This window comes from Pseudomonas sp. B23(2017) (genome assembly GCF_002113725.1).
Lineage (GTDB): Bacteria > Pseudomonadota > Gammaproteobacteria > Pseudomonadales > Pseudomonadaceae > Aquipseudomonas > Aquipseudomonas putida_Z.
This window is the reverse complement of sequence record NZ_NEJM01000004.1, coordinates 415580-465159: the sequence shown is the minus strand read 5'-3', so window position 1 is coordinate 465159 and position 49580 is coordinate 415580. Positions and strand designations below refer to the sequence as shown.

The 49580-nt window shown below is 61.8% G+C and carries 56 protein-coding genes, 2 tRNA genes and 1 pseudogene (1 of these 59 cut by a window edge); 29 read left to right on the top strand and 30 right to left on the bottom strand.

Annotated features, from left to right (window positions below; genetic code table 11):
- A partial coding sequence (locus CAG46_RS10150; RefSeq protein ID WP_143493558.1) for an immunoglobulin-like domain-containing protein occupies positions 1-3190 on the top strand: 3190 nt, incomplete at its 5' end.
- 332 nt (positions 3191-3522) lie between these two features.
- Here the strand turns inward: CAG46_RS10150 and CAG46_RS10145 are convergent.
- Complete coding sequence (locus CAG46_RS10145) at positions 3523-3708, bottom strand: hypothetical protein (protein WP_025339711.1); 186 nt, start codon at positions 3706-3708, stop codon at positions 3523-3525.
- Between the two features lie 293 nt (positions 3709-4001).
- Positions 4002-5045, bottom strand: a complete 1044-nt coding sequence (locus CAG46_RS10140) for an alpha/beta fold hydrolase (protein ID WP_085615052.1) — start codon at positions 5043-5045, stop codon at positions 4002-4004.
- A gap of 208 nt (positions 5046-5253) precedes the next feature.
- Between CAG46_RS10140 and CAG46_RS10135 the strand changes: the two genes are divergently transcribed.
- Entirely contained in the window at positions 5254-5607 is a 354-nt protein-coding gene (locus CAG46_RS10135; RefSeq protein WP_025339709.1) for an SH3 domain-containing protein, read from the top strand.
- Between the two features lie 573 nt (positions 5608-6180).
- Here the strand turns inward: CAG46_RS10135 and CAG46_RS10130 are convergent.
- Positions 6181-7086, bottom strand: coding sequence for a LysR family transcriptional regulator (locus tag CAG46_RS10130; RefSeq protein ID WP_085615055.1), 906 nt, complete (start codon positions 7084-7086; stop codon positions 6181-6183).
- Positions 7087-7183: 97 nt separating this feature from the next.
- Between CAG46_RS10130 and CAG46_RS10125 the strand changes: the two genes are divergently transcribed.
- Positions 7184-7945, top strand: a complete 762-nt coding sequence (locus tag CAG46_RS10125; RefSeq protein ID WP_025339707.1) for a TSUP family transporter — start codon at positions 7184-7186, stop codon at positions 7943-7945.
- 1 nt (position 7946) lies between these two features.
- Here the strand turns inward: CAG46_RS10125 and CAG46_RS10120 are convergent, their stop codons facing one another.
- The 5 genes from CAG46_RS10120 to CAG46_RS10100 all read right to left on the bottom strand — a co-directional run bounded on the left by CAG46_RS10120 (position 7947) and on the right by CAG46_RS10100 (position 12637).
- Entirely contained in the window at positions 7947-9371 is a 1425-nt protein-coding gene (locus CAG46_RS10120; protein WP_085615058.1) for a GGDEF domain-containing protein, read from the bottom strand.
- Between the two features lie 139 nt (positions 9372-9510).
- Positions 9511-11340, bottom strand: a complete 1830-nt coding sequence (locus CAG46_RS10115; protein ID WP_085615060.1) for an SLC13 family permease — start codon at positions 11338-11340, stop codon at positions 9511-9513.
- Positions 11341-11567: 227 nt separating this feature from the next.
- On the bottom strand, positions 11568-11951 hold the full coding sequence (locus tag CAG46_RS10110) for a glycine zipper domain-containing protein (protein WP_025339704.1): 384 nt from the start codon (positions 11949-11951) through the stop codon (positions 11568-11570).
- Between the two features lie 74 nt (positions 11952-12025).
- The gene (locus CAG46_RS10105) at positions 12026-12220 is read right to left on the bottom strand and encodes a hypothetical protein (RefSeq protein ID WP_085590806.1); all 195 of its coding nucleotides are present in this window, start codon (positions 12218-12220) and stop codon (positions 12026-12028) included.
- Positions 12221-12346: 126 nt separating this feature from the next.
- Positions 12347-12637 (bottom strand): RcnB family protein, encoded by a 291-nt coding sequence (locus tag CAG46_RS10100; RefSeq protein WP_085615062.1) that lies wholly within the window; start codon positions 12635-12637, stop codon positions 12347-12349.
- 114 nt (positions 12638-12751) lie between these two features.
- Here CAG46_RS10100 and CAG46_RS10095 point away from each other — a divergent pair, with 114 nt between their 5' ends.
- Entirely contained in the window at positions 12752-13102 is a 351-nt protein-coding gene (locus CAG46_RS10095) for a hypothetical protein (protein WP_016498900.1), read from the top strand.
- Between the two features lie 214 nt (positions 13103-13316).
- Positions 13317-14138 carry a bifunctional 2-polyprenyl-6-hydroxyphenol methylase/3-demethylubiquinol 3-O-methyltransferase UbiG gene (locus CAG46_RS10090; protein ID WP_085615064.1) on the top strand — a complete coding sequence of 274 codons (822 nt, stop codon included), beginning with the start codon at positions 13317-13319 and terminating at the stop codon, positions 14136-14138.
- Here CAG46_RS10090 and CAG46_RS10085 read toward each other — a convergent pair whose 3' ends face one another.
- From CAG46_RS10085 to CAG46_RS10070, 4 genes are all read right to left on the bottom strand, one after another.
- Positions 14139-14906, bottom strand: a complete 768-nt coding sequence (locus CAG46_RS10085; protein ID WP_085615066.1) for an SDR family oxidoreductase — start codon at positions 14904-14906, stop codon at positions 14139-14141.
- Between the two features lie 36 nt (positions 14907-14942).
- Positions 14943-16010, bottom strand: coding sequence for a phosphotransferase family protein (locus CAG46_RS10080; RefSeq protein ID WP_085590812.1), 1068 nt, complete (start codon positions 16008-16010; stop codon positions 14943-14945).
- Positions 16011-16304: 294 nt separating this feature from the next.
- The gene (locus tag CAG46_RS10075; protein ID WP_003257405.1) at positions 16305-16622 is read right to left on the bottom strand and encodes an SCP2 sterol-binding domain-containing protein; all 318 of its coding nucleotides are present in this window, start codon (positions 16620-16622) and stop codon (positions 16305-16307) included.
- Positions 16623-16678: 56 nt separating this feature from the next.
- A complete protein-coding gene (locus CAG46_RS10070) occupies positions 16679-17389 on the bottom strand; it encodes a histidine phosphatase family protein (protein ID WP_085615068.1) in 711 nt (236 codons plus the stop codon).
- 197 nt (positions 17390-17586) lie between these two features.
- Here CAG46_RS10070 and sohB point away from each other — a divergent pair, with 197 nt between their 5' ends.
- Together sohB and CAG46_RS10060 are read left to right on the top strand one after the other, a co-directional pair.
- On the top strand, positions 17587-18606 hold the full coding sequence (gene sohB, locus CAG46_RS10065) for a protease SohB (protein ID WP_023662815.1): 1020 nt from the start codon (positions 17587-17589) through the stop codon (positions 18604-18606).
- Between the two features lie 154 nt (positions 18607-18760).
- A tRNA-Cys gene (locus CAG46_RS10060) sits at positions 18761-18834 on the top strand.
- Positions 18835-18936: 102 nt separating this feature from the next.
- Here the strand turns inward: CAG46_RS10060 and CAG46_RS29055 are convergent.
- Positions 18937-19023: pseudogene (locus CAG46_RS29055) on the bottom strand (integrase); the annotation flags it as partial.
- 537 nt (positions 19024-19560) lie between these two features.
- On the opposite strand from CAG46_RS29055, the gene CAG46_RS10045 reads away from it, so the two are divergent.
- The 8 genes from CAG46_RS10045 to CAG46_RS27970 all read left to right on the top strand — a co-directional run bounded on the left by CAG46_RS10045 (position 19561) and on the right by CAG46_RS27970 (position 25001).
- Positions 19561-19989 (top strand): LexA family transcriptional regulator, encoded by a 429-nt coding sequence (locus tag CAG46_RS10045; protein WP_085615385.1) that lies wholly within the window; start codon positions 19561-19563, stop codon positions 19987-19989.
- Positions 19979-21253 (top strand): Y-family DNA polymerase, encoded by a 1275-nt coding sequence (locus tag CAG46_RS10040; protein WP_085615070.1) that lies wholly within the window; start codon positions 19979-19981, stop codon positions 21251-21253. Before CAG46_RS10045 ends, CAG46_RS10040 begins: the two co-directional genes overlap by 11 nt.
- Positions 21247-21456 (top strand): hypothetical protein, encoded by a 210-nt coding sequence (locus tag CAG46_RS10035; protein ID WP_085615073.1) that lies wholly within the window; start codon positions 21247-21249, stop codon positions 21454-21456. Before CAG46_RS10040 ends, CAG46_RS10035 begins: the two co-directional genes overlap by 7 nt.
- Positions 21457-21771: 315 nt before the next feature.
- On the top strand, positions 21772-22284 hold the full coding sequence (locus tag CAG46_RS10030) for a DUF2199 domain-containing protein (RefSeq protein ID WP_085615075.1): 513 nt from the start codon (positions 21772-21774) through the stop codon (positions 22282-22284).
- On the top strand, positions 22277-22615 hold the full coding sequence (locus CAG46_RS10025; protein ID WP_085615077.1) for a hypothetical protein: 339 nt from the start codon (positions 22277-22279) through the stop codon (positions 22613-22615). Before CAG46_RS10030 ends, CAG46_RS10025 begins: the two co-directional genes overlap by 8 nt.
- A gap of 164 nt (positions 22616-22779) precedes the next feature.
- Complete coding sequence (locus CAG46_RS10020) at positions 22780-23289, top strand: hypothetical protein (protein WP_085615080.1); 510 nt, start codon at positions 22780-22782, stop codon at positions 23287-23289.
- A 109-nt stretch (positions 23290-23398) separates the two neighbouring features.
- Positions 23399-24124, top strand: coding sequence for a hypothetical protein (locus tag CAG46_RS10015; protein WP_158090794.1), 726 nt, complete (start codon positions 23399-23401; stop codon positions 24122-24124).
- Positions 24125-24554: 430 nt separating this feature from the next.
- Positions 24555-25001, top strand: a complete 447-nt coding sequence (locus CAG46_RS27970) for a hypothetical protein (protein ID WP_143493377.1) — start codon at positions 24555-24557, stop codon at positions 24999-25001.
- A gap of 123 nt (positions 25002-25124) precedes the next feature.
- Here CAG46_RS27970 and CAG46_RS10005 read toward each other — a convergent pair whose 3' ends face one another.
- From CAG46_RS10005 to CAG46_RS09995, 3 genes are all read right to left on the bottom strand, one after another.
- Positions 25125-25316 carry a DUF1330 domain-containing protein gene (locus tag CAG46_RS10005; RefSeq protein WP_256575068.1) on the bottom strand — a complete coding sequence of 64 codons (192 nt, stop codon included), beginning with the start codon at positions 25314-25316 and terminating at the stop codon, positions 25125-25127.
- A gap of 65 nt (positions 25317-25381) precedes the next feature.
- Positions 25382-26086, bottom strand: coding sequence for an SDR family oxidoreductase (locus tag CAG46_RS10000; RefSeq protein WP_085615084.1), 705 nt, complete (start codon positions 26084-26086; stop codon positions 25382-25384).
- Between the two features lie 98 nt (positions 26087-26184).
- Positions 26185-27078, bottom strand: a complete 894-nt coding sequence (locus CAG46_RS09995) for a LysR substrate-binding domain-containing protein (RefSeq protein ID WP_085615086.1) — start codon at positions 27076-27078, stop codon at positions 26185-26187.
- A 217-nt stretch (positions 27079-27295) separates the two neighbouring features.
- Between CAG46_RS09995 and CAG46_RS09990 the strand changes: the two genes are divergently transcribed.
- The gene (locus CAG46_RS09990; RefSeq protein WP_085615088.1) at positions 27296-28510 is read left to right on the top strand and encodes an aldose 1-epimerase family protein; all 1215 of its coding nucleotides are present in this window, start codon (positions 27296-27298) and stop codon (positions 28508-28510) included.
- Between the two features lie 318 nt (positions 28511-28828).
- On the opposite strand, the gene CAG46_RS09980 is transcribed toward CAG46_RS09990, so the two are convergent.
- The 3 genes from CAG46_RS09980 to CAG46_RS09970 form a co-directional block, all read right to left on the bottom strand.
- Positions 28829-29065, bottom strand: coding sequence for a hypothetical protein (locus CAG46_RS09980; protein WP_085615092.1), 237 nt, complete (start codon positions 29063-29065; stop codon positions 28829-28831).
- A 218-nt stretch (positions 29066-29283) separates the two neighbouring features.
- Complete coding sequence (adhP, locus tag CAG46_RS09975; protein WP_075045624.1) at positions 29284-30294, bottom strand: alcohol dehydrogenase AdhP; 1011 nt, start codon at positions 30292-30294, stop codon at positions 29284-29286.
- A 387-nt stretch (positions 30295-30681) separates the two neighbouring features.
- A complete protein-coding gene (locus tag CAG46_RS09970) occupies positions 30682-31356 on the bottom strand; it encodes a polysaccharide lyase family 7 protein (RefSeq protein WP_085615094.1) in 675 nt (224 codons plus the stop codon).
- Positions 31357-31616: 260 nt separating this feature from the next.
- On the opposite strand from CAG46_RS09970, the gene CAG46_RS09965 reads away from it, so the two are divergent.
- Positions 31617-31814 carry a hypothetical protein gene (locus tag CAG46_RS09965; RefSeq protein WP_075045622.1) on the top strand — a complete coding sequence of 66 codons (198 nt, stop codon included), beginning with the start codon at positions 31617-31619 and terminating at the stop codon, positions 31812-31814.
- Between the two features lies 1 nt (position 31815).
- On the opposite strand, the gene CAG46_RS09960 is transcribed toward CAG46_RS09965, so the two are convergent.
- Together CAG46_RS09960 and CAG46_RS09955 are read right to left on the bottom strand one after the other, a co-directional pair.
- On the bottom strand, positions 31816-32229 hold the full coding sequence (locus CAG46_RS09960; protein ID WP_025339679.1) for a DoxX family protein: 414 nt from the start codon (positions 32227-32229) through the stop codon (positions 31816-31818).
- Positions 32230-32332: 103 nt separating this feature from the next.
- Positions 32333-32417: transfer RNA gene (locus CAG46_RS09955), tRNA-Leu, on the bottom strand.
- Positions 32418-32617: 200 nt separating this feature from the next.
- Here CAG46_RS09955 and CAG46_RS09950 point away from each other — a divergent pair.
- The 4 genes from CAG46_RS09950 to CAG46_RS09935 are packed head-to-tail and all read left to right on the top strand — an operon-like array spanning position 32618 to position 35910.
- Positions 32618-32893, top strand: a complete 276-nt coding sequence (locus CAG46_RS09950) for a hypothetical protein (RefSeq protein WP_085615096.1) — start codon at positions 32618-32620, stop codon at positions 32891-32893.
- A gap of 42 nt (positions 32894-32935) precedes the next feature.
- The gene (locus CAG46_RS09945) at positions 32936-34093 is read left to right on the top strand and encodes a nitrogen regulation protein NR(II) (protein WP_085615098.1); all 1158 of its coding nucleotides are present in this window, start codon (positions 32936-32938) and stop codon (positions 34091-34093) included.
- A gap of 6 nt (positions 34094-34099) precedes the next feature.
- Positions 34100-35545 carry an ATPase domain-containing protein gene (locus CAG46_RS09940; protein ID WP_085615100.1) on the top strand — a complete coding sequence of 482 codons (1446 nt, stop codon included), beginning with the start codon at positions 34100-34102 and terminating at the stop codon, positions 35543-35545.
- Positions 35546-35556: 11 nt separating this feature from the next.
- A complete protein-coding gene (locus tag CAG46_RS09935; protein ID WP_013973192.1) occupies positions 35557-35910 on the top strand; it encodes a response regulator in 354 nt (117 codons plus the stop codon).
- Between the two features lie 45 nt (positions 35911-35955).
- On the opposite strand, the gene csrA is transcribed toward CAG46_RS09935, so the two are convergent.
- The 8 genes from csrA to CAG46_RS09900 form a co-directional block, all read right to left on the bottom strand.
- Positions 35956-36153 carry a carbon storage regulator CsrA gene (csrA, locus tag CAG46_RS09930; RefSeq protein ID WP_004375914.1) on the bottom strand — a complete coding sequence of 66 codons (198 nt, stop codon included), beginning with the start codon at positions 36151-36153 and terminating at the stop codon, positions 35956-35958.
- Positions 36154-36406: 253 nt separating this feature from the next.
- Positions 36407-37429, bottom strand: a complete 1023-nt coding sequence (locus tag CAG46_RS09925) for a DNA topoisomerase IB (protein ID WP_085615103.1) — start codon at positions 37427-37429, stop codon at positions 36407-36409.
- 57 nt (positions 37430-37486) lie between these two features.
- Positions 37487-38578, bottom strand: a complete 1092-nt coding sequence (modC, locus tag CAG46_RS09920) for a molybdenum ABC transporter ATP-binding protein (protein WP_085615105.1) — start codon at positions 38576-38578, stop codon at positions 37487-37489.
- Between the two features lies 1 nt (position 38579).
- Positions 38580-39260, bottom strand: a complete 681-nt coding sequence (gene modB / locus CAG46_RS09915; protein WP_025339672.1) for a molybdate ABC transporter permease subunit — start codon at positions 39258-39260, stop codon at positions 38580-38582.
- On the bottom strand, positions 39260-40018 hold the full coding sequence (gene modA / locus CAG46_RS09910) for a molybdate ABC transporter substrate-binding protein (protein WP_085615107.1): 759 nt from the start codon (positions 40016-40018) through the stop codon (positions 39260-39262). The genes modB and modA overlap by 1 nt, the downstream gene beginning before the upstream one ends.
- Before the next feature lie 182 nt (positions 40019-40200).
- On the bottom strand, positions 40201-41289 hold the full coding sequence (locus CAG46_RS09905; RefSeq protein WP_085615109.1) for a nitronate monooxygenase family protein: 1089 nt from the start codon (positions 41287-41289) through the stop codon (positions 40201-40203).
- A gap of 43 nt (positions 41290-41332) precedes the next feature.
- Positions 41333-41503 (bottom strand): hypothetical protein, encoded by a 171-nt coding sequence (locus tag CAG46_RS28890; protein ID WP_013973186.1) that lies wholly within the window; start codon positions 41501-41503, stop codon positions 41333-41335.
- A 7-nt stretch (positions 41504-41510) separates the two neighbouring features.
- Complete coding sequence (locus tag CAG46_RS09900) at positions 41511-41813, bottom strand: DUF1883 domain-containing protein (RefSeq protein ID WP_004375922.1); 303 nt, start codon at positions 41811-41813, stop codon at positions 41511-41513.
- 160 nt (positions 41814-41973) lie between these two features.
- Between CAG46_RS09900 and CAG46_RS09895 the strand changes: the two genes are divergently transcribed.
- The 8 genes from CAG46_RS09895 to CAG46_RS09860 all read left to right on the top strand — a co-directional run bounded on the left by CAG46_RS09895 (position 41974) and on the right by CAG46_RS09860 (position 49535).
- Entirely contained in the window at positions 41974-42333 is a 360-nt protein-coding gene (locus CAG46_RS09895; RefSeq protein WP_025339668.1) for a hypothetical protein, read from the top strand.
- A 77-nt stretch (positions 42334-42410) separates the two neighbouring features.
- Complete coding sequence (locus CAG46_RS09890) at positions 42411-43061, top strand: cytochrome c (RefSeq protein WP_085615111.1); 651 nt, start codon at positions 42411-42413, stop codon at positions 43059-43061.
- Positions 43058-43972: a c-type cytochrome gene (locus tag CAG46_RS09885; RefSeq protein ID WP_085615113.1), complete on the top strand. Its 915-nt coding sequence runs from the start codon at positions 43058-43060 to the stop codon at positions 43970-43972. The genes CAG46_RS09890 and CAG46_RS09885 overlap by 4 nt, the downstream gene beginning before the upstream one ends.
- Before the next feature lie 302 nt (positions 43973-44274).
- Positions 44275-45114, top strand: coding sequence for a UTP--glucose-1-phosphate uridylyltransferase GalU (gene galU / locus CAG46_RS09880; RefSeq protein ID WP_085590936.1), 840 nt, complete (start codon positions 44275-44277; stop codon positions 45112-45114).
- A gap of 188 nt (positions 45115-45302) precedes the next feature.
- Entirely contained in the window at positions 45303-46658 is a 1356-nt protein-coding gene (gene gorA, locus CAG46_RS09875) for a glutathione-disulfide reductase (protein WP_085615117.1), read from the top strand.
- A 267-nt stretch (positions 46659-46925) separates the two neighbouring features.
- Positions 46926-47489, top strand: a complete 564-nt coding sequence (gene ahpC / locus CAG46_RS09870; protein WP_004375926.1) for an alkyl hydroperoxide reductase subunit C — start codon at positions 46926-46928, stop codon at positions 47487-47489.
- Between the two features lie 125 nt (positions 47490-47614).
- Positions 47615-49177, top strand: coding sequence for an alkyl hydroperoxide reductase subunit F (gene ahpF / locus CAG46_RS09865; protein ID WP_075045611.1), 1563 nt, complete (start codon positions 47615-47617; stop codon positions 49175-49177).
- Between the two features lie 169 nt (positions 49178-49346).
- Entirely contained in the window at positions 49347-49535 is a 189-nt protein-coding gene (locus CAG46_RS09860) for a hypothetical protein (RefSeq protein WP_013973178.1), read from the top strand.
- 4 nt (positions 49536-49539) lie between these two features.
- Here the strand turns inward: CAG46_RS09860 and CAG46_RS09855 are convergent, their stop codons facing one another.
- Positions 49540-49580 carry the 3' end of a YceH family protein gene (locus tag CAG46_RS09855; protein ID WP_085615119.1) on the bottom strand. The gene runs 607 nt beyond the window's last position, so only the last 41 of its 648 coding nucleotides appear in the window; its start codon lies off the right edge, out of view — the gene reads right to left on this strand; the stop codon is at positions 49540-49542.

Below are 49580 nucleotides of genomic sequence, written 5' to 3'. Positions count from 1 at the left end.
CATCAATGGCATCACCGAGCAAGGCACCGGCAAACAGGTCTTTGAGAACCTGGTCAAAGGCGACCCGGTCACCCTGCAGATCACCGACGAACCAGGCACTCCAGGTAACCCTGGCACCCCGGGCACGCCGAATGGCGGCGATGAAGTGACGCTGACCCTCACCGGCAATGCCGTGCAGGAAGGCAACACCACAACCATCACCGGCACCCTGAGCCACCCGGCAGGCCAGACCTTCACCGTCACCCTGAGCAACGGCCAGACCCTGACCTTCGCCAAGGACGCCACCACTGCGACCACTGCACCGTTCGTGGCCCAGAGCGATGATGTGTACCGTGACGGTGAAACCCAGACCGTCAGCGTGACCGATGCCGGTAACCACAACTTCGAGAACCTGAACACCAGCGCCACCACGACGATCACCGTGAGCGACACCGTCGACACCGTGAAGGCCGAGTTGAGCATTTCGCCGAACCCGGCCGTGGAAGGGCAGGCGGTGACTTACACCATTACCCTGACCGGGCCGGCCGGTGCCGATTTGACCCAGCATGGCGGCCTAGATATCGAGCTGAGCAACGGTAAGGTGGTTCACATCGCAGCCGGGCAGATCAGTGGCTCGCAGTCGGGTGTTCTGGCGGACAACGTCTATGTCGGCAACAGTGCCCCAAGCATCGCCATCTCCGGGATCACCGAGCAAGGCACGGGCAAACAGGTCTTTGAAAACCTGGTCAAAGGCGACCCGGTGACCCTGCAGATCACCGACGAGCCGGGCACCCCAGGTAACCCTGGCACCCCGGGTACGCCGAATGGCGGCGATGAAGTGACGCTGACCCTCACCGGCAATGCCGTGCAGGAAGGCCACACCACAACCATCACCGGCACCCTGAGCCACCCAGCGGGCCAAGCGTTCACCGTCACCCTGAGCAACGGCCAGACCCTAACCTTCGCCAAGGACGCCACCACCGCCACCACCGCGCCGTTCGTGGCACAGAGCGATGACGTATTCCGTGACGGCGAAACCCAGACCGTCAGCGTGACAAATGTAGGCAACCACAACTTCGAAAACCTGAACACCAGCGCCACCACGACCGTCACGGTCACCGATACCATCAACACCGTGACGGTCGTGCTGAGCGCTTCGCCCAACCCGGCAGCCAAGGGCCAGGAGGTGACCTACACGGTCAATCTGGAAGCGCCTGCTGGCATGAGCGCAAGCAACCATGGCGGCCTGACCATCAAGCTGGACAATGGCCTGACCATCATGGTGGAGGCGGGCGGCACCACCGGCACGGTGAAAGGTGCCATTCCCGACGGTGTCTTCGTGGGTGGTGGCAGCGTGTCCGTGGGCATCGACCAGATCACGCAGAATGGCACGGGTAGCAAGGTGTTCGAGAACCTGGTCCCGGGCGCCAGCGTTGCGGTGGGCATGACCAATGCCACGCCAACCATCACTTCGGGTGCCGCGCTGGTGTCCGAGGAGGGGCTGATCGGCGGGAACAAAGACACCGTCGGTTCACCAGCCGACCAAAGCGACAGCAAGTTGTACGCTGGCAAGCTGACGGTCAGCGATATCGATACGCCGTCGGCCAACCTCTCGGTCAGCCTGGCAGCACCATCGACAGCGCTGACGTCCTCTGGCCAGAGTGTGCAATGGGCGTTGTCCAATGGCGGCAAGACCCTGACCGGCACGGCCGGTGGCAAGGACGTGATCGAAATCAGGATCGACAACGCCGGCAACTACACCGTGGAACTGAAGGGGCCGCTCGACCATCCGAACCAGGCGGCCGAGGATGTACTGTCCCTCAACGTTGGTGTCAGCGTTTCCGACGGCAGCACCTCATCGACCGGCACGCTGACGATCAGCGTCGAAGACGACAGCCCGACCTTCGCCCCCAGTGACAATGCCGGCATGTGGAACACTGTTGGCTACACGGCGGTTGGCGACACGCACTTCCTGGCGGGCGGTGATGGCGTGGGCACGCTGAAGTTCGGCACCATCGTTGGCCTGCCTTCGGGCTGGAGCAGCAAGGCAACGGATGCAAGCGGCACCACGGTGGAAGTTTTCGACGGTACCACGAAGGTGTTCACGCTTGCCTTGGGAGCGGATGGGCACTACACCGTCACCCAGAACAGCATGCGTGAAGGTAGCCGAGATACGTTCAACCTGGAAAGTTTGAAATCCGGGAATACCTCAACCCTGCCTGTCACTTTCACCAGTGGCATAACGGCCACCTTCGAAGCCTTGGCCAGTGCTACAGGGAAGCCGACGATCAACGTCGGCAATGGGCTGGGGGTGGGTAACAACCACTTCTCTGCCAACGAAAAGTTCTCCGTGGCGTTCACCGATGCCCTGCAGCACGCCGTCTCGATGAAAGAGGTCACGCTAGGCATTGCGCGGCTTCAGGTCAGCGGTGACGTCAATATCATCGCCTCCTACAAGGACGCCAATGGTGTTGTGCATGAAGCAACGAAGACTTACACCATCACCTCTGGCTCCGAGTCCATAAAGATTCTGGCCAGTGATTTCGCGGGCCTTGCCGGGCACGCCTTCGACACGATTACCCTGGCTGCACCGAGCAAGAGTACGCTTGACACCACCTTCACCAAACTGACCTATGTAGAGGAGAAACCTGCCAGCGACCTTAACTTCACGGTCCATGTCATCGGCACCGACCACGATGGTGATTCGGCAAGCAGCTCGTTCGTGGTGACATCCCATGGTGACGCAGCCTCGTCGGCGTCGATGAGCACGATGTCGCTGATGGCGAGCGATACATCGGACAGCGCCTCCACATCCTTGCTTGGCAGCGAGAACCACATCCTGTTCGTGGGGGCAGGGGACAGCACCGTCACTGGCAGCAGCGGCATCGCCGAGTCCTTTGTGTGGACGGCAGGTGATACCGGCCATGACGTGGTCAGGAACTTCAATGCTGAAGAAGGCGACCGCCTGGACCTGAGTGCCCTGCTGCAGGGCGAATCGCTATCGTCCATCGACAGCTACCTGAAGATCACCACGGTCGATGGCGAGTCGACCTTGCAGGTCAGCACCCAGGGCAAGTTCACACCCGGCGGTGACACCAGCAGCGCTGACGTGTCGATCAAGCTCGAAGGTGTGAACTGGTCGAACACCACGGTCAGTTCGCTGGTCAGTGGTGGTGATCCAACCATCAAGATCGACCACTCCGGGCAATGAGCCACGCCCCGCGGCGGCCGCCAGGCCGCTGCGGGGTTCCCCCGGCGGCCTGTTTCGATAAAGGGCGTGACGATCAGGCTGTAGGCCGTCAGAGTGGGCTTGCCGATGGTGAGTCAGGTGTCTTCTGTGGTTATTGTTGAATCCCCTCAAGTTTCTCGACTGCCTGTGCTGGCCCTTTCGCGGGCACGCCCGCTCCCACAGGTACTGTGCAAGTCTTGATTACTGTGAAGATCCTGTGGGAGCGGGCGTGCCCGCGAAAGGGCCAGCACAGGCAACACACCTCTCATGGCTTGGCGCAAAGTCCGGGTCTCGCTAGACATCTCCCACAGGTTTTACTGCAGGGTCACCGGCTTCATGCCATCCGGCAGCTTTTGAATAGCTGCCTCCATCCGCGCGATCGGTGCCGCGAGTTCGTCCGCTTCCTTGTCCTTGCCCTCCCTTCTCAGGCGATCACGCTCAAGGCGCAGGTTAAGCAAATTCTTCTGCAGCTTCAGGGCCGAGGTATTGAACGGATCCATGCTTTTCTCACGCTGTAGGCTTCCGTGCCGTTGTAGGAAAACTGGACCGTAGCAGCTCGAATTTGCTGGAGAAACTGATGTTTCATACAGGCAAATCTCACTGCTTCGATTCTTCCTACACTGCGAGGTAAAAGATCCTACAAGCCGCATTTCAAATCGTGTCTTTCAAATTTGCCTCAACACCGCGCGGTAGCTGGGCACAACCGGTTTTCACAATGCAGGCCCTCGACGCGGCTCAAACCAGGGCCTGCCGCTCCTTTCGAAACCTTATGTAGCAATTGCCGCCCCGCAAGCTACAGGTGGTCCGCATCCACCACCGCCTGGGTGAACGCCTGCGGCGCTTCCTGCGGCAGGTTGTGGCCGATGCCGCCGCTGATCAGTCGGTACTCGTACTTGCCGGTAAAGCGCTGCGCATAGGCTTCGGCTGGCGGGTGCGGGGCGCCGTTGGCGTCGCCTTCCAGGGTGATGGTCGGTACGCCGATGCTGGGGAAGCTGGCCAGTTTGGCCTCGAGCGGGTCGTAGCGCGTTTCGCCCTGGGCCAGCCCCAGCCGCCAGCGGTAGTTGTGCACGGTGATCGCCACCTGGTCGGGGTTGTCCAGGGCCTTGGCGCTGCGCTCGAAGGTGGCGTCGTCGAAGGCCCACTTGGGCGAGGCGGTTTGCCAGATCAGCTTGGCGAAGGCATGGCGGTTCTTTTCATAGCCGGCCTGGCCGCGCGCGGTGGCGAAGTAGTACTGGTACCACCACTGCAACTCGGCACTGGGGGGCAGGGGGGCCTTGGCGGCTTCCTGGCTGCTGATCAGGTAGCCGCTGACTGATACCAGTGCCTTTACCCGCTCTGGCCACAGCGCCGAGACAATGTCGGCGGTGCGTGCGCCCCAGTCGAAGCCGGCGAGCACGGCACGCTGGATATGCAGCGCATCCATGAAGGCGATCACGTCGCTGGCCAGTGCCGAGGGCTGGGCATTGCGTGGGGTTGCCGCAGACAGGAAGCGGGTCTGCCCGTAACCACGTACGTAGGGCACCAACACCCGGTAGCCTTTTGCCGCCAGGGCGGGTGCAACTTGCTCGAAGCTGTGAATGTCATACGGCCAGCCATGCAGCAGGATCACCACCGGGCCATCGGTCGGGCCTTGCTCTACGTAAGCCACATCGAGCACGCCAGCGTTGACGTGTTTCAGCGGGCCAAAGTCATCCGCCGCTGCGGCGGCTGGCTGGGGCTGCTGTGGTGCAGCCGTGGCCATGTTCGCCGCCAGCAGGCCAAGTGGCAGCAGGGCACAGGCGAGCAGCGTACGGCTGAAGCGGCGTGGCAGGGCGGTGGTCGAGTGGCGGGCAGACATTGGGCATCTCCTTGGCGAAGCCATCGGTGCGGGTTGATGGGTGCCAGTAAAGATGACGGCTGTATCGCGGATGTGTCCGCTCGGCCCGTAGGAAACGTTCTTGTGTATCAGGTCTCAATTTGTACACATGAAGATACAAACACCGGCTGGCAGCGGGTTTCGCCGCTTCTGCTACGATCGACGAGTTTTCCCGGCCAAGGAGAGGCCCATGCATTACGTTGTGATTGAACCTCACCGCAGTGAGTACCCGCGGCCCATCCGCTTCGCCAAGGGCACCTTGCTGAACATTGGCCCACGCTACGAGGGCGAGGCAGGTTGGCAGGACTGGTACCTGTGCACCTGCACCGGCCAGGAGCCCGGCTGGGTGCCGGCCCAATTGATCGAGCGGCTCAGCGTGTGCCAGGGCAGGGCGCTGGACCACTACTCGGCGCATGAACTGGATGCCGACCCGGGGCAGTTGGTGCAGATGGTGCGCCCGCTCAATGGCTGGGTCTGGTGCAGGCGCCATGGCAGCGATGAGTTTGGCTGGTTGCCTGCGCAGAAGCTTCAGCAGCTGACCTGATGTACGCGTTCGCTCCAAGTACGCAGCTCTTGTGGGAGCGGCCTTGCGTCGCGAAAGGGCCGCAAAGCGGCCCCGGCAATTTTGCGGGATGCATCGAACCCCTGGGTCCGCTGCGCGGCCCTTTCGCGACGCAAGGCCGCTCCCACAAAAGAACCGGTGCCTCACATCTGATCCGCTTTTTTTCCATAAACCTGAATCTGTAACGGTATCAGCCCAAGCCCGACAATATGCCCGTTCCCGCATCACACTTGTAGAGGTTCCAATGGGCAAGCTCGCGCTATTCCTGGGTGGTTTTCTGTTGCTGACCATTCTGATCGGTATTCTTGGCACCATTCCGCCAAGCTGACGTTAACCACCTATATCCCTCGCGGCCTGCCTGTCCTTCGGGCGGGCCCATTCCTCTTCATTGTTGGCCGATTCACCCTACCGATTTGTACGATAAGTCGTTCTTTGCACTGGGAAAACTGTCCACAAAAAACGTGGGTAGGTCTGTGGATAAAGTGCTGCAAGCCAGGCCCGCGGCGGGCTCTGTTAAATTGAGCAGAATTTGAGCAGCCGTTTCAGGGCGTTGTTTCAGTAGGCCAGACCGGCGCGGCGCAGGGCAGCCAGCAGGTCGCGTACCCGCGCCGGCAGCTCGCCGGCGGGGTACACGGCATGCATCTGCGGGTCCTGGCCGTTGCTGGAAGTCAGGCGGTACTGCGGGCATACCCGCACCAGCCGCCCGGCCTTGACCTGCGCTTCGCCGACCCAGGCGGCCAGGCGGGCGATACCGGCACCGGCCAGGGTGCTGTGGTACACCGCGTCACCTGAGTCCAGGCGCAGCCTGGGCCTGGGGCGCAGGCTGGTGATCTGGCCGTCGCGGCAGAAGTGCCAGGCCTTGAGGATGCGCGGGGCAGTGTGCAGGATCAGCGCGTGGCCTTCGAGGTCCTCGGGTTGTTGTGGCGTGCCGGCCAGTGCCAGGTATTCAGGGCTTGCATACAGGTGGCGCTGGTAATCCCACAGCGGGTAGCCGATCAGCTCGCTCGACTTCGGAAAGGCACCGCGCACCACGAAGTCGAACTTGCCTTGCAGCGGGTCCAGGGCCCCGTCGCTGTACTGCACGTCCAGGGTTACCTGGGGGTGGCAGCGGGAAAACTCGGCAAGCACCTGGGGCAGTACATGTTCACCCAGTACCTGCGGCACGGCGAAGCGGATCCAGCCTTGTGCACTACCGCTGAGCGCGGCCAGTTCGTCGGCGGCATCACGTTGCACATCCAGCAAGCGTTCGGCGTGTGGCAGCAGGCGCTCGCCGGCTTCGGTCAGGGTCACGGCATTGGCGTTGCGGTTGAGCAGTTTGCTCCCGGCGTTGTCCTCCAGGGTTTGTACCGCGCGGGTTACCGCACTGGGTGAGCGCCCCAGGGCGCGTGCGGCGGCGACGAAGCTGCGCTTGTGCGCCACGCTGACGAACGCCTGGATTTCCCGCAGCATGTCCAATGCCATTGCCTGCTCCTCGTTGCAGTTTTTGCAATGTGGCATTTCAACACAAGCGCGGCACTTTGATTAGCCTTGCAGCGTCTTCACTGCCTGGAACCGCGTCATGATGGATATCGCTGTGCTTTCCGTGTTCGCCTTCGCCGCAGGGCTGATCGACGCCGCCGTGGGGGGCGGTGGGCTGATCCAGATCCCGGCCTTGTTCAACGTGCTGCCCACCGCGCAACCGGCGGCATTGCTCGGTAGCAACAAGCTGGCGTCGGTGTGTGGCACGGCCTTCGCTGCGCGTTCGTTCATCCGCAGGGTGACGCTGGACTGGGGGTTGATCGTGCCGGCTGCGCTCAGTGCCTTCGTCATGTCATTCGCCGGTGCCGCCACGGTGTCGCTGGTGCCGCCCAGCGTGATGCGCCCGGCGGTGCTGGTGCTGATCGTGCTGATGGCCATCTACACCTTCTGCAAGAAGGACTTCGGCACGCTGCACAAACCCACAAGGATCGGCCGCAAGGAGCAGTGCCTGGCGGTGCTGATCGGTGGCGCGATCGGCTTTTACGATGGCCTGTTCGGGCCGGGCACCGGCAGCTTCCTGATCTTCCTGTTCATCCGCTTCTTCGCTTTGGACTTCTTGCATGCCTCGGCATCGGCCAAGGTGGTGAACATCGCCACCAACCTGGCGGCACTGGTGTTCTTCGTGCCATCGGGCAACGTGCTGTACGCCATCGCCTTGCCCATGGCGGCGTGCAATATCCTCGGCGCGTTGACCGGTACCTGGCTGGCGGTGCGCAAGGGCGCGGGCTTTGTACGCGGGCTGTTCCTGGTGCTGTTGTGCGTGCTGATCGCCAAGTTGACGTGGGACTTGCTGGCCGGCTAGCTCACATCACCTGGCGTTGCGGCTCGGCCTGCTCGACGCGGTTGCGGCCATGGGCCTTGGCTCGGTACAGCGCCTGGTCGGCACGCGCCAGCAGTTCGTCGAGGGTGGGGGCCGGCATGTCGGCGGCACAACCGGCCAGGCCGATACTCACGGTAATCTGCAGGTGTTGGTCGGCCTGCACCACATGCAGGTCCTGCACGGCGCGGCGCAGGCGTTCGGCAGTGAACTTGGCCCGGTCTGGTGCCAGGCCTGGGAGGATCACGACAAATTCCTCGCCGCCCAGGCGGGCGAACAGTTCGCCATCGTGCAGCTGGTCCTGCAGGGTGCCGGCGAACTGGCGCAGCACTTGGTCACCGACCGCATGGCCGTGGGCATCATTGATCGACTTGAAGTGGTCGATATCCAGCATCATCAGGGTCAGCGGCAGCGCCTGGGCGTGTTGCTGGCGGCTTTCCAGCAGCGCGTTGGCGCGGCGGGTGAAGGCGCTGCGGGTGAGCACGCCGGTGAGGTGGTCGATGGTGGCCTGATGCGCCAGGCGGGCCATCAGGCTGCGGTTGGCCTGGCTGACGCAGGCCACCACCAGCGGCCCGAGCACCAGCATGGCGATGCCCAGGCGCGCCGACATCAGCGTGGTTACCCCGGGCTCGCTCTGCGGCACGCTGAAATGCATGAGGTTTTGCGCCACCGCCACGATCAGCGTGCTGCCGGCGGTGAGTGTCAGCAGTGAGACCAGGAACGGTGAGTAAGTCCAGGCGCACCACAGCAGCGCGGCAATCGGGAAGGCAATGGCCCCGGGGCCGCCGAAGGCAATGCTGGACGCCAGCGAGGCCAGCAGCGTCAACAACGGCGCCAGGCGGATGGCCTGGGCGCCACCGCGCACCAGGGCTCGCGCCGAGGGCGCCGTCAGCAGCACTGGCAGCACCAGCACGCTGGTCGAGAACTGTTCACTGAACCAGGCCAGCCAAGTGGCGCGCAAGGACTGTTCGAACCACGGCGCGGCCATTGCCGCCGCCATGCTGGCCGCCACTATCGCCCCGGCGGCACAGGCGCCGAACACGCTGAGCACGCCGTGGGGGGTACGCATGCGCCGGTGCAGGCGCGGCAAGCGCGAGAGCAGCAGCCAGAGGGTGACCACCACGCCCAGGTTGCACAGGTTGAACCACAGGGCCGGTACCCAGGCGCTGCCACACAGCAGGTCGGCGCCGACCATGGCCAGCCAGACCAGGGCAAAGCCCGTCAGCGTGGCCTGGCGGGGGTAGCGCAGCAGCACGCCGGCCAATACCGCGTTGACCGGCCAGAACAGCGACAGGGATTCGATCGGGCGGGCCAGGATGCCGCCCAGCGTCAGGGCGAAGGTCAGGCCGAGTAGAACGACGTAGTGCAACAAGCGCGATTGGGCTGGAAAAACCATGGGCTCGACCGGCAAAGCGGAAACGAAATCCAGGACAACGGCTTGAAGCACCTGGGGCAATTGCGCATAAGTGTGTTTCGTCAGAGGACTTGATGTCAATCTGCCGCGATCGGTCGAGATAATGCCAAATTGCCTTCATTCGAGATGTGTCACCTCACAGCCCGAAGAACCACGGCACCATCAACACGGTCACCAGCATCACCAGTACGGTGAACGGCACGCCGACTTTGACGAAGTCGGCGAAGCGGTATTGTCCCGGGCCCAGTACCAGCGTGTTGACCGGCGATGACACCGGCGTCATGAACGCCGCCGAGGCGGCCAGCGCCACGGTCATGGCAAACGGGTAGGGCGACATGCCCAGCTGCGTGGCGGTGCTGACGGCCACGGGGGCCATCAGTACTGCAGTGGCCGTGTTGGAGATGAACAGGCCGATCACCGCCGTGACCGCGAACAGGCAGGCGAGGATGGCGCTGGGGCCGGCACCGCCCAGCACGCTGACCAGGCCGCCCACTGCCAGGTCGATGCCGCCGGTTTTCTGCAGTGCCTGGGCAAAGGGCAGCATGCCGACGATCAGCACCAGGCTTTGCCAGTGGATGGCCCGGTAGGCGCTGTTCATGTCGATGCAGCGGCCTGCGCCCATCAACAGGCAGCCGATCAGCGCGGCAATCACATTGGGTACCGCGCCGCTGACCATCAGCCCGACCATCACCGCCAGGCTCAGCAGCGCCTGTGGTGCGCGGGTGCGGGCGGGCGCGACCAGGTCGATTTCCGCGGGCAGGCTCAGTACCAGGAAGTCCTTGGGCTTGCCTTGCAACTGGCGCACGGCCTTCCACGGGCCGACTACCAGCAAGGTGTCGCCCAGGCGCAGCTTTTCTTCCACCAGCTGTTCTTCGATCGCCACCTGCTCGCGGCGCAAGCCCACCACGTTGAGGTCGAAGCGAGTGCGGAAGGCCAGTTCGAGGATGCTCTTGCCGAGCAGTTTCGAGCCTGGTGGCAGCAATACCTCGGCCATGCCCAGCTCCTGGGACTGGTCGATGAAGTAGGCGGCCTTGAAGTGCAGTGGCTCCAGTTGCATGGTCTGGCACAGGCTGCGCAGGTCGTCGCGGTTGGAGAACAGGTCGAGCAGCAGCACATCGCCCTGGTGCAGCACGGTGCTGGAGTCGGCGGCGATCACCCGCGTGGTGAACTTGTGCTGGCGCTCGATACCGATCACGTTGGCGCCATGCCGGGTGCGCAGCTCCAGCTCGCCCAGGGTATGACCGATCAGCGGCGAGTGAGGGCGGATGCGCAGGCGCCGTTCGCGGCCGTTGAGCTTGTAGTCCAGCACCAGGTCCAGCAGGGTGCGGCGGCTTTCCACGCGGCCGTCCTTGCGCACTTCGCCATTCAGCCAGTGCCGGGTCAGCAGCATGTAGCCGATGCCGAGCACCAGTACCACCAGGCCGAACGGGGTGAAGCTGAAGAAGCTGAAGCCCGCTTCGCCATGGCGCACCAGTTCGCTGTGCACCACCACGTTGGGCGGTGTGGCCACCAGGCTGAGCATGCCGCTGATCAGGCCTGCGAAAGCCAACGGCATCATCAGGCGGGCGGGTGATAGCTGCAGGCGTGCGGCGATGCTCAGCACCACCGGAATGAAAATGGCCACCACGCCGGTGGAGCTCATCATCGAACCCAGCCCCGCCACGGCCACCATCAGCAACACCAGCAGGCGCGCCTCGCTGTTGCCGGCCCGCTCGCTCATCCATTCGCCGATACGGTAGGCAATGCCGGTGCGCACCAGGCCTTCACCGATCACGAACAGGGCGGCGATCAACACCACGTTGGGGTCACTGAAACCGGCCAGCGCCTGCTCCACGGTGAGGATGCCCGACAGCGGCAGGGCGAGGATCACCAGCAGCGCGACCACGTCCATGCGCGGACGGTTGATGACGAACAGGGTGATGACGATGGCCAGCAGGCCGAGGACCCAGAGCAGCTCTTGGTTCATGGGGAGGGGGTGTTCCTTCACACGGGGGCACGATAGACAGTAGCAGCCAGTGTGCCGGATTGCGGTGAAGGGGGTATTGATGTGCTGCAACAAAAAGGGCCGCTAGGCGGCCCATCGCTGGCAAGCCAGGCTCCCACAATGACTGCGCATGGCTTGAGGTCAATGCGGTCGACGTGGGAGCTGGCTTGCCGGCGATGGGCTGCGCAGCAGCCCTTCAGGTCACCGGATCAGTGACGGTGACGGCGGTGCTTGCCGTTGTTGTCGCCCAGGTGGTTGCCGATGGCACCACCGGCTGCGCCACCCAGGCCAGCGCCCACGGTGGAGCCGGTCTTGCCGCCTACCGCGCCGCCCAGCAGCGAACCGCCGGCCGAACCCAGGCCACCGCCGATGGCGGCTTCGGTACGGTTGCCCTTGCGTGCACCTACCGCACTGCCGGCTGCGCCGCCGAGGCCGGCGCCGATGGCCGCCCCCGTTTTGCCGCCGATCTGTTGACCGACAACGTTACCCAGAACACCACCCAGGCCACCGCCAATGGCGGCGGTACCGTCACCGGCGAAAGCGCCCTGGCACAGCAGCAGGCCAAGGGCAAGGGAAGGCAGAGTCAGACGCATGATACGAACCTCAAAGGAATCATCAGGTTAAGGTGCCGCGCAACGGGCGGCGGGCCAGGGTTGAAAAAGACGCTTCAGCGGTAGTAGCGGTCACCACGGTATTGACGATTGTCATCATCGTCGTCGCGGTCATGCCGATGGTGGTGGCGATGGCCACGATCGCGATCACGGTCACGCCAGCCATCGTCGTCGTCATGGTAGCGATGGCTATGGCACCCTGCGGTCAGCAGGACAACGGCAATCAGCGAAAGGCTTGCAAGACGGGTCATCACGATATAGGTCCTTGATCCGCAAAGGTTTACGGCACACCCTCTGAGACTGGAAAGGATCCATTTGGTTTCGCTGGCAGGCAAAAATTTGTCGTGCCAGCGATGAGCGGCGGGGAAAGTGTGGAATCAGTGGGCTGGCTGAATTGCCAGCACCACACCGTTGGTGATCTGCACCAGCACGTAGCGCCCCCCCATGTCTACCCAGTGGCTCTCCTTTTCCGGCGCTGGCAGGCCCTTGGTTTTCCAGTCCTTGATTGCCTGGTCATCGCGTTTGTACTGGTCGGGTGCCTTGTCGCCGACCTTGAGCTCGCGGTTGTGGGTTTCTGGCGCGGTGATGCTTTCTTCGCCGGAGGGGGCTGCGGTGGCAGCGAGGGGCAGGCAGGGAAGGGCGGCGAACAGCAGGTAGTGCAATTTCATGACGTTCTCCTTGTGGCGGAATGCCTTATCTGCGACAGCCACCTGCGCGTGACAATTCACTCGCGATGCTTGCCAGTGCTAGAGTCGCCTTCTTTTTTACCCTGAGGATGGAACATGCGTGCGATTCTGCCGATGGCCGCGGCGCTGATGCTGGTCGGTTGTGCTTCTGCGACCATGGAAACGGCCCGCGGCGGCAAGCCGACCGCGCAGCTCGACTCGCACAAGGCGCCGGAACTGGTGGCCCAGTGCATCCAGTTCAGCTGGCAGGAAGAGAAGGTGTTTGGCGACGACGCCAGTGGTTATCTGGAGCCACGCAAACAGGGTGGGTTCACGGTGTATACCCGTGAAGCCGAGGCGTTCGTGGATGTGTACCCGCAGGCGGGTGGGGCGCGGGTGGATTACTACGCGCAGAAGAACGACGGTGTGGCCCTGCAGCGCCGGGCGGCGGCGGCGACCTGCCTGTAACGGCTGGCGACTTGGCAGGGGCTCTGTGGGGTCGGGTGGGAGCGGGCGCGCCCGCGAACACCGGCGTAGCCGGTGCCAGCCACCGCGTTGTTTCTTCGCGGGCACGCCCGCTCCCACAGGGACCGCACCAGCATTACAATTTTTAGCAAGGCTTTTGTGTCGCAGGGAGATTGGTGGAGGCTAGCATGAGCCCCCACGAATCAAGGAAGACACCATGGACCGCTCACTGCAACTCAACCGCGCCAGCTGGGATGAACGTGCCCCGCTGCACGCTGCTTCCAACGACTACGAAGTCGAACGGCTCGTCCAGCATCCCGAACACCTTTCCGAAACCGTACGCTTCGACCTGCCGTTGCTTGGCAGTATCGACGGGCTCAACGCCGTCCACCTGCAGTGCCACATCGGTACCGATACCCTCTCGCTGGCGCGCCTTGGCGCCAAGGTCTGTGGCCTGGACTATTCCGCGGCTTCGCTGGCCGAGGCGCGGGCGCTGGCCCAGCGCTGTGCGGCACCCATCGCGTATGTCGAGTCCAATGTCTACGACGCCGACAAGGTGTTGCCGGCCGGCACGTTCGACCTGGTCTACACCGGCATCGGCGCGCTCTGCTGGCTGCCTCGCATCGAGCCGTGGGCGCGTACAGTCGCGGCCCTGCTGAAGCCGGGCGGGCGGTTGTTCCTGCGCGACGGGCACCCGATGCTGATGGCAGTCAACGAAGACCACCAGGACCGCCTGCAACTCGAATACCCGTATTTCGAGCACGAAGAACCGACGGTGTGGCACAACGACCAGACCTACGTCGAAACCGAGCGGCGCCTTTCCCACACCGAAACCCACGAGTGGAACCACGGCCTGGGCGAGGTGATCAGCGCCTTGCTGGCCCACGGCCTGCAGCTGACCGCCCTGGTCGAGCACCAGAGCATCCCCTGGGAGGCGCTGCCGGGGCAGATGGTCAAGGGCGACGACGGTGAATATCGCCTGCGCGAGCAGCCCGCACGCCTGCCCCTGAGCTACACCCTGGTTGCAGTAAAAGCCTGATCAGGACAGGTAACCACCGTCGACATTGAGTGCGGTACCGGTGGTGTAGCTGGAAGCATCGCTGGCCAGGTACAACACGGCGCCGGCCATTTCCTTGGGGTCGGCCACGCGCTTGAGCGGGATCTGCTGCAGCGCGGCATTGAGGATGGCGTCGTTCTTCACCAGTGCCGAGGCGAACTTGGTGTCGGTCAGGCCCGGTAGCAGGGCGTTGCAGCGGATCCCGAACGGCGCGCATTCCTTGGCGAAGACCTTGGTCATGTTGATGACCGCCGCCTTGGTCACCGAATAGATGCCCTGGAACAGGCCGGGCGAAACCCCGTTGATCGAAGCCACGTTGATGATGCTGCCGCCACCATGCTCGCGCATCAGCTTGCCGGCCTCTACCGACATGAAGAAGTAGCCACGGATGTTCACGTCCACGGTCTTCTGGAAAGCTCCTGGGTCGGTATCCAGCACGTTGCAGAACTGCGGGTTGGTAGCGGCGTTGTTGACCAGGATGTCCAGCCGCCCGAACTGTTCGCGGATGCCGGCGAACACCTGCTGGATCTGCTCCAGCTCACCGATGTGGCAGGCCACCGCCGTTGCCTTGCCACCGGCGGCGATGATGGCGTCAGCCACCTGCTGGCAACCGTCGAGCTTGCGGCTGGACACGATCACATGGGCACCTTGCTGGGCCAACAGGTGGGCGATGGCCTCGCCGATGCCACGGCTGGCGCCGGAAACGAAGGCAATCTTGCCATCGAGGTCGAACAGGTGGGTCTTGGACATGCTGTTTTCCTTGTTATCCGTCGTCGAGGTCGGGGCTCAGAGGCTGGACTTGGCGATGACCTGCAAGGTCATCTGCTCCAGCAAGCGGTTCATGTGGATGAACTGGGCGAAGCGCTTGTCCTGGGTCTGGCCGTGGTAATAGCGGTAGTAGATCTGCTGGACGATGCCGGCCAGGCGGAACAGGCCATAGCAATAGTAGTAATCGAAGTTGTCCAGGCGGATGCCGGCCCGCTCGGCGTAGTAATCGACGAACTGGCGGCGGGTGAGCATGCCCGGCGCGTTGCTCGGCTGGCGACGCATCAGCTGCACCGGCGCCGGGTCATCGGCCTCGATCCAGTAGGCCAGGCTGTTGCCCAGGTCCATCAGCGGGTCGCCGAGGGTGGCCATTTCCCAGTCCAGCACACCGATGATGCGCATGGGGTTGTCGGCATCGAGGATCACGTTGTCGAAACGGTAGTCGTTGTGCACGATGCCGGGCCGCGGGTGGTCGGCGGGCATTTTCTCGTGCAGCCACGCGGTCACCTGTTCCCAGCGCGGGGCGTCGGGGGTCAGGGCCTTTTCATAGCGGCTGGTCCAGCCCTCGATCTGGCGCTGCACATAGCCTTCCGGTTTGCCCAGGTCGGCCAGGCCGCAGGCGTTGTAGTCCACCTGGTGCAGTTCCACCAGGCGGTCGATGAAGCTCTTGCACAGGGCCTCGGTGCGGTTGGCGTCAAGGTCCAGCTCGGCCGGGATGTCCGAGCGCAGGATGATGCCCTTGACCCGTTCCATCACGTAGAACTCGCCGCCGATCAGGCTGCTGTCGGTGCAGTGCACATAGGCCTTGGGGCAGTAGGGGAAGCCGCTGTTCAGCTGGTTGAGGATGCGAAACTCGCGGCCCATGTCGTGGGCCGACTTGGCCTTCTGCCCGAACGGTGGACGGCGCAGCACGAAGTCGCGGCCCGGGTAGCTGACCAGGTAGGTAAGGTTGGAGGCGCCGCCAGGGAACTGGCTTATGCTCGGCAGGCCATCCAGACCGGGGATGTTGGCTTTGAGGTAAGGGTCGATGACAGCCGCGTCGAGTTCTTCGCCGGGGCGTACCTGGGTGGACTGGTCGGTGAGCGTCATGCGTTTTCCTTATTCTCGATCGCAAGGACTATTGGCTAATCTAATGGTCCGCCGGGGATGGGACAAGCGTGCCAGATGCCATATAGGTGAGGGTGTTGCTGCCTGATCAACTGCCTTGATGAAGCGACTGGCCCTATCGCCGGCAAGCCAGCTCCCACAGGTACAGCGGCAACCTCGAGAGCAACGCTGTACCTGTGGGCGCTGGCTTGCCGGCGATAGGGCCCGAACAGGCGGGCAAAAAAAAACCGAAGCCGGTCAGGCTTCGGTTTTTCGATCATCCGCTATTTCCAGCCCTCAGGACGGGAACAGCTCGCTGAGCTTCATCGACAGCATCATGTCGCCTTCAACGCGCAGCTTGCCGCCCATGAATGCCTGCATGCCGTCGGTTTCGCCGCTGACGATACCCTTCAGGGTTTCGCTGTCCATCACCAGGGTGCAGTTGGCATCCGGGTTTTCGCCTTCCTGCAGATCGCAGGTGCCGTCCTTGACGATCAGCGCGTAGTGCTTGTCTTCGTCGGTGATGTTGAAGCCGAACACCAGGTCCAGGCCGGCGGCAGCGGATGGGTTGAACTTCTCTTGCATCTTTTTGACGGCATCAGCTACGGAGGTCATGGCGCATTCCTTATAGAGTGATTTACACGTCCCCGCAGGGACACAACAAGCCGGGCTCATCGATAGGTGACAAGCTCCGGCGCCCTCAACAGCTGCACATGGGCCTGGCTGTTGAAGGAAGCCAGTGCCACGTCGCGGCCGCGGAACTTCAGCTGGCTGAGCGACGTGTTGATGATCTGCCAGTTCAGCGCGAACGCCTGGCCGGGGGTAATACGGGTAACCAGGTGGAGCAGGGCGGCAATGGTGCCGCCCGAGGTGAAGATGGCGATATTGTCGCCGCTACCGGCGGCATCCAGTACGCGCTGCAGGCCGCCTTGCACGCGGGCGGTGAACGCCTGCCAGCTCTCCAGGCCATCGTCGGCATGTTCGCCATCGTGCCAGCGCTGCACCATCAGTGCGAACAGGCGCTGGAACTCGCTGCGGTGCTGCGCGCCATTGCGCAGGATGTGCAGGGCGTCGGGCTCCTGAGGCAGCAGCCCGGGCAACAAGGCGCGGATCACACCATCGGCATCGAACTCATTGAATGCTGCATCGGTCTCAACAGCCGGCACCGGGCAGCCATTGGCGTGCAATGCATCCAGGGCCAGGCGCGCGGTATCCTGCTGGCGGCGCAGGTCGCCTGCCACGCAGCGGTCCAGCCTTACACCGAGCTGGGCCAGGTGCTCACCCAGGGCCTGGCTCTGGCGCACGCCCACGGGCGAGAGGACATCGTAGTCATCGGCGCCGAAGGACGCTTGGCCATGTCGGATCAGGTAGAGGTTGCCCACGAAAGGTTCCGGCCTGTTGGAGGTTGCTGCGAGGTTAGGATGCGGCACACGGGCTGTCAACGAAAAAACATACAAGCGTTTGAAAAGGTTGTTTGAAAGGTGTTGCCAGCGTTTGCCACGGCTGGCAGCACCTCAGGCGCAACGGTATGCTTGCTACAGTTACGCGCCGTAGTGGCGCAAGTCTTTAAGGAGTCAACGTGGAGTTTCTTGCTGAATACGCAAGCTTTCTCGCCAAAACCGCCACCCTGGTCATCGCCATCCTGATAGTGCTGTCGGCCATCGCCGGGCTGCGCGGCAAGGGACGGCGCAAATCGGGTGGGCAATTGCAGGTCACTCGCCTGAACGAGTTCTACAAGGACCTGCGCGAGCGCCTGGAATCCGGCCTGCTCGACAAGGCCCAGCTCAAGGCCTTGCGCAAGCAGCAGGCCAAGGCGGAAAAGCGGCAGAAGAAGGGCAAGGCCGAGGAAAAGGGCCGGGTCTTCGTGCTGGATTTCGATGGCGACATCAAAGCTTCTGCCACCGAAAGCCTGCGCAACGAAATCACCGCGCTGCTGACCCTCGCCACCCCGCGTGACGAAGTGGTGCTGCGCCTGGAAAGCGGTGGCGGCCTGGTGCACAGCTACGGCCTGGCTGCATCGCAGCTGGCGCGCATTCGCCAGGCCGGCATCCCGTTGACCGTGTGTATCGACAAGGTGGCCGCCAGCGGCGGCTACATGATGGCCTGTATCGGCGAGAAGATCGTCAGCGCACCGTTCGCCGTACTGGGTTCCATCGGCGTGGTGGCGCAGCTGCCCAACGTCAACCGCCTGCTGAAGAAGCACGACATCGATTTCGAAGTGCTGACCGCCGGTGAATACAAGCGCACCCTGACCGTGTTCGGCGAGAACACCGAGAAGGGCCGGGAGAAGTTCCAGGAAGATCTGGACATCACCCACCAGCTGTTCAAGGACTTCGTTGCCCGCTATCGCCCGCAGCTGCACATCGACGAAGTGGCCACCGGCGAAGTCTGGCTGGGCGTCGCGGCACTCAACCGCAAGCTGGTGGACGAGCTGCAGACCAGCGACGAGTACCTCAGCGAACGCGCGCGCAACGCCAACCTGTTCCACCTGCACTACGCCGAACGCAAGAGCCTGCAGGAGCGAATCGGCATGGCTGCCAGTGGCACTGTGGAGAACACAGTGGTGGGCTTGTGGAGTAAACTCGGCCGTCTGCGCTAACACCTTGAACCCGTTGAAATTTTTTTTCGTTCAGGGGGTTGCAAGGTTAAAGGAATGAAGACATAATGGCGCCCATCGAAACGCAGCAAACTTTGAAAAAGGTTCAGCGTTTCAAGGAGATAGCGAAGCGCAAGCTGCTAGATCCGACCTTTGAGGCCGAGTAGCAAAGTGGTTATGCTCCGGATTGCAAATCCGTCTACGCCGGTTCGATTCCGACCTCGGCCTCCACCATTCGAAAGCCCCGCAGATTAACGTCTGCGGGGTTTTTCTTTGTGCGCAGAAAACCCGGATCGTTTCCGCATCTTTAGGCATCGTTTCCGCATCAGCCCTCTACTTGGTCGGGCTGACCACCTCGCCGACGCGGCGATAAACGCGCTTGGTGATTTCCTCCTTGGAGTGCCCAAGCAGCCGGGCCGCCTGTTTCTTTGCTCATCGTGTGAACCTCGGTAGCCAACCGCATTGGCCAGGAGCCAGGCGCGGGTGACCAAACCCACCGTGAAAGGTGGCCTGGCGCCTGCCTAATGCGGTCGATGTGAAGGGAAGGGGATGGAGATAATGTGCGGCTCGGAGAGCCTTACGGTTTATAAGGCTCACGGTGAATGAGCTTTACGATGCAGCCTCAGATGGGGAGCAGGGCATCCGGCAGTTAACGACAGGCTGACGCATCCCCACTTGACCCTATCCACGCTCAGCCCCTCGTCTACTCTCCGGATGACCTCGACGCGGGTCGAAGGTGCCACATTGAAACGACTGATGGGTTCATGGTCGTACCCATTGATTACGACCAGATCCAGCGATAGCTGTCGCAGGTAGTGATTCGTCGACTCGTAGATCGATTACCGTCCGCACATATGTCCCCCTCTAGTCCGTCAGAATTTTCATCGCCCAGGATTGACCGAGCAGCCGATGCTGGATTTACTGTATATGCATACAGTTTGCTTCGGACCTGCCACCATGACCATCACTTTCTTGGGTACGCCAACCGGCGGTACCGAACCGCTCCCGTTGTATTCGTTTCGCGTGCCGGCCGGGTTCCCGTCGCCTGCTGCGGACCACCTGGAAGGCCATATTTCCCTTGATGAGTTATTCGACCTCCGCGCGCCCCATGTGTATCTAGTGAAAGTCGAAGGCGACAGCATGCAAGGGGCAGGCATCTATTCCGGGGATATCGTCATCGTCGATCGCGGCCGCGAGGCTGAACACGGCGATGTGGTGATTGCCGCGATTAACAGCGAGCCAGTTTGCAAGCGCCTGCACCGCCGCGATGGGGTGGTCATCCTGAAGTCCGAGAACCCGGCATATCCGCCGCGGTACATCATGGAAGGCGACGAGCTCGTGATATGGGGCGTTGTGCGTTACAGCGTTCGTGACCATGCGCAGTGACCAGGTGTTTGCCCTGATCGACTGCAACTCGTTCTACGCGAGCTGCGAGCGCGTGTTTCGACCCGACTTGGCCAAGACCCCGATCATCGTGTTGAGCAACAACGACGGATGCGTGATCGCCAGGTCGTACGACGCCAAGCCTTTTGTGAAGATGGGCGAGCCGTTTTTCCAGGCAAAGGACAAGCTGCGCCGACACGGCATCATGGCCTTCAGCAGTAACTATGCGCTCTACGGCGACATGAGCGAGCGCGTCATGACACTGATTGAATCGATGGTGCCGGCAACAGAGGTCTACAGCATCGACGAGTGTTTCGCTGACCTCTCCGGCATTCAGGAAAACCTGACCCAGTTCGGGCGAAAGCTGCGCTCGAGGATTTTCCAGTGCACAGGAATTCCGGTGGGCGTCGGCATTGCTGGCACGAAGACGCTCGCGAAGCTGGCCAACCATACGGCCAAGCGCCTGCAAGCACAGACGGGTGGAGTGGTCGACATCACCGATCCGTTCAAGCGCGATTGGGTGTTGCGCAATACCGAGGTGAAGGAGGTGTGGGGCATCGGCCGGCGTATGACCGCTCACCTTGAGGCAATGGGCATCCGCACAGCCATGGACTTGGCCAAAGCTGACGCCTGGACACTCCGCCAGAAGTTCAGCGTTGTGGTTGAAAAGACGGCCCGGGAGCTCGCTGGCACGCCATGCCTTGAAATGGACGAGGCCGAACCGCCGAAGCAGGAGATCTGCTGCAGTCGGATGTTCGGAAAGCGGCTGACAGAGCTGGCGCCGATCAAGCAGGCCGTGGCCACTTACGTTGGTCGCGCTGCCGAGAAACTGCGGGCTCAAGGGTCAGTTTGCAAGCGTATGCGAATCAGCATCCGTACCGGGATGTTCAATCCGGAGGAGGTGCACCACGCCCAGGGTGCGTTGGTGGAGCTTCCATACCCAACCTGCGACACGCTGTTGATGACTCGACTGGCCACCGATGCGGTCGCGCGAATCTTTAGGCCTGGGTTCCGCTACAGCAAGGCCGAGGTGCTGCTGATGGACCTGCGGCAACCAGGTGAGTTTTCAGAGGATTTGTTCGCGCTCAAGCAATCGGTGGCATGTGACCGGCTGATGCAGGTGATGGATGACATCAATGAGCGCTGGGGGAGGGGGACAATGCGAGCCGCCAGCGTGCCGGCGACACCGGGCTGGGGGATGAGGAGGGAGATGATGAGCCAATCCTATACAACGCGGATCGATCAGCTGTGGAAGGTCAAGTGTTGAGCCTGCCGGCGGCCTGGTTGGCCGAACTCAATGATCAGCCCGCGCTTGTAGCCGATCCGGATGGCCGAGCCGGGGTGCTTGCCGAACTCGCGATTTCTGCGCACCGACGCGGGGACGTTGATGCGGGCCAGTTGGCCGACATGCTGGAGTTTGCCGAGGCGGCTAGGCTGTGGGCTCTGATTGAGGATGAAGTGGCAGCTTGAGCCGCTCGATGCGCCCGGCGGCTAGGGGGGCGTTAGTCGCCGGTCGTGAATGGCTGCTATCGACCCAGAACGGACGGCCATCGCGGACGCCTGTCGACCAAGAGCAGTCATGACGGAACAGTGCCCGCCACTGATTGCCTATAGTCATCGCCTGGTAGCGAAAGAGGGCATCGGGTTAAGGCTGCTCCTGAACCAACAGTTATTCGCTGACGGCCGAACGTAAATCCGTTCACGTACCAGGTTTAGCCGTGTAGGCTTGCGAGCATGCTGAATAACGCTCTGGTGCGGTATTCACCCGTTAGGCTCTCTACAAACATGGAAGTCACTGTGAGCGGTTTTATATGTAACACCTGCGGCAAGCCGCACGATGAGTTGCCGATGTGCTTTGGCCCGAGCGCGCCAGACCTCTGGTACTCAATGCCAGAGACCGAGCGAAATGAACGAGGCGAATTGTCATCTGATCAATGCGTGATAGATGGCAAGCATTTCTTTGTCCTAGGCCGTATCCTCATCCCCGTAACCGACGGTGTCGGTCCATTTGCCTGGTTGGCATGGGTCTCATTGAGCGAAAGAAATTTTCTTCGAATGTGTGAGCTTTGGGAGCGCGATGGCCGGGAAACCGAACCGCTGTACTGCGGCTCGCTACAGAGCAATTTGCCCTACGAGCCGTCAACGTTGGGTCTTGAAGTTCAAGTTCAAACCATGCCTTTGGGAGAGCGTCCGCTTATCTTGTTTGATCATACAGTTCACCCCCTTTCTGTAGAGCAACACACCGGTATAACGATGGCCCAAGTCCAGCGCATTGTCGAGGCGGTGCTTCATGGTTAAGAAGAAGCCTGGCTCCTCCATCAAGGGATGGTTGTCCGCATCGGGGTATTTAACAATCAGTGACGTTCTAAAGGTCGATGACTACTTCCAGCTAGTGTTTGTGGGCGGGTCCGTGTTGTCTGTATACAACCCATTCCTGTGTGAAGGCGTGAACTTTGCCGATCTCAAGGGTCGTACCCTCTGCGAAATCCGTGAAGATGAAGCAGCCAATGTGATCGTATTAGGCTTGGACCAAGGCTCCATCCGTGTCAACGTGCACCCTGACGCATGGACAGGGCCTGAAGCAATGGCTCTTTACGAGCAAGGTCATTCGATTGTGATTTGGAATTGACCTTTACCAAGCGCACATTAGTAGCTGACTACTGCTCTTGTTTATAGTGGGCCTGATTTGTCTAAACCCAGCGCTCGTGATTGACCTCCGTCGACGCTTAGCAGGCCTTGGCCGCTCGGCGCTTATCGGCCTCTGCGTTATCGCTAATTCACTTTGGAGTACATATGGAAGCCGAACTCCGCACCGGTGCACACGGTGACTACCGCACGCTTGACTGGAACACTGGATGCGACGTCAATTTGGGCACTATCGTTCGCCAACTTCCTCAGGTCGTAATGGGCCGCTATGTAGCAATTGCTTGGTCCGATAGCGCGCAATACAACCTTAGCGCTGCTGAGATTGAGCTCGGCTGGGAATGTGTTGGTGACCTAGTGCTCAGTCCGCTGATCACGGATATCGCTCAACTACCCACGCCTGGCTTTGATGAGTGGCATATCTTCGAACGTATGCCAGACTGGACGAAGCTCTCGAAATTCAGAAGAGCTATCGCGTTTCAACCTTTTGCCGATGGCGTCGAGGCCGACGAGTTCTGGTCGCAAATTGAAGAACTGCAACCTGAGCACGCCCTTCTAGGCGCATGCCCAAGCCTGCTTCTGATCACTCGAGATGAAGCTATTTACGAACGCACCCTGGCGCTCTGTACCGCCTCAGCGTTTTCCATTGACGGATGGTGAGGTGGTGGGCACTCAAACCATATCTGGTCGCGCTTATGCCTGAGCTGGAGAAAGGATGCGTCCGGCCGATACAGGCTTTCTATAAGTGGAACTCGAATAGGGATAGATGATGCTTGACAAGGATAGGTACGATTTAGTGTGCACGAGCGCAACTGATCTTGGCGAGGCCCAGCGGCCGCTCCTGAACAGCGTGGTGATCGATGGGCTCGGCGCATCCGTTGGCGAAATGTTTCCTGGCTTTGCCGCGACCTTTCCTCGTACCGTTGCGGCGATCGAGCGTGAGTATGCGGTGCCGATAGTGCTGTTCAGGCTGTTTGAAGGTACTTGGATGGCCTCGCTGGCGGCTGAAGGGCGGGAGTTGGACCTGTTCTTCGACATCGTGCCCGTTATACTTGAAACAGAAGGGCCTGAATTCGAACGAAGCTGTGCGATGCTGCCGCCCCGCTGGAAGGAACTGTATCGCTATTTCTGGTCTTTTATGCTGACCGAGGATTCCTATCTGTCCATCAATTGGACCAACACCCCGTTTTCCTACAGCAGCCGTCTGTCGATCGAACGCTATCGAGTGCTACGTGGGGTGAAGAAGGCCGTGATAAGGGATTTCGTCAAAAGCATCCAGGCGAGTTCCGAGCACTACCTGCGTTGCTGGCTGCTGACTGATGCGGGCGATGCCCTGTTTCTTGACGAAGGCAAGTGCGATGGGAAGGTCTATCACGTTAAGTACGATGACTTTGCCGATTACCGCCTGCTCGAAGATCCGGAGACGATACTGGACAACTACCTAGCGCACTACGTGACGACGCAGTCACCAGAAGGGTTTGACTTCAGGACGTAAAGGGGTTGGGAGTAGGTCGGCAGAGCGCCGGAGGAGAGCGAAAAACGGTTCCAAAACTGAAACGCCGGCCCTTGTGGAATGCGGGTTGCAGACGGGCAAATCCCGATTCGTTTTGGAACTGATTTTAGCGCCAAAGGCGCACGAGACGGGGAGTCTTCTATCGGATTGCAAATCCGTCTACGCCGGTTCGATTCCGACCTCGGCCTCCACCATTCGAAAGCCCCGCAGATTAACGTCTGCGGGGTTTTTCTTTGTGAGTCGAAAAAAACTACGAGTTCCGAAACTGCAGGCACACAGATGGGATGGAGGGTCGGGTTGGTCGTGGGCCTGGTAGGTCGTGAATAGCGCCCGGATAAAGTCGCGTAGTGCGCTGATGTATGCAATTGCCTTAGAATGCTCGCCTTCCACCCCTCAAAGGAATGACTACGTGGTGAGCAATAACGCAATCTGCTGCCCGCAATGCCAAGGTCAAAACGTCCAGCTTCTGTCTATCATCCATGCTGCTGGCACTTCTCAAATACAAGCAACCCACCAAGCGCAATCCCAATCCGGATTCGGACCAAGCGTGACCGTTGAAACTTCAGGTCGGCATCAGACCAATTTGGCGGCAAGCGTCGGTCCACCTCCAGGTAAGCGCTTGCTTGGCCCGGTCATCCTTACAGGGGTTGGCGCAATCATCTTGTACGATGGCCTCAAGCTTATGAACACGTTCTGGGGCGTTGATTGGACGAGGTTCTTCATAGGCGCGATATTTATCACCGTCGGTGTAATTGGATTCGTTCGCCACTGGAAATTCAACGTCGCACAGTACGACAAATTGGAAGAGTGGCGCCGCACTTGGATGTGCCACGCTTGTGGCACTCGATTCATTCCGTAAACGGTATCGAGAGGGCACCTGCGTGTGCCTTTTCTTTTCGCAGAGCTGTTCAGTATTGCGCTGGAGGAGGGGAACGATGCCGGACGCTATCGTCCCATGGCATCCCTATCAGCGAACCCTTGATCAGCCTAAATCCCCCTCAACGATGAACAACTCACGACGATAGGCGCGTAATGCCATCGCCTTTGCCTCCGAATAGGCGGGACCGGCATAGCACGCCTTGGCCTGAGCATAACTGTCGAATTCGACCGCCAGCGCCCGCGTGCTGGTATGCGACTCTACCAGCGCGCCAGCTGCGCCCATATGGTCTGACACAGATCGTCCAGCAAAAAACATGTTCCATGAAACGAGGGCCGCAGCAATGCTGCGGCCACGGACGATCAAATGCTGCGTGTTACGCCGCCATCGACCCTGATGTTCTGCCCGGTGATGTATGCCGCGCCTTCGCTAGCAAGGAACGCAATGGTCGCAGCGATTTCTTCGCTGGTGCCGTAGCGCTTGAGCGGCACGCTGTCGCGGCGTTGCTCGGTGCTCGGCAAGCTGTCGATCCAGCCAGGGAGGACGTTGTTGATGCGCACGTTATCGCCGGCGAAATTGTCGGCGAAGATCTTGGTAAACGCGGCAAGGCCCGAGCGGAATACAGCAGAAGTCGGGAACAGCTCGCTGGGTTCGAACGCCCAGGCAGTGGAGATGTTGATGATCACTCCGCTCTTCTGACGCTGCATGTAAGGCGTCACCAGGCGAGTCGGGCGAATGACATTGAGCAGGTAAGTATCCATGCCCTTGTGCCAATCCTCGTCGCTGATTTCCAGGATTGGCGCGCGCGGACCATGGCCGGCGCTATTGACCAGCACATCGATACGGCCCCACTTCTCCACGACAGCGTCGACCAGGCGTTGCAGGTCTTCAACCGACTGATTGCTACCGGTTACACCAATACCGCCGAGTTCGGCAGCCAGCGCCTCGCCCTTGCCCGAAGAGGAGAGAATCCCAACCTTGAAGCCGTCGGCGGCCAGGCGTCGTGCTGCCGCTGCGCCCATGCCGCTGCCACCTGCCGTGATAATCGCAACTTTTTCTACTGGCATGCTGCCTCCAATCTCTCAGTGTGGATTTTTCAGGTGCATTCACCTTAGCAGCAGGCCCATTGTCGAGGGAGACAGCTAAACTTCACTATTGCGATAGATTAACTATCGACAGCTTGTTGCTTGAGCCAGTGTTGGACCACGTTCAATGAGTCCGGCTGTTTCATCTTGCGTGGCCAGACCAGATAAAACGACTTGTCGACCCTGAGTTGCTGGGTAAAAACCTGCATCAGTCGGCCTGCGGCAATGTCATCACCGACGAACGCAGGGCTGGCCAAGGCAATGCCCTGGCCGCTGATTGCCGCTTCAATGGCCAATGAGGTCTGATTGAAGCGCAGATTTCTGGCTGTGGGTTGCAGGTGATGCGGGAACAGCTCTGCAAGGAACTGAGGCCAGAAATTATGGGCATCGTGCAACATGACGAAGTCCTGCAACTGCGCAAAGCTGGCAGGTATTTCGCTGCCTTCGAACAGCCTTGGGCTGGCCACCGCAACGATTCGCTGCTCCATCAGCAGCTCGCTATTCAAACCTGCTCCGAACTCGGGCTTGCCATAGCGGACAGCGATATCCACACCATCGGTGCTGAAGTGCGACAGCCGGTCGGTTGCCAGCACACGCAAGTCGATGTCTGGGTGGCTCTGCGCAAAATTGCCGAGCCTGGGAATCAGCCATTTCGAGGCGAAGGTCGGTGTAACGCTGACTGTCAGGTGAGAAGTCTGTGGCCGAAGCAGGCGTGTTGCCTCGTCGATCATGGCCAGTGCACTGCGAATGCTTCCGCTGTAGCCCAGGCCCGCATCAGTCAACGCCAAGCCACGGGGCAGGCGTTCAAACAAACGCAGATCCAGGCTCGCCTCCAACCCGCGTATCTGCTGGGCAACTGCCGCCTGGGTCACGCCCAGTTCCTCGGCAGCCACACGGAAGTTCAAGCGGCGAGCCACCACTTCAAAAACACGCAACGCGTTCAGCGAGGGCAAATCAGGGAAACCGTCTGGCATGGCAATGAAGATTCTATCGAGTTCGGCAATTGTTCTGTCTCTCTGATGCTTTCACAAGGTTGATAACCTGATCGGGCTCGAAAGATTCACTGTGCCGAGGCTACTCCCTGAAACTAGCTAAAGAAACCTGTGCCAATCGAAAGCATCGCTTGGCTAGCTTGCTGAAACGTTTCTTCGTGTCTATAAAGGGGAACAACTCCAAGAAAGGCAACCTGTCATGCCCCTCCTCAAATTCTTCGTTGCTCTCGGCGCCCTGTCCGCAGCCTCCCACACCATGGCCTGGGATTACGTTCTGCTCGACACAGACAAAGCCGCCCGGCACTGGCAGATCACCAGCCAGCAACTTGGCATAAAAACCGACAAGCCCTTCAGCGTTACCTTGCGCACTTTGCACGGAGGCCGGCAAGAGGGTGTCAGCATCGTCGACATCGATAACGGTACGATGAAACTTTCGGTAGTGCCGACCCGCGGAATGAACGTCTTGCAGGCGTCGGTCGGCAATGTGCGCATGGGCTGGGATTCGCCGGTCAAGGAAGTGGTCAACCCGTCCTTCATCGAACTCAATGGGCGCAATGGCCTGGGCTGGCTGGAGGGCTTCAACGAACTGGTCGCCCGCTGCGGTTACGAATGGGTCGGCCACCCTGGCGTCGACAATGGCGAGCTGCTGACCCTGCACGGTCGGGCCGCCAACATACCTGCGAACAAAGTCACCCTGCACATCGATGAGAAACCACCATACGCCATCAGCTTGCGTGGCGAACTGAAAGAGCAGGCGTTCAAGAAGGTCGACTTCTCCGTCGTGACTGAATTGGTCACCGAACCGGGCAGCGTGATGTTCGCCCTCAACGATACCCTGACCAACAACGGCGATTATCCGAAGGAATACCAGGCGCTGTATCACAGTAACTTCAGCACCCCGTTTCTGGAGCATGGCGCTCGGTTCGCCGCGCCAGTGAAACAGGTGTCGCCGTTCAACGACAAGGCAAGGGAAGATCTGGCCGATTGGCAAACCTACCGAGCGCCCACCAAGGACTATGACGAAACGGTTTATAACGTGGTGCCGTATGCCGATGCCCAGGGCAATACGTTGGCCGTGTTGCATGACAAGGCTGGCAGTCTGGGCGTTTCGGTCGGCTTCAATACTCGGACATTGCCTGTATTTTCACTGTGGAAAAATACCGATACCCAAGGCCAGGGTTATGTGACCGGGCTCGAGCCGGGGACGAGTTTTTCCTACAACCGCCGTTACCAGCGGCCACTGAACCTGGTGCCGACAATCGGACCGAAGGAACACAGGCAGTTCCATATCAGCTACAGCTTGTTGGCGGACAAGGTGGCAGTGGACAAGGCTTTGAAGCAGGTTGGCGAGATACAAGGAGGTCGCGAAACCGAGGTGCGGCAGACACCATTGGTTGATCTGACCAAGGGGTAACGCCGGCCAGGGCATGTCGGCCTCGTCGACTAGTCAGAACTATCAAAGTTGTTGGTTTCATGCCTTTGCTGAAAGGCTGCTTTCGACCCTTGGCTGTCATTTTGCCCAACAGCAATCATTGTGGGAGCGGGTTTACCCGCGAACACCGGCACCGCCGGTGCCATCCACCGCGGCGCCTGCTTCGCGGGTAAACCCGCTCCCACAGAGTACGCGTCGCGCTTACGAAACCAGTTATCTTTTAGCGTCCGCTTTGGGTCGATAGCTGTCTGTCGCCTACGGCCGCAGGATCCATCGCCCGCCGCTCCGCCCATTCAAACGCTAGCCTTCAGGCGCGGATATCCCGCAAACGAACTCATCCGATCCCAGGCGGTGCGAGCCGAACTCCACAACATAGCCAACCCCGCGGCGCTCCGCCTCGGCCCTGGCAGTCTTCTGGTCGGCATAAACATCGACGAAATGCCAGGGATGCCGGTCTCTCAGTACGCCCCATCCAAGCACCCAGCCGTCATTGTCCGGATCGGGTGGCAGGTTTTTCGCCAAGCTGCGGATACCCATACATTGACCCCGATGTGCTAGCCAGTTTGCGGCTTGCGAAGCAACTACAAACCACGACTTGGATAAAACCGTATGTGAAGCATAGCGCTTACCCGAAACCAGAGCCCAAGGCGCGCCCATTGGTTCGCTTTACAAGGGGCGGAAGCGATTTCTGACTGCCTGCGCTTGAATGCAGCAGGGTAGCGTGCGCTGCACCAACAGCCAGCGCACATGGGCCATCACCCCTCGAACTGAATCACCATCCGCCCTTTGATCTTGCCCTCCAGCATCTCTTCGAAGATCTGGTTGATATCCTCTATCGGCCGCAGGGTCACCTTCGGCACCACTTTCCCTTCCGCCGCAAACTGGAAAGCTTCCTGCAGGTCCTGGCGGGTACCGACCAGTGAGCCGATCACCTCGATACCGTCCAGCACCAAACGAGGGATATTCAGGTTCATCGCTTCCGAAGGCAGGCCGACCGCAACCAGGCGGCCACCCGCACGCAGGGCATCAACGGCCGAGTTGAAGGCAGCCTTGGCAACGGCGGTAACCACGGCGGCATGGGCGCCACCGGTCTTGGCCTGGATGACCTTGGCGGCATCCTCGGTGCGTGAATTGATGACCAGGTCGGCGCCCATCTCGCTGGCGAAGCGCAGTTGCTCTTCGTTGACGTCGATGGCGATCACTTTGGCGTTGAAGACATTCTTGGCGTATTGCAGGGCAAGGTTGCCCAGGCCGCCAAGGCCGTAGATGGCGATCCATTGGCCAGGGCGGATGTTGGAGATCTTCACCGCCTTGTAGGTGGTCACGCCGGCGCAGGTAATGCTGCTGGCGGCAGCGGAGTCGAGCCCGTCGGGCACTTTTACCGAGTAGTCGGCCTTGACGATGCAGGCTTCGGCCATGCCGCCGTCCACGGTGTAGCCGGAGTTCTTCACTTCGCGGCACAGGGTTTCGTTGCCGCTGTTGCAATACTCGCAATGCCCGCAGCCCTGGTAGAACCAGGCCACGCTGGCGCGGTCGCCCGGTTTGAGCGAGGTGACGCCTGGCCCTACTGCCTGGACCACGCCGATGCCTTCGTGACCTAGCACCACACCGGTCTTGTCACCGAAGTCGCCATTTTTCACGTGCAGGTCGGTGTGGCACACACCGCAGCATTGCATCTTCAGCAGCGCTTCACCGTGCTCGAGGGGGCGCAGGGTTTTCTCCACCACATCCACGCGACGGCCTGGTGCAACAACAGCAGCTTTCATAGGAGCCTCCGTGTCTATCCGAATGAGCTTGGGTTATCGCCGGGGTTAGCATAGCCCTTGCCGGGTGGGGCAAAACTGCTTCAGGTCATGGTCTGGGGTGGAGGCTTGTACGCAGCAGGTACCTGCCCTGCGCGGGCACGTGTAGGAGCGGCCTTGTGTCGCGAAAGGGCCGCAGAGCGGCCCCGGATTTCAGCGGTGGCGCATAAGTTGTTGGGGCTGCTTTGCAGCCCATCGCGACACAAGGCCGCTCCTGCAGGGTTCTGCGTAAGGCTCGGCACAAAAAGAAAAGCCCGCGGCAATAATGCGGCGGGCTGCAAGAACATACGGAGCAGGGCCAGTGTGCCCACCCGGATGTCAGTATTTCGTGAAGGTCAGGTCATGAGCATGTCATGCATGGCTCAGTTCCAGTTGGCTGATGACGCACACCGAGCCGTCCTCGGCAGGCGTGTCGTCGGTGTAGTCCACCTGGTTGTATACCCCGCCATGGAATTTGAGCGTGCGCGTCGCCCAGGTCGCACCCAGTTGCAGAGGCGATGTGCTGCCAATACGGCCGTTGCAGCTTGCACTGACCGTGCAGGCGCCGTTGTTCGTCACGTCGATGCTCACATCGAAACGGGCACCGAGCGGTACGTCGGCCAGCACCGTGCTGCTGCTCGTGGCCGTCTGGTTGAAATCGGTCCGGAAGCCCACCGTGATCTTGCCCTTGTTCCAGAACACCTTGATGGGCGGGTTGTCGTCGTCTTTGACGTGCATCTGGGCAATCACCACTTTTTGCGCAAAGTTCACTTTCTGCAGTGTCATGGTCTGGTGATTGCGGTGCCGGGCGCCGCTGTTCAGTGCCCAGTACGCGGGCTCCTTCCACTCGCAGCGGGTGCGGTGGGTGCTTTTGCTGGAGGCGCCCTTGGTGGGGGCGGTCATGCGGATCGAGCCGTCGCTCAGGCGGGCGATGAATTCGGGCAGGGTCGCCAGTGCCTGGGCGCCGGTCAACTCCAGCGCCACCGGGTTGGTCGCGGACTTCGGCACTGGAGTGGTGATGATGAGGTTGTCGATATACACAGCCATGGGCTTTCTCCTTGAAAAACGACAGGTCCTGCATCATTTGCGAGCCTGGCCAGCATGGGCGCAGTTCACTGTGATTTGCCAAGGCTGGACGAAGGGAAAACCCAGGGGATAAAAAAGCCCGCCATGGGAGGCGGGCAAGCAACGTTTGAAGGGAGAGCCTGCAGAGTGGACCCGGCCGGTTAACCGAGCATTAAGCGGTAACGCATTGACCTGCGCAGCCGATCAGCCTATACAGGCCTGCCACCAGCCCAGGAGCCAGCATGCACGACGAAGACGACTTGCACGAACCCGAGCACGATCACCTGCTTGACCACGAATTCCTCTACGACGATTTGGAGCCTGAAGCGGATGCCCAGGGCGCCGAGGACGAGGTTGAGGAAGACGAGGAAACGCTGGATGACCTCGATGACGAGGAGCGCGATCACCCAGCCTGGTTCGACGACTGCGAAGACGACTGACTCAGCGCCCGTCTACCGAGAAACGCCCTGGGCCGCTCACTGCCAGCATCAACAGGCCGCCCATGATGCTGAGGTTTTTCAGGAACTGGGTCATGTTGGCGCTGCGCTCAGGGTCGACCATGCTCCAGAACGGGTGGCCCAGCAGCGCCGTGCCCAGCACGAACAGTGCCAGCAGGAAGGCCAGCGGCCGGGTGTAGAAACCGAGGATCAGCAGTATGCCGACGACGAACTCCATGAGCACGGCAACTGCCGCTGCCAGCATGGGGGCAGGGGCGCCCAGTGAAGTCATGTAGCCGACCGTGCCTTCGAACCCGGTCAGCTTGCCCCAGCCAGACAAGACGAACAGGATCATCAGCAGCACACGGGCAATCAGGATAATGATGTCGCGTTGACCATCGAACAGGGAGTAGCGCATGGCGGCGTTCCAGTGGACGGGTACAAGCTCCACTCTAGCAGCTGCGCAAAGGATTGCTGGCGGGCAGCAAAAAGGCGCCGCAAGGGCGCCTTCGCAAAGAATTTGGTGCGAGTGGCGGGACTCGAACCCGCAAGGCTCACGCCGACAGATTTTAAGTCTGCTGTGTATACCAATTCCACCACACTCGCACGCTTGAAGGGGTCGTGACGACCAGCTCGCTTCTAAGCAGAAGGGCTTCGCAATCAAGCGCGCTTTATAACCCATTGTTATAGTTGAGTCAACCACAGCACCTATGATCAACAGAGTGAAGGGTCGATCGATTGGGCAATTGACACCTTGCTGTCATTACGCCACTGTTGCCCCTTTATTGGATCCAAAGAGTGTGCAAATGAATCAGTCCAGTGCTTCCGAGCGTATCGTACGCCCACGGCTGTTCTGGCGACTGTTGTTCGTGCTGGTAGTCGTGTTGGGGGCGTTTCTCTACCTCAGCCTGATCAGCCTGGGCGGTTACCTGCTGATGCTGGGGTTCGATGCCGAACACCCTCAACCGCAGCGCCTGATGGCCCTGGCCGGTGGCGGGCTTATCCTGCTGGTCGGCTTGTGGCTGCTGAAAGTGGCGATGCCGCGGCGCATCAGCCCGGTGCTGGTTGAGCCAGAGCGTTGAACCTCGCCCTATCTTCCCTCCTGCCGTACCGGTGGAGCTCGCATGGTTTCAGCTGACTGCCTCGACCACCCTGTCATGCCTGCCCACCGCTATGAACAGCTGGTTCAGTCGGTGGTGGATTACGCCATCTACATGCTCGACCCGTCCGGCCACGTGGTGTCGTGGAACGCAGGCGCGCAACGCATCAAGGGGTACCGTGCCGATGAAGTGATCGGCCAGCATTTCTCGTTGTTCTTCACCCCGCAGGATTGCACCGAAGGCCGCCCGGAGCGCTTGCTGCGCCAGGCGCTGGAGCAGGGCGTGGCGCAGGATGAAGGCTGGCGCGTACGCAAGGATGGCACGCAGTTCTGGGCGCTGGCCGCGCTGGATGTGATTCGCGATGACCAGGGCCAGGTCGTCGGCCTGGCCAAGGTGACCCGGGACATCACCGACCGTCGCGAGTCGGCGCTGCAACTGGACGCGGTGCGCGCCCAGCTGTTCCAGGCACAGAAGCTAGAGGCCCTCGGCCAGTTGACCGGTGGCCTGGCGCATGACTTCAACAACATGCTGACCATCATCATCAGCTCGGCGCGCCTGGCGCTGGCCACACAGGACCCGGCACGCGCCCAGCGCATGCTGCAGCATATTCTGGATGCCGGGCAGCGGGGCACCGAACTGACCCAGCAGCTGCTCAGCTTTGCACGCCACCGGAAGCTTGATGTGTCTTGCGTCGCCCCGGCGAACCTTATTGCCGCCACCCGTGGTCTACTGGAGCATGCGCTGCCCGGTTCGATTGACCTGGAGGTTGTGCTGCAGCCAGACCTGCCCCTGATCGAGGTGGATGCCGGGCAATTGCAGATGGTGCTGCTCAATCTGTTGTTCAATGCCCGCGATGCCATCACGGGGCAGGGCCGGATCGGCTTGACCGTCGATGTGGTCGAACTGGCCGGCGAGGTGGAAGGCCTGCATGGCGGGTTTGTGCGTTTCGAGGTGGAAGACAGCGGCGAGGGCATCGCGCCAGCGGTACTGCCGCGGATTTTCGAACCGTTTTTCACTACCAAGCCCTTTGGCAAGGGGACTGGCCTGGGCCTTAGCCAGGTGTATGGTTTTGCCAGGCAGAGCGGTGGTGCCATTTGCGTCGACAGTGAGCCCGGCCGGGGAACTTGCATGCAACTTTACTTGCCAATCTATCAGCAGGCGGACAGCCAACTCGACAGGTAAAACACCATGGCACAGGCACTCAGGCGGCTGGTGACGGGGATCGATGGGCTCGATGCGTTGCTCCAGGGTGGCCTGGTGGCTGGCGCGTCCTACATCATTCAGGGCCCACCGGGGGCGGGCAAGACCATCCTCGCCAACCAGCTGGCCTGCGGGCATGTGCGCGGCGGTGGCAGGGTGCTGGTGGCCACCTTGCTGAGCGAGTCGCACGAGCGGCTGTTCCAGTACCTGGCGACCTTGGAGTTCTTCGACCCGGCGCTGGTCGGCGACCCGATCCAGTTCGTAAGTGCTTTCGACACCCTGGAGCAGGAAGGCCTGGACGCTGTGGTACGGCTGCTGCGCCAGGAAATCGCCCGCCAGCAGGCCAGCCTGCTGATCGTCGATGGCGTGCTCAATGCCCGGGTGCGTGCGGAAACAGCGCTGGACACCAAGAAATTCGTCTCCGAACTACAGGGCCATGCGGCCTTCGCCGGTTGCACCGTGCTGCTGCTGACCAGCGCCCGGCTGGAAGAAGGCAGCCCGGAGCACACCATGGTCGACGGCGTGATCGAACTGGGCGAGCAATTGTTCGGCAGCCGCGCCGTGCGCCATATACAGCTGCGCAAGACACGGGGCAGTGCGGCGTTGTCGGGGCGCCATGAATGCCTCATCGATGGAGCCGGCATGCATGTATACCCGCGCCTGGAGTCGCTGTTCAGCCACCCCAGCCAGGCGGGCAGCGCCACCTTGGAGCGCGTCAGCAGCGGGGTGGCGACCTTGGATGAAATGCTCGGTGGCGGCCTGGCCACCGGCTCGGTCAGCCTGCTGATCGGGCCCTCGGGTATTGGCAAGACGTCATTGGGCCTGGCTTTTCTCGGTGCCAGCAGCCCGCAGGCGCCGGGGCTGCATTTCGGCTTCTATGAAACGCCGGAGCGCCTGCGTATCAAGGCCGCGTCGCTGGGTTACGATTTCGCAGCCATGGAGCAGGGCGGCAGCCTGCAGCTGTGCTGGCAGCCGACCACCGAGGGCCTGTTGGACCAGGTCGGTGCGCGCCTGCTCGAGCGGGTCGAAGCGCAAGGCAGCAAGCGCGTGCTGATCGACAGCCTGGGGGCGTTCAGCCGCCTGGCCATCGACCCGGCGCGGCTCAATGCGTTTTTCCGCGCCCTGGCCGGCGAGCTGCGCGCACGCGATATCAGCGTGATGCTCACCTGGGAAATGCGCGACATCTTCGGCGCGGAAATCAGCGCCCCGGCCCCGGACCTGTCGAGTATCGTCGACAACCTGATGCTGATGCGCTTCGTCGAGCTGGATTCGCAGCTGCGGCGCATGCTGTCGATCCTCAAGGTGCGTGACAGCCACCATGACCCTGCCTTGCACGAGCTGCTGATCGGGCCGCAAGGCATTACCCTGCGCAAGGCGTTCGAAGGCGCCTGCGGTGTGCTTTCGGGAACGCCGGTGCCGCAGGGGAGCGGGTGACGGGGCGGGCGATGAACACCATCCTGATCGTCGATGACGAGTACCTGATTGCCGACATCCTCGGTTTTGCCCTGGAGGACGAAGGTTTTCTGGTGGAAAAGGCGAGCAACGGCTGCAAGGCGCTGGAGGCACTGAAGGAAAAGCGCGTTCAGCTGGTCATCACCGACTACATGATGCCACTGCTCAACGGTGAGGAGCTGGTGCGCTCGATGCGTGAAGACCCGGCCTTGAGCGAGTTGCCGGTCATCCTCATGAGTGGCGCGCAGGCCAACCAGGGATGCCCGGAACTGTTCGCCGCGGTGTTCGACAAACCGTTCGACATGGACTGTATGATCGCCAAGGTGCACGAACTGCTGGGCACCTGAGGCGCGGGGCGATCAAGCGCGTCCGTGCGGCTTGAGGCAGGTCGCTCAGTGCGAGTCGTCGTGCTTTTCCGGGGCCGGGCTGCCGGCCTGGATACGCTTGAAGATCTCTTCACGATGGACCTGGACGTCTTTCGGTGCATCGATACCGATCCTCACCTGCATCCCTTTGACGCCCAGAATGGTGACTTTGATGTCATCGTTGATGACGATGCTTTCGCCAACCTTGCGGGTGAGTATCAGCATGTAGTTCTCCTTGGTGATGTAAAAGTCCGTCGGGCTAGTTGCCACGGCGGCGGGAGCTTGTCCCTCTTCCTTCTCATTAAAGACGCTTTCGGCGGATAGTAATTCCCCGACAGACAAATTCTGTTGCGTGTCTTCAGTCGCAGGTGCCGAAGCAAACCGCCAGCGGTTTGTCGGCCAAGGTGCTCGGTGGCAAGAATAGGGGGCTTGGCGGCCAATGGGAAATATCTTCGCATCATGGTCTGAATAGACCGGGTTAATGGTCATCCTGTTCCTCGAGTGCCTGAAGAAATAACAGCAAGGCTACTTCTTCACGGCCCAGGCCTTTGCGTACACGGTTCTTCGGCAAGTTGGCCAGGCGCCCCAGGGCATAGTGTTCAAGTACAGCCGGGTGAATGTAGCAGCGCCTGCACACGGCCGGCGTGTTGCCCAGGCGTGATGCTACCTGGCGGACGATGGCGGCGACCTGGCGCTTGGCTTCGCTCTCGGGTTCCCAGGCCAAGGGCCTGAGCAGGTCCAGGGCCAGGCTGCTACCGGCCCAGGTGCGGTAGTCCTTGGCGGTGAAGTCGGCGCCGGTCAGCTGCTGCAGAAACTGGTTGACCTCGCTGGAGCCGACACTGTGGCGCTGGCCGTCGTCGTCCAGGTACTGGAACAGCGCTTGCCCGGGCAGCTCCATGCAGCGCTTGAGCAGGTTGGCCAGGCGCCGATCGTTGAGGCTGACGTTATGCTCGACGCCACGCTTGCCACGGAACTGGAAGCGGATGCTGCTGCCCTTCACCTCGACATGGCGGTTGCGCAGGGTGGTCAGTCCATAGGACTGGTTTTCACGCAGGTAGCGCTGGTTGCCGATGCGGATCAGGGTGTGGTCCAGCAGGCTGACCACCAGCGCCATCACCTTTTCCCGGTCCAGGCCTGGCCGGGCAAGGTGGGCGTGCAGTTGTGCACGCAGTTTCGGCAGGGCCTGGGCAAACGCCAGCATGCGCGCGTACTTGTGCTGATCGCGTACTTCGCGCCACTGCGCATGGTAGCGGTATTGCTTGCGGCCACGGGCATCGCGACCTGTCGCCTGCAGGTGGCCTTGCGGGTCGGCGCAGATCCACACCTCGGTATAGGCCGGGGGGATTACCAGTGCAGCGATGCGGGCGAGGGTATCGCTGTCGCGCACCCGCTGGCCGTCGGCATCCAGGTAGATGAAGTGGCCCCGCCAGCGCCGCCGGGTCAGGCCCGGCTGGCTGTCGTCGACGTAGTGCAGGGTGCGCGGCAGGGGGCAGTCAAGCATGGCTGGCAGGCCTCGATCAGGTCACTGATCAATGGACACCAGCCACGGGGCCGATGCTCAGCCCAGCAACGCCACCGACTTGATCTGGGCGAACAGCACCTGGCCTGGGTGCAGGCCGAGCTGGTCTGCCGAGAAGCGGGTGATGCGCGCGAGCAAGGCGTTGCCGCCGGCATCCAGGCTGACCAGCACATGGGCCGGGTTGGCGGCCGGGCGGCTTTCGCGCACGCGCACCGGCAGGCGGTTGAGAATGCTCGACGTACTGTCGGCTGGCAGGGCCAGGCTGACGTCACGGGCCTGCACCTTGACCCGCAAGGTGCTGCCCATCGCCTGGGCCGGGTGGGCGATGCGCAACAGTGGCCCATCGTTGCCGGGCAGGCGCAGTTCGAGCAGGTCGTAGTGCGGGTCGTGCCCCACCACCAGGCCCTCGAACACCACGCCGGCATCCTCGCCCTCGGCCAGCGACAGGTCGAGACGGGCCAGGGTTTCGCCGATCGGGCCGCTGGCCACTGCCTGGCCTTGCTCCAGCAACACCAGGTGGTCGGCCAGCCGCGCCACTTCCTCCTGGGCATGGCTGACATACACCAGCGGGATGTCCAGTTCGTCGTGCAGGCGTTCCAGGTAGGGCAGGATTTCGCGCTTGCGCGGCCCGTCGAGGGCAGCCAGCGGCTCGTCCATCAACAGCAGGCGCGGGCTGCTGAGCAGGGCGCGGGCAATGCCCACCCGCTGTGCCTCGCCACCGGACAAGGTTGCCGGCCGGCGTGCCAGCAAGTGGCCGATGCCCAGCAACTGGCAGGCCTGGTCGAGGCTGACCTTGCGCTCGGCAGCGGCCACCCGGCGCCAGCCGAACTCCAGGTTGCCGCGTACCGACAGGTGCGGGAACAGGCTGGCCTCCTGGAACACGTAACCCACCGGGCGCAGGTGTGGTGCCTGGAAGTAGCCACGGGCGCTGTCTTCCCAGACTTCGCCGTTGACCTCGATGTAGGCGCTGGCGGCCCGTTCCAGCCCGGCCAGGCAACGCAGGCAGCTGGTCTTGCCAGAACCGGAGTGGCCGAACAGCGCGCTGATGCCGCGCCCGGGCAGGTGCAGGTCGACGTCCAGGGTGAAGTCGTCGCGCGCCAGTTTCAGGCGCGCCACAATCGATGCGCTCATATCAGCTCCAGCCAGCCTTGCCGCGGCGCCCAGCGTACAGCAGGAGCAGCACCAGGAACGAGAACACCAGCATGGCACCTGCCAGCCAGTGTGCTTGCGAATAGGCCATGGCCTCGACATGGTCGAAGATCTGCACCGAGACCACGCGTGTCTTGTCGGGGATATTGCCGCCAATCATCAACACCACGCCGAACTCGCCCACGGTGTGGGCGAAACCGAGGATGCTGGCGGTGATGAAGCCCGGGCGGGCCAACGGCAGCACCACGTGGACGAAGGTGTCCCAGGGGCTGGCGCGCAGTGTGGCAGCCACTTCCAGAGGGCGCTGGCCAATGGCGCCGAAGGCGTTCTGCAGCGGCTGGACCACGAACGGCATGGAATAGATCACCGAGCCGATCACCAGGCCGGTGAAACTGAACACCACGCTGCCCAGGCCCAGCGCCTGGGTCGCCTGGCCCAACCAGCCATGCGGGCCGAGGGCAATCAGCAGGTAGAAGCCGATCACCGTGGGTGGCAGCACCAGCGGCAAGGCCACTACCGCGCCCACCGGCCCGCGCAGCCACGAGCGCGTGCGCGCCAGCCACCAGGCGATGGGCGTGCCGACGATCAGCAGGATCAGGGTGGTCAGGCTGGCCAGTTTCACGGTCAGCCAGATGGCACCCAGGTCACTGGCGTCCAGTGGCATCAGATTTCATAACCGTAGGATTTGATCACAGCCGCGGCTTTCGGGCCTTTCAGGTAATCGACCAGGGCCTTGGCGGCGGGGTTGTCCTTGCCTTTTTCGAGGATTACCGCGTCCTGGCGGATGGGCTCGTGCAGGGAGGAGGGAACGATCCAGGCCGAACCGCTTTCGACCTTGCCGTCCTTGTAGATTTGCGACAGGGCGACAAAGCCCAGCTCGGCGTTGCCGGTGGAGACGAACTGGAACGCCTGGGTGATGTTCTGACCTTCGACCAGCTTGGGCTTGGTGGCTTCGGTCAGCTTCAGCTTGCCCAGCACCTGGGTGGCGGCCAGGCCGTAGGGAGCGGTTTTCGGGTTGGCGATGGACAGGTGCTTGAACTGGTTCTTCTTCAGCACTTCGCCGTTGGCGTCGACATAGCCGGGCGTGGCCGACCACAGGGCCAGGGTGCCGATGGCGTAGGTGAAGCGCGAGCCCGGGACAATGGCCTTTTCCTGCTCGAGCTTGGCCGGGGTGCTGTCGTCGGCAGCCAGGAATACCTCGAACGGCGCCCCGTTCTTGATTTGTGTGTAGAACTGGCCGGTGGCGCCATAGGCGGCGACCAGCTTGTGGCCGGTGTCTTTTTCGAAGTCCTTGGCAATGGCCTGGATGGGGGCTGTGAAGTTCGCTGCGACCGCGACCTGGACTTCATCGGCCCAGGCAGTGTTGAAGGCGAGCAGGCTGGCCAGGGCGGTGGCAGCCAGGTGGGACGGGCGGATACGCATGAAGACAGTTCCTTGGGGGTTATCGTTATAGCCTGAACTATATAGCGATAGGCCGCGGGCCGGGAAGGGGCAAGGTAATGCGTAAGCAGGCCAGGCCCTTTCGCGGGTAAACCCGCTCCCACAGGGGCCCCCCAATATTCGAATTGTGGGAGCGGGTTCACCCGCGAAGAGGCCAGACCTGCTTATGCAGAAGCCTGGCGGCCGACCACGGCCAGCGCCTTTTCGGCAATCTCCCGGGTCAGCTCGCCCGCCGGCATATGCCTGCCCAGCCGCAGCGCTTGCCCCGACCACAGGTTGCTGAAATCGGTATTGCCCTGCGGATCCGTAATCGCCCGCAAAGGCATCAGCGCTCCGCCGGCCAGTGGGAAGCGTGGCGCAAGGTCGCTCATCGGCCCCAGCTCACGCATGATGCGGTTGTTGATGCCGCGCGCCGGTCGGCCGGTGAACAGGTTGGTCAGCGCTGTGTCGCTGGCGGGCGCGCTGTCCAGGGCCTGGCGATGCGCCGGCGAGACCTTGGCTTCGGGGCAGAACAGGTACGCTGTTCCGATCTGCACTGCCGAAGCACCCAAGGCCAGTGCCGCCAACAGGCCGCGGTGGTCAGCAATGCCGCCGGCGGCAATCACCGGCACGCTGACCACATCGGCTACCTGTGGCACCAGGGCGAAGGTGCCGATCTGGCTGGTGATATCGTCGCTGAGGAACATGCCGCGATGGCCGCCCGCTTCATAGCCCATGGCAATGATCGCATCACAGCCGTGGTGTTCCAGCCACACGGCTTCCTCTACGGTGGTGGCGCTGGACAGCACCTTGGCACCGCTGGCCTTTACCCGTTGCAGCAGGTCGGCCTGGGGCAGGCCGAAGTGGAAACTCACCACCTCCGGGCGCAGTTGCTCGACCAGCTGGCAGCTCTGTTCGTCGAAAGGCGCGCGGTTGGACACCGGCGTGGGCGCCGCGAAGTCTGCGCCCACTTCGCTGTAATAGGGCTCGAGCGCCTGCTTCCAGCGTGCATCGCGCTCGGCATCGGGCGCTGGCGGCTGGTGGCAGAAGAAGTTCAGGTTCAACGGGCGGCCCGGGCAGCCGGCGCGGAAGGCGGCGATCTCGGCGCGCACCTGGTCCCCCGTGAGCATGGCGCAGGGCAGGGCGCCCAAACCGCCCGCCAGGCCCACGGCAATGGCCATGCCCGAGCCCGTCGCACCGGCCATGGGGGCCTGCAGAATGGGCACCTCGATGCCCAGCAGGTCGAGGATGCGGCGGTCGGGCCAGTGGCTCATGCGGTTCTCCTTGCGCGGGCGAGCGGTACGGCGGGGCGGGTGTTTACAAGGCTTTGCTGACCTGGATGTCGCTGATCTTCTCGGCGTCTTCGCCGTGAATCTTGCGCAGGGCTTCCAGGGCTTGTTCGAGGGAGGCGTCGGGCATCAGTGCGAAGTCCCAGCGGCGCTGGCCGTCGAGCTTGTACTTGATGACGTACTTGGTGGTCTGGGTCATGGTGGCCTTATCTGAGTTTCGACGATGAACGACGGACGATCTTGATCTTGTGGGTCAAGGTTGGCTTGCGGGTGACCGAGATCGGGCGGGTTGTCACGGTATCGATGGTGATGTTCCAGAAACCGGTGCTGGGCACGGTGATCTTCGCCGGGAACTTGTCGAAATGGCCACCGTGGTAGGTGTGACGGCCGCCGTTCTTGAAGCTGCGGAAGTTGGCGTCATTCATCAGGCGGATATTGCAGCGCTGGGAGCACTCGATGACGACGATGTCGTCCTCGTTCAGGTGCTCGCGCTGGTGTACGAATTTCATGTGATGCTCCGCAAGGATTGGTTCTGCAAAGGCGAAAGATACCACGATGTCGGGTTACACTGCCGCGCTGTTCCGCCAGGCGTAGATAAATCTGCCAAAGCAGGGAGCAAAACAGCCTGGCTGTGGTCGAAGCGGATTCTTGAAGGCAGAGGTGCTGCAAATGAAGTGGATGGTGGCGGCGTTGGCGGTGACGCTGGGTGGCTGTGTGAGTGTTACGGAACTGGAACAGTCGCGTGAAACGCTGGATGTGATCTCCGGCAAGTCCCCGCGCGCGTATGCCGATTGCGTCAAGCAGAAGCTGGCCGATACCCGCGACCCGCTGGTGGAAGAGCAGCGCGGCGATGGCCTGCGGCTGATCGTGCCGCAGAAGATCAGCTCGGGCGTAGGCCCGGCGGCGCTGGTGGATATCGACAAGCGTGGCAGCGGCAGCAGCATCAAGCTGCACGAGCGGCTGAACAACTTCCCGCTGCGCCTGGGCGACGTGCGCACCGCAGCCACCCAATGCATCTCCGGTAGTTGATCCAGGGCAACTGATCACGCTCCTTTTGCTTATATGTTTTAGGCCTAAGCATATAACAATAGAAAAGGAGATTCGTGATGACACCGTTGAGTCGCGTCGTGATCGGCAGCCTGCTGATCCTGGCCTGGCCCGCGGCGCATGCCGCCGATGGCCAGAAAGTCTTCACCCAAGGTGGGGCCAACCCTGCCGCCCTGGCTTGCCTGGGTTGCCATGGGCCGGATGGCAAGGGCATTGCCGCTGTCGGCTTCCCGCGCCTGGCCGGGCTGCCTGCCGCTTACCTGGGCAAGCAATTGCGTAACTGGCGCGATGGCAGCCGCAAGCAGCCAGTGATGGAGCCGCTTGCCAAGGCCCTGACCGAAGATGAGATCGAGGCGGTCAGCACCTACCTGGCCAGCCTGCCGGCTGCGCCCACAGGCGACCTGCGTCGCCAGCAGATCGCCGATGACCCCACCACCCGCATGGCCCTGTACGGTGACTGGAGCCGGCAGATTCCTGGCTGCGTGCAATGCCACGGCCCGGGCGGTGGCGGGGTTGGCGAGCATTTCCCGCCTTTGGCCGGCCAGCCCGCCAGTTACCTTGTGGCGCAACTCAATGCCTGGCGCGATGGCAGCCGCAGCAATGACCCCAACCAGCTGATGGTCGGTGTAGCCAAGGCCATGACCGAAGACGAGATCAAGGCTGTCGCCGAATTCTTCGCCCGCCCCGCCGGCCAGGAGGTCACGCCATGAAACCGATGATTCCAGCTCTGTTGCTGCTGGCCATGGGCAGCGCCCAGGCCGCCCAGATCGCCATGGAAGACCAGTCGCAGTTGAAAGTGCCTGGCGTGCAGGCCGCGCCGCAGTTCGTGCCGCCAGCGGAAAGCGAGTTGCCTGCCAATGCCTTTGGCAAGATGGTGCGCGAGGGGCATGCCTTGTTCGTCGACACCCGCAGGTTGATGCCTGAAGCCGTGGGCAATGGCATGAACTGCAGCAACTGCCACCTTGACCAGGGGCGGCTGGCGCATTCCGCGCCGATGTGGGGGGCGTACCCGATGTACCCCGCGTACCGCAAGAAAAACGACAAGGTCAACACCTACGCCGAGCGTATCCAGGGCTGTTTCCAGTTCAGCATGAACGGCAAGCCGCCTGCGGCCGACAGCCCGCAGATGACGGCGCTGGCGGTGTATTCGTACTGGCTGTCGACCAAGGCGCCGACTGGCGTGGAGATCGCCGGGCGAGGTTACCCGGAGGTGCCGCAACCCAAGGGCGGTTACGACTTCAAGCGCGGCCAGCAGGTTTATCGCGAGCAGTGTGCGATCTGCCACGGCGACAACGGCGAGGGGCAGAAGGTGGCGGGCGAGTATGTGATGCCGCCGCTGTGGGGCAAGGACTCCTACAACTGGGGCGCCGGCATGCACCGCATCAACACCGCGGCGTCGTTCATCAAGTACAACATGCCGCTGGGCAAGCCGGGCAGCCTGAGTGACCAGCAGGCCTGGGATGTGGCGGCCTGGGTCAACCGCCATGAACGGCCGCAGGACCCGCGGCTGGTGGAAGGCTCCATCGAGAAGACGCGGGTAAAGTTCCATGCCAATGACGGGGTGAACCTGTATGGGCAGAAGGTCGATGGGGTGTTGATCGGGCAGGGCACGGGTAGCTGATGTATTGCCTGTGCCGGCCTCTTCGCGGGTAAACCCGCTCCCACAGGTACTGCACAGCATTCAGAGCCTGTGGTGATCCTTGTGGGAGCGGGTTTACCCGCGAAGAGGCCAGTACAGGCAACCCCGATTTCCTGTCATCCAACGGTCATGGATGACAGCAATATTTACGATCCCCCGGAACTATCTACACTGGGTTATCTCTATCTTCCCATCGATCGGCCACAGGTAGGGCATTGTAAGGTGACTGCCGCCTGATTAGACTGCGCCGAATTCCACAGGCCTAGCCTTTTGTAAGGACGTATATGATCAAAAAATGCTTGTTCCCGGCAGCCGGTTACGGCACCCGCTTCCTGCCCGCTACCAAAGCCATGCCCAAGGAAATGCTGCCGGTGGTCAACAAGCCACTGATCCAGTATGGCGTTGAAGAGGCACTGGATGCCGGTCTGAGCGAGATCTCCATCGTCACCGGGCGCGGCAAGCGTGCTCTGGAAGACCACTTCGACATCAGCTACGAGCTGGAAAACCAGATCAAGGGCACCGACAAGGAAAAATACCTGGTTGGTATCCGTCGCCTGCTCGACGAGTGCTCGTTCTCCTACACCCGCCAGACCGAAATGAAAGGCCTGGGCCATGCCATCCTGACCGGCCGCCCGCTGATCGGCGACGAGCCGTTCGCAGTGGTGCTGGCGGACGACCTGTGCGTGAACCCGGAAGGTGACGGCGTACTGACCCAGATGGTCAAGCTGTACAACCAGTTCCGTTGCTCGATCGTCGCCATTCAGGAAGTCGATCCGCAGGAAACCAACAAGTACGGCGTGATCGCCGGCGACATGATCCGTGACGACATTTTCCGCGTCACCAACATGGTCGAGAAGCCAAAGCCGGAAGATGCCCCGTCGAACCTGGCGATCATCGGTCGCTACATCCTGACCCCGGACATCTTCGACATCATCGCCAACACCGAGCCGGGCAAAGGTGGCGAGATCCAGATCACCGACGCCCTGATGCAACAGGCGCAGAATGGCTGCGTGATCGCCTACAAGTTCAAAGGCAAGCGTTTCGACTGCGGTGGCGCCGAGGGCTACATCGACGCGACCAACTTCTGCTTCGAGAACTACTACAAGACTGGCAAGGCTTACTGATAAGCCGCTACTTGTATCAAAGCTGATAACTGGGGCTGCTTTGCAGCCCTTCGCGGGCGCGCCCGCTCCTACAGGTATTGTGCAGACCTTCAAGGTTGCGCCGGTACTGTGGGAGCGGGCGGGCCTGCGAAGGGTCGCAAAGCGGCCCCAGTGCGTTATGCTGGGCGCCTGCCTAGGAGAGTGAATACATGGCCTACGATTTTGATCTGTTCGTGATTGGTGCCGGGTCCGGCGGTGTGCGCGCGGCGCGGTTTGCCGCCGGCTTCGGCGCAAAGGTGGCAGTGGCCGAGAGCCGCTACCTGGGCGGTACCTGCGTCAACGTGGGTTGCGTGCCGAAAAAACTGCTGGTGTACGGCGCACATGTCGCCGACGAACTGGAGCAGGCCGCAGGCTTCGGCTGGACCCTGGAAGAAGGGCATTTCGACTGGGGTACCCTGATTGCCAACAAGAACCGGGAAATCGAGCGCCTCAACGGCATCTACCGCAACCTGCTGGTCAACAGCGGGGTCACCCTGCTGCAGGGGCATGCGCGCCTGACCGGTGCCAACGAAGTGGAAGTGGACGGCCAGCGCTACACCGCCGAGCACATCCTCATCGCCACCGGTGGCTGGCCACAGGTGCCGGACATTCCGGGCAAGGAACTGGCCATCACCTCCAACGAAGCCTTCTACCTCAAGGACCTGCCACGCCGGGTGCTGGTGGTGGGCGGTGGCTACATCGCCGTCGAGTTCGCCGGCATCTTCCAGGGCCTGGGGGCGGCTACCACGCTGCTGTACCGTGGCGACCTGTTCCTGCGTGGTTTCGACGGTTCGGTGCGCACGCACCTGAAGGAAGAACTGGAAAAGCGCGGCCTCGACCTGCAGTTCAACGCCGACATCCAGCGCATCGACAAGCTCGAGGACGGCAGCCTCAAGGCCACCCTCAAGGATGGCCGCGAATTGGTCACCGATTGCGTGTTCTATGCCACCGGCCGGCGCCCGATGCTGGACAACCTGGGCCTGGAAAACACCGGTGTCGAGCTGGATGCACGCGGTTACATTCGGGTTGACCAGCAGTACCAGACCACCGCGCCGTCGATCCTGGCCATTGGCGACGTGATTGGCCGCGTGCAATTGACTCCAGTGGCTCTGGCCGAGGGCATGGCCGTGGCCCGGCACCTGTTCAAGCCCGAGCAATACCGCCCTGTGGACTACCAGAACATACCCACCGCGGTATTCAGCCAGCCGCCCATCGGCACCGTGGGCCTGACCGAGGAGCAGGCGCTGGAGGCCGGGCACAAGGTGCAGGTATTCGAGAGCCGCTTCCGTGCGATGAAACTGACCCTGACCGACATCCAGGAAAAGACCCTGATGAAGCTGGTGGTCGATGCCGAGACCGACAAGGTGCTGGGCTGCCACATGGTTGGCCCCGACGCCGGCGAGATCATCCAGGGCCTGGGCGTTGCCCTGAAGGCCGGTGCGACCAAGCAGCAGTTCGACGAAACCATTGGCGTGCACCCGACCGCGGCCGAAGAGTTCGTGACCATGCGCACGGTCACTCGCTGATGCCACTGGCCTCATCGCCGGCAAGCCAGCTCCCACAGGGATTGCACCAGTGCAGAGACCTGCGCAGTACCTGTGGCAGCTGGCTTGCCGGCGATGGGCCCTTGAATGCCCCGCAATCCTTTGCTCAGCCCATTCCCTTCTATTAATTATCCTCGGTTATAGCCAAAACCAATCACAAGCATGAGCTTTGCCAATGAGCCTTTGTCGGGACCAGCGGTTAGGATTCTCTCCATCAACTGATTCCAACCCCATGAAGGAGCGTCTCTCATGCCAATCATCAACAGCCAGGTCAAACCGTTCAACGCCACCGCCTACCACAAGGGCGAGTTCGTCCAGGTCAGCGAAGCCGACCTGAAAGGCAAGTGGTCTGTCGTGTTCTTCTACCCGGCCGACTTCACCTTCGTTTGCCCGACCGAGCTGGGTGACCTTGCTGACAACTACGCCGAGTTCCAGAAGCTGGGCGTGGAAATCTACGGCGTGTCCACCGACACCCACTTCACCCACAAAGCCTGGCACGACACTTCGGACACCATCGGCAAGATCCAGTACCCGCTGATCGGTGACCCGACCCACGTCATCTCGCGCAACTTCGACGTGCTGATCGAAGAAGCCGGCCTGGCCGATCGCGGTACCTTCGTGATCAACCCGGAAGGCCAGATCAAGATCGTCGAACTGAACGACGGTGGTGTAGGCCGCGATGCTGCCGAACTGCTGCGCAAGGTTAAGGCTGCCCAGTACGTTGCCGCTCACCCAGGCGAAGTTTGCCCGGCCAAGTGGAAAGAAGGCGAAGCCACCCTGGCTCCATCGCTGGACCTGGTCGGCAAGATCTAAGCCGATGCGCATGTCGCGGGCGGTAGCCAGCCGCCAAAGCTGAAGTACCTACCGCCCCGTAAAAGCGCCCGGGCGACCTCGCCTGGGCGTTTTTGTATCCGAGTTTTGAAAAAGGAATCGCCCGTATGTTGGACGCCACGCTTAAATCGCAACTGAAAACCTACCTGGAGCGGGTCACCCAGCCGATCGAGATCGTTGCCTCCCTCGACGACGGCGCGAAATCCCGCGAATTGCACGACCTGCTGGTGGAAATTGCCAGCCTGTCGAACCTTATTACCTTCAGCGCGGACGGCAGCGATGCCCGTCGTCCATCGTTCTCGCTGAACCGCCCGGGAGCCGACATAAGCCTGCGCTTCGCCGGCATCCCCATGGGCCACGAATTCACCTCGCTGGTGCTGGCACTGCTGCAAGTCGGTGGCCACCCGTCCAAGGCCAGTGCCGAAGTGATCGAGCAGATTCAGGCGCTGGAAGGCGAGTTTACCTTCGAAACCTACTTCTCGCTGTCGTGCCAGAACTGCCCGGACGTGGTCCAGGCGCTGAACCTGATGGCGGTGCTCAACCCCAACGTGCGCCACGTGGCCATCGACGGCGCGTTGTTCCAGGCGGAAGTGGAATCGCGCAAGATCATGGCGGTGCCGAGCATCTACCTGAACGGCGAAGTGTTCGGCCAGGGCCGCATGGGCCTGGAAGAAATCCTCGGCAAGATCGACACCAACGCAGCCGGCCGCCAGGCCGAGAAGATCAACGCCAAGGACGCCTTCGACGTGCTGGTGGTCGGTGGTGGCCCAGCCGGCGCTTCGGCAGCCATCTATGCCGCGCGTAAAGGCATCCGCACCGGTATTGCGGCCGAGCGTTTCGGCGGCCAGGTGCTCGATACCCTGGCCATCGAGAACTTCATCTCGGTACAGGAAACCGAAGGGCCGAAGCTGGCCACGGCGCTGGAAGAACACGTCAAGCAGTACGACGTGGACATCATGAACCTGCAGCGCGGTGAAGCGCTGATCCCGGCCACCGATGGCGGCCTGCACGAAGTACGCCTGGCTGGCGGCGCCTCGCTCAAGGCCAAGACCGTGATCCTGGCAACCGGTGCCCGCTGGCGTGAAATGAACGTGCCGGGCGAGCAGGAATACCGCGCCCGTGGCGTGGCCTACTGCCCGCACTGCGACGGCCCGCTGTTCAAGGGCAAGCGCGTGGCGGTGATCGGTGGTGGCAACTCGGGTGTGGAAGCGGCCATCGACCTGGCGGGTATCGTCGCCCAGGTAACGTTGATCGAGTTCGACAGCCAGCTGCGTGCCGATGCGGTACTGCAGCGCAAGTTGCACAGCCTGCCGAACGTGAAGGTGATCACCAGTGCGCTGACCACCGAAGTGCTGGGCAATGGCGAAAAGGTGACCGGCCTGCGCTACAAGGACCGCACCACCGACCAGCAGCATGAAGTGGCGCTGGAAGGCATCTTCGTGCAGATCGGCCTGCTGCCGAACACCGACTGGCTGAAAGGCACCGTCGAGCTGTCGCCGCGTGGCGAGATCATCGTCGATGCCAAGGGCCAGACCAGCATCCCGGGTGTGTTTGCGGCGGGTGACGTGACGACTGTGCCGTACAAGCAGATCGTGATTGCGGTGGGTGAGGGGGCCAAGGCATCGCTGGCGGCCTTTGACCACCTGATCCGCACTTCGGCACCGGCGTAAGCCTGTACCGGCCTCTTCGCGGCTAAAGCCGCTCCCACAGGTACTGCGCAGATTTTGCAAACTGTGCAGATCCCTGTAGGAGCGGCTTTAGCCGCGAAGAGGCCGGTACAAGCAAAGCAATAACCGAGGATGTCTATGATTACTGCAGACACCCTCAGGAATCACACCCATGACCCTGATCAGCCGCGAACCCTGGTGGCTAGTCCCCCCAAAACCCGGGCAGCAAGAGCAGGACCTGCACTGGGGCTACCTGGAAATCTACGCCGACGGCCGCACCGTGTTCGTCGACCAGCGCCCCAGTGACCGGGAGCTGGCCGAGCGCAAGAGCTGCCGCAACTTCCCCGACCCCGAGCCGTGACGGCTCAGCCTTCCAGTTCGGCCAGGCGTGCCTCCAGCGCCGCGA

What these genes read in the sequence shown, in the direction of transcription:
- CAG46_RS10130 (WP_085615055.1), bottom strand. Translation starts at nt 7,086, where the DNA reads ATGGCATTGGACATGCTGCGGGAAATCCAGGCGTTCGTCAGCGTGGCG.
- CAG46_RS09925 (WP_085615103.1), bottom strand. Translation starts at nt 37,429, where the DNA reads ATGCTTGACTGCCCCCTGCCGCGCACCCTGCACTACGTCGACGACAGC.
- CAG46_RS09950 (WP_085615096.1), top strand. Translation starts at nt 32,618, where the DNA reads ATGAATCAGTCCAGTGCTTCCGAGCGTATCGTACGCCCACGGCTGTTC.
- galU (WP_085590936.1), top strand. Translation starts at nt 44,275, where the DNA reads ATGATCAAAAAATGCTTGTTCCCGGCAGCCGGTTACGGCACCCGCTTC.
- CAG46_RS09900 (WP_004375922.1), bottom strand. Translation starts at nt 41,813, where the DNA reads ATGAAATTCGTACACCAGCGCGAGCACCTGAACGAGGACGACATCGTC.
- CAG46_RS10115 (WP_085615060.1), bottom strand. Translation starts at nt 11,340, where the DNA reads ATGAACCAAGAGCTGCTCTGGGTCCTCGGCCTGCTGGCCATCGTCATC.
- CAG46_RS10085 (WP_085615066.1), bottom strand. Translation starts at nt 14,906, where the DNA reads ATGTCCAAGACCCACCTGTTCGACCTCGATGGCAAGATTGCCTTCGTT.
- CAG46_RS09940 (WP_085615100.1), top strand. Translation starts at nt 34,100, where the DNA reads ATGGCACAGGCACTCAGGCGGCTGGTGACGGGGATCGATGGGCTCGAT.
- CAG46_RS09980 (WP_085615092.1), bottom strand. Translation starts at nt 29,065, where the DNA reads ATGGGTATCCGCAGCTTGGCGAAAAACCTGCCACCCGATCCGGACAAT.
- CAG46_RS09905 (WP_085615109.1), bottom strand. Translation starts at nt 41,289, where the DNA reads ATGAGCCACTGGCCCGACCGCCGCATCCTCGACCTGCTGGGCATCGAG.
- CAG46_RS10075 (WP_003257405.1), bottom strand. Translation starts at nt 16,622, where the DNA reads ATGACCTCCGTAGCTGATGCCGTCAAAAAGATGCAAGAGAAGTTCAAC.
- gorA (WP_085615117.1), top strand. Translation starts at nt 45,303, where the DNA reads ATGGCCTACGATTTTGATCTGTTCGTGATTGGTGCCGGGTCCGGCGGT.
- ahpC (WP_004375926.1), top strand. Translation starts at nt 46,926, where the DNA reads ATGCCAATCATCAACAGCCAGGTCAAACCGTTCAACGCCACCGCCTAC.
- CAG46_RS10045 (WP_085615385.1), top strand. Translation starts at nt 19,561, where the DNA reads ATGACCATCACTTTCTTGGGTACGCCAACCGGCGGTACCGAACCGCTC.
- CAG46_RS10090 (WP_085615064.1), top strand. Translation starts at nt 13,317, where the DNA reads ATGGACCGCTCACTGCAACTCAACCGCGCCAGCTGGGATGAACGTGCC.
- CAG46_RS10095 (WP_016498900.1), top strand. Translation starts at nt 12,752, where the DNA reads ATGCGTGCGATTCTGCCGATGGCCGCGGCGCTGATGCTGGTCGGTTGT.
- CAG46_RS10025 (WP_085615077.1), top strand. Translation starts at nt 22,277, where the DNA reads ATGGTTAAGAAGAAGCCTGGCTCCTCCATCAAGGGATGGTTGTCCGCA.
- CAG46_RS10040 (WP_085615070.1), top strand. Translation starts at nt 19,979, where the DNA reads ATGCGCAGTGACCAGGTGTTTGCCCTGATCGACTGCAACTCGTTCTAC.
- CAG46_RS09995 (WP_085615086.1), bottom strand. Translation starts at nt 27,078, where the DNA reads ATGCCAGACGGTTTCCCTGATTTGCCCTCGCTGAACGCGTTGCGTGTT.
- CAG46_RS09895 (WP_025339668.1), top strand. Translation starts at nt 41,974, where the DNA reads ATGAAGTGGATGGTGGCGGCGTTGGCGGTGACGCTGGGTGGCTGTGTG.
- CAG46_RS10080 (WP_085590812.1), bottom strand. Translation starts at nt 16,010, where the DNA reads ATGACGCTCACCGACCAGTCCACCCAGGTACGCCCCGGCGAAGAACTC.
- CAG46_RS10015 (WP_158090794.1), top strand. Translation starts at nt 23,399, where the DNA reads ATGCTTGACAAGGATAGGTACGATTTAGTGTGCACGAGCGCAACTGAT.
- CAG46_RS09945 (WP_085615098.1), top strand. Translation starts at nt 32,936, where the DNA reads ATGGTTTCAGCTGACTGCCTCGACCACCCTGTCATGCCTGCCCACCGC.
- CAG46_RS10110 (WP_025339704.1), bottom strand. Translation starts at nt 11,951, where the DNA reads ATGCGTCTGACTCTGCCTTCCCTTGCCCTTGGCCTGCTGCTGTGCCAG.
- adhP (WP_075045624.1), bottom strand. Translation starts at nt 30,294, where the DNA reads ATGAAAGCTGCTGTTGTTGCACCAGGCCGTCGCGTGGATGTGGTGGAG.
- modC (WP_085615105.1), bottom strand. Translation starts at nt 38,578, where the DNA reads ATGAGCGCATCGATTGTGGCGCGCCTGAAACTGGCGCGCGACGACTTC.
- CAG46_RS10140 (WP_085615052.1), bottom strand. Translation starts at nt 5,045, where the DNA reads ATGTCTGCCCGCCACTCGACCACCGCCCTGCCACGCCGCTTCAGCCGT.
- CAG46_RS09970 (WP_085615094.1), bottom strand. Translation starts at nt 31,356, where the DNA reads ATGGCTGTGTATATCGACAACCTCATCATCACCACTCCAGTGCCGAAG.
- CAG46_RS10145 (WP_025339711.1), bottom strand. Translation starts at nt 3,708, where the DNA reads ATGGATCCGTTCAATACCTCGGCCCTGAAGCTGCAGAAGAATTTGCTT.
- ahpF (WP_075045611.1), top strand. Translation starts at nt 47,615, where the DNA reads ATGTTGGACGCCACGCTTAAATCGCAACTGAAAACCTACCTGGAGCGG.
- CAG46_RS09890 (WP_085615111.1), top strand. Translation starts at nt 42,411, where the DNA reads ATGACACCGTTGAGTCGCGTCGTGATCGGCAGCCTGCTGATCCTGGCC.
- csrA (WP_004375914.1), bottom strand. Translation starts at nt 36,153, where the DNA reads ATGCTGATACTCACCCGCAAGGTTGGCGAAAGCATCGTCATCAACGAT.
- CAG46_RS10135 (WP_025339709.1), top strand. Translation starts at nt 5,254, where the DNA reads ATGCATTACGTTGTGATTGAACCTCACCGCAGTGAGTACCCGCGGCCC.
- CAG46_RS10000 (WP_085615084.1), bottom strand. Translation starts at nt 26,086, where the DNA reads ATGCCAGTAGAAAAAGTTGCGATTATCACGGCAGGTGGCAGCGGCATG.
- modB (WP_025339672.1), bottom strand. Translation starts at nt 39,260, where the DNA reads ATGCCACTGGACGCCAGTGACCTGGGTGCCATCTGGCTGACCGTGAAA.
- CAG46_RS09885 (WP_085615113.1), top strand. Translation starts at nt 43,058, where the DNA reads ATGAAACCGATGATTCCAGCTCTGTTGCTGCTGGCCATGGGCAGCGCC.
- CAG46_RS09960 (WP_025339679.1), bottom strand. Translation starts at nt 32,229, where the DNA reads ATGCGCTACTCCCTGTTCGATGGTCAACGCGACATCATTATCCTGATT.
- CAG46_RS10100 (WP_085615062.1), bottom strand. Translation starts at nt 12,637, where the DNA reads ATGAAATTGCACTACCTGCTGTTCGCCGCCCTTCCCTGCCTGCCCCTC.
- CAG46_RS28890 (WP_013973186.1), bottom strand. Translation starts at nt 41,503, where the DNA reads ATGACCCAGACCACCAAGTACGTCATCAAGTACAAGCTCGACGGCCAG.
- CAG46_RS09990 (WP_085615088.1), top strand. Translation starts at nt 27,296, where the DNA reads ATGCCCCTCCTCAAATTCTTCGTTGCTCTCGGCGCCCTGTCCGCAGCC.
- CAG46_RS10105 (WP_085590806.1), bottom strand. Translation starts at nt 12,220, where the DNA reads ATGACCCGTCTTGCAAGCCTTTCGCTGATTGCCGTTGTCCTGCTGACC.
- CAG46_RS09965 (WP_075045622.1), top strand. Translation starts at nt 31,617, where the DNA reads ATGCACGACGAAGACGACTTGCACGAACCCGAGCACGATCACCTGCTT.
- CAG46_RS09860 (WP_013973178.1), top strand. Translation starts at nt 49,347, where the DNA reads ATGACCCTGATCAGCCGCGAACCCTGGTGGCTAGTCCCCCCAAAACCC.
- CAG46_RS09935 (WP_013973192.1), top strand. Translation starts at nt 35,557, where the DNA reads ATGAACACCATCCTGATCGTCGATGACGAGTACCTGATTGCCGACATC.
- modA (WP_085615107.1), bottom strand. Translation starts at nt 40,018, where the DNA reads ATGCGTATCCGCCCGTCCCACCTGGCTGCCACCGCCCTGGCCAGCCTG.
- CAG46_RS10030 (WP_085615075.1), top strand. Translation starts at nt 21,772, where the DNA reads ATGGAAGTCACTGTGAGCGGTTTTATATGTAACACCTGCGGCAAGCCG.
- CAG46_RS10020 (WP_085615080.1), top strand. Translation starts at nt 22,780, where the DNA reads ATGGAAGCCGAACTCCGCACCGGTGCACACGGTGACTACCGCACGCTT.
- CAG46_RS10125 (WP_025339707.1), top strand. Translation starts at nt 7,184, where the DNA reads ATGATGGATATCGCTGTGCTTTCCGTGTTCGCCTTCGCCGCAGGGCTG.